The organism is Pseudoalteromonas sp. 2CM28B (assembly GCF_023161935.1).
Map to the genome: position 1 here is coordinate 115,344 of NZ_JALNTH010000012.1, position 57,671 is coordinate 173,014.

The following is a 57,671-nucleotide window of genomic DNA, read 5'->3' on the forward strand; positions in this document are numbered from 1 at the left end:
TTTCTACTGGGGGTTTTAACCACAACTCGTCGCCTCTAATTAACGATAACACTCGCTGCTTAGATGTAGTTGATAAGTACTGTGCTTCTTCATCTGTATCGGCAGCCACTAAAGGTAATGCCAACATGACATAAGGCTTAGCTAATACACTTGATGGTTTAAATTCTCGTTTATACAAGGCTACTGCATCATGCACAAAACGCGGTGCAAAGTGCCCCGCAAATACATAGGGTAATCCTTTTTGTGCAGCTAATTGCGCACTAAATAAACTTGAACCTAAAAGCCAAATGGGAACATTGGTGTTTTCACCAGGTATTGCTCGCACGCGCTTAGTTCCCTCATAAGGGCCCAATAATGTTTGTAACTCGCTCACTTCATTAGGAAAGTTTTCAGCACGGCTGATATCGTTATTTAATGCACGACTTGTCACAGGATCGCTACCTGGGGCGCGCCCTAACCCTAAATCAATTCGACCTGGGTATAAACTTTCTAAGGTGCCAAATTGCTCAGCAACAACTAAAGGAGCGTGATTAGGTAACATAATTCCACCCGACCCTACGCGTATTTTTTTAGTGTGACCGGCTATGTGCCCCACCAAAATTGAAGTAGCCGCACAAACAATCCCAGGCATATTATGATGCTCGGCTAACCAAAAACGATTAAAACCGAGTTCCTCAGCTTTTTGCGCATAGGCTGTACTTTTATTTAAGGTGTCACTCACAGTGGCACCTTTAGGCATAGGCGCCAGTTCTAATAACGAAAAAGGAATGGTTGATAACAAAGTAGCACCTCCAAATTAAATAGCGATTTATGGCGCGTTAACCATAAATAATGAGTCTACGGTAAGAGATTGGGGGACATTACAGTCAATTCAAGGCGCCTTGCCTTTTAAAAGCTAAATAGCGATGTGACTGAACAACAATTAAGTTAGCTATTTTTAGCAGCAGCGTGTTGACGCTTTAGTTTATACGCCTCTGAATCAAGCCCTTTTTTCCAATAGCCCGATGCAACAATTTGACTGCGCGGTATAGCTAATTCATCAGTTAATATGGTTTTTGCTTTACGGACTAATCCGGCTTCAAGTGCCATAAATACAATAGGTTGTTGCTCACTAAGTGGTAGCGATTTTAATGCGTTTATCATATCTGTATCGGGGTTATTTGTTATTAACCAAGTTATATCACGCGAGGAGTCTAAGCTAATCACATCATCTTTTGTTGGTGCATGAATAATCGCGTCAATTTTTGCGTTTATAGGCAATTGTTGCACATAGCCTTTAATTGCATTAACCGAAGTTAAATCGCCAAGTAATAGGTAATATGAATGATCATAGTTATCCAACTTTTTAGGGCCTGGCCCTGCTATACCCACTTCATCGCCTACTTTTGCTTCTTTAGCCCAATTAGTGGCTGGGCCTTGGTGCATATTTATCACAAAGTCGAGGGTAAGTGCACCAGTGTGCTCATCAACATGCCTTATAGTGTATGAACGCATACACGTAGTTTTAATATTAAAGTCAACGCGGCCATTTTGTGGAATAAGCACCTTAACGTAGTTACCAATGTATTGCTCACTCAGGTCGTTAAACTCATATGAGCCGACAATAATGCGTTGTAAATGGGGGGTTATTTGCTTTGTGCTTAATACGGTTGCTTTGCGTACTTTTTTACCCATGTAAATTTACCTCACTAAAATGATGAATTGCACAACGCCCCATTGGTTGATAAAATCAACTATAGTGACTTAATTGACTTTGTCAACTATTATGGATTTATTATGAACTCTTCATTGGCCAATACATTATTTGCTTTAATGCAAAGTTATCGCGTTACCATACGCGAAGCCATTAATGCAGGTGAGCTTGGATTAAACGCGATGCATGTACGTTGTCTGCATATTATTGCAGCGACACCTCAGTGCACTGCTAACGATATTGTGAATCAAACCCAACGCGACAAAGCCCAAATAGCACGATTAGTGAAAGAACTGCTCGCGCTAAACTTAATTCATAAAAATGCCAGTGAGCATGACAAGCGTTGTTTTATTCTGTCGTTTACCGCACAAGGGTGCACGCTTTACAACAAATTATTAAACGCTGAGCAGTATGTAAATGCGCAAATGTGTAAAAACTTAAACCCACAGCAAATCAATGACTTCTTAGATACAGCTCAGCAAATGATCAAAAATATGGATTGATCGCAGATCCATTACTTGGCATAACTTATATAAAACGAATATACTGTACACTTATACAGTATATTCGTTTTAGGTTGTGTTATGTTTGTTATTCCCATTTATATAGAGGCCGGTGTATGCGGATTTGAGTCACCTGCAGCACAATATACAGAGCTTGGCGTTTCACTTGATGAGTTATTAATAAAGCACCCTGATGCCACGTTTATTGGGATAGCGTCTGGGTGCTCTATGCAAGAAATTGGTATTTTTGAGGGCGACTTACTGTTGGTTGACCGGGCTGAAATGCCAAAAGATGGCGATGTTATTGTGGCTAACTTAAATGGTTTATTTGTGTGTAAGCTGCTTGATAAGACCAATGCACGCTTGCTATCAGCCTCTTCTGCTTATAAGCCGGTGCAATTAACTGAGTCAGATGAGTTTCAGCTTGAAGGTGTGGTAACTCGCTCTATTAGGCTGCATCGCCAAAGCCCTGAGTTACTTTCATGTATGCCTTAGTTGATGCCGTTGCTTTTTACGCCAGTGCTGAAAAGGTATTTGATCCCGCCATTCGCTCAAAGCCGGTAGTGGTGCTTACCAATAACGACGGCTGTGTGTGTGCGGTCTGCCCAATTGCGCGTAAGCTTAATATTCCTAAATTTGGCCCTTACTTTAAAGTTAAGCAGTTACTAGAACAAAACAATGTGGTTGTACGCTCTAGTAACTATGAACTGTACGCTAATTTAAGCGACCGGATGATGAGTGTAATTGGCCGCTTTTGTGACACCCAGCATGTTTACAGTATCGATGAATCGTTTTTACACTTTAATGGTTATCAACCTTTAATTAACGATTGGCAAGCATACGGGCAACTAATTAGGCGTACTGTATGGCGCGAAACCAAACTCCCTGTTGGGGTTGGCTTTGGCCCAACACCGACCTTAGCCAAAGCCGCTAACCATGCAGCTAAAAAACTAACTGGCTTTAATGGTGTTGCAGTGATTGACGATGAAGTAAGTCGCCGCACTATTTTACAACGAATGCAATGCCAAGATGTTTGGGGGGTGGGCAAACGTTTAGCTAAAAAGCTGGCTCTCATGGACATTCATACCGCGTGGCAACTGGCTGAGCAAAGCCCAAAAACTATTCGTCGCCAATTTAGTGTGGTGCTTGAGCGCACAATTAACGAGCTCAACGGCATTACCTGTTTAAACTGGGATGATGTACGCCAAGATAAACAAGCTATTTTTTCAACACGTAGTTTTGGTCAGCGACTTTGCGACCCCGATGCAGTTAAAACCGCCCTAATAAATCATGCTAGTGTAGTTGCACAAAAATTAAGAGCTCAACAGTCGCTAACTCATCGTATTTATATTTTTGCTGCCAGCTCATCACATGAACACGCCTTTTATAAAAAGTCAGTTATGTATCAATTTGATCCGCCCACTAACGATACCCGCGTTATGGCCAATGCGGTATCAAAGAGTTTTGAGCAAATATATCAACCGGGAATTCGATTTTATAAATGTGGTGTGGGCGCATTAGAGCTCAGCCCACAGCAGTTTCAACAACATCATTTATTTGATAAGCAAACCGATAACCCGCAGTTAATGAACTGTTTAGATGCTATTAATCATAGATACGGTAAAGGAATGCTTAGCGTGGCGAGCAGCCAATTAAATGATCATTGGCATATGAACAGGGCTTTTTTATCGCCGCAATACACGACTCGTTGGCGTGATATTCCAAAAATACAGTGTTAGTCGGCAACTTTAATAAATTCACATTCTACACTTGGATTGTCCAATGTGTATTTAAGCGTATTGCTGGTTAAAAAAGTAATGCTTTGTTTAATCGTTCCTTCATGGATAGGATTATCACAGCGGCTCATACGTAAGCTATTTTCTAGGCCATCTGTTTTATATTTTAGCGAGCTGGTAATAAAACAATAATTTGGTTTTTCAATGGTACGAGTACCATTGTGTAAGGAGTTAAACAAAATCTCTTTGCCTAAGCTAAAACCTTGCCCAGGATCTTCAGGGTTATTAAATTGTAATCGGCTATTAGTACATAACCCAGAATTACTGGAGGTCACTTCGTAATTACCCAGCTTAGTTTGTAACAGCGGAATAAAGCGAGTTTTATTACTTGGGCCTGCCACTGCATAACAGCTAAAAAGGCTTATGATAAGTAAAACCAGGGTGAAAAATTTCATTATAGGCTCTATCCTCGTGTATCAAATATGATCAAGCACTGTGACTATGCTTAGCTATTTCCAACTATAACAGAGATTTACTATAAAAGATGTGAAGTCGTTATACCATAAACACGTCTTTAAACTGTATTTAAAAATACGTAGCTCACAGCAAATACGATTACATTTTAAAACAGTTTAGTTAGTGAAATAAGAGGATGTGAATAATAGCGCAAGCTGGATCAAAATCTAAGCAACGTAAAATGCATTACCCCTAACCCAAAGTAATGCATTCATAGTCAAAAGTGGGCGATTACTGCCAATACTTAGCAAATAATTGCGGGTAATTTTGTTTTAAAAACTTAGGCTTGTCTTTAAAGCGCTTACCTTTAGGTTGCTCAAGCCCTGATGGGATAAACGGTAACTCATCGTCATTACGTTCTTCATATAACAAACCTGCAATTAGGTCATACTCATCTAAGTACGGGTAAGGTTGCTCGTTTAAAAAATAAAGTGGTGTGCACTGAGCTAGACTATCTGGGTTTTCTAGTGCGGCTTTAAATACCGCTTCCCCCCGAGAAATGAGCCAACAACGAAATTCAGAAAAACCATATTCATCATTACAACCAGCCATTACAAACGCCGCACCAAATAAATCCCAAGTATAACTTTGGCGCATACAAATACTAAACTGTTTATCAAATTCAATTAGCTGCTCGTCGGATAAATCACTCAATGCAGCCTTAAGGGATTGGCATACAGACTCAGGCTCTGCGGTTCTGTCATTTACCGTTACCAATCGCCAAAAATCAGTTAAGGTTAAATCGCTCATGCAATGATCTCTTTTACCCGACCTACTTGACCATCTTCTAACTGTACTTTAATACCGTGCGGATGATTAGGTGACTTAGTTAATAAACGCAACACTATACCATTGGTTAAAGTACCACTGCGTTGATCTTGTTTAAGCACAATATTAACCTCAGTGCCGGGTGTTATTTGTGAACGTGTTGGAACAGCCATATATAATCTCTTTTGCTATTTTTGGGGATTATAGCCTGCTTAATAAAATCACTCCATATTAAAGCTTTTAAAGGCTCTATAAATGCCTAATTCAAGCTAATGTGAAGAATAAACAAAACCCATCGTACACATTATGGCTGCTTAGAAAATGAAATGGCATTGGCTTTAATGTGTATGTTCAAGCTGGCTAACGCATTACAAATAAGCTGCTCAATGTAATCAAACTGATTTTTTTGTTTAGCCTGCTCTAGTGCAATATCATCAATAAAATAACAACTTACTTTAAACTTAGAAGGTAAATTGTTTAAGTCTGCTGAATGGGTAAGAAAGCTAAAGTCCTGCACAGTATCTTTTATTTGCTCACAAGCGAGCGTTAATTGCTGACGAATACGTTTATCTAGCTGCTTTTGGGTTTTGGTCATCGTTTATTGTTGCTCGCGAGCTTGTTGTTCTTTAAATTCTTTGTAACTGTCTTGCTGCTGTTTAACACACTCATGGTATTCCTTATCTGCCATGTAGCTGCATTCACCCAACCGCGCTGATTGAATTTCATGGTAGCGGCTATCGCTGCTACATCCCGCTAACACCAATAATACGGATAACGAAAATATATATTTTAACTTATTATTTAACATTCAAAATTCCTACTATTTTAACGGGAAAACTACTGATTTTCGTTATTTTTGCTGTATATTGCACTGGTTTTGTATTTATAACCGTTAAGGGCACGTTATGATGTTGTCGCAGTTACAAGAGCTGTTCCAGCGTATCGATAAAAGTAAACTATTTCAATCATTTGTTATTGCAGTTATTGTTGTTTCTGCATTGACCGTGGGCGCACATACTTATTCATTGCACCCAACCGCTGAACTCGTTCTACATTGGATGGATATAGGCATAACGGTGTTTTTCTTAATTGAACTGATTATTCGCTATATTGCCAGCAAAGGTATCAAGAACTTTTTTTCCAAAGGTTGGAACATTTTTGACTTCATTATCGTGATCGGAAGTTTATACCCCGCGGCAGGCTCTACTATTTTTATTGCTCGACTGCTGCGTATTTTCCGCGTGTTACGATTAGTCTCAATGATCCCAGAACTGCGCTTATTAGTAAATTCGCTAATAAAAGCAATACCTCAAATGGGCTACATAGCACTACTCATGTTCGTTATATTTTATATTTATGCCGCCACTGGCAGTATGTTGTTTGCTGATATAAATCCGGTACTTTGGGGCGATGTGTCTATTTCTATGCTCACCCTGTTTAGAATAGCCACCTTTGAAGATTGGACTGACGTCATGTACGAAACCATGGCCGTGTACAAATTAAGTTGGATTTTTTACCTAACCTTTATCTTTTTAACTGCATTTGTGTTTTTAAATATGATGGTTGGCGCTATTTTAGAAGTGATGAGTGAAGAGCATCGCAATGCACGAGAAGAGCAAGCCGATATAGACTCACTCCCTGCCACCCAAGGCCAAGTAAACGAATTAAAAGCACAACTAGCAGAATTAAAAGAGCTACTTAAAAATAGGTAGCAGGGATAAAAAGGGCATGCATTTGCTTGCCCTTACACTTTAAATTTACCCACCAATCCCGTTAAAATTGACGAAAGGCGATTCATTTCGTTGCCGTTTTCACTGGTGCTCACGGCAATATCACTCACCTCATCAGCCGCATTTTTAATTTCAGTAACATTGCGGTTTATATTTTCAGCTACATGTTGTTGCTCTTAAGCAGCGGTGGCTATTTGCGTATTTAAATCGCTAATATGAACGATAGATGCCGTGATCTCACTAAATTGTTGCTGCGCCGAATGCGCAAGCTCGACAGTTTTATTAGTGGTTTCTATACTGCGTTCCATGCCTTTAAATACCATAGATGACATAGTGCGCAATTTATCAAGCTGTGTTTGGGAAATAACTAGAGCAGCTATAATTAATAACCGCAAGGCAATTGCAGATGCAAAGGAGAGCTTTAATTTTTTGATATATTCATGAAGTTAACCTCTAAAAACACTCTTAAGAATATAGTGTGGCTAAAGGGGTTGAGCAAGAAATAATATGAGAATGTTTCGAAGAGGCAATAAAAAGGTTAGCAATTAGCTAACCCTTTAACTTGATGGGCTAGGAAATTACTCACCGTCTACAATAATTCGTAACATCCGGCGAAGTGGCTCCGCTGCACCCCATAAAAGCTGATCGCCCACGGTAAAGGCGCTAATGTATTTTGGCCCCATAGCGAGTTTACGAATACGGCCAACAGGAATACTCAGCGTACCGGTTACTTTAACTGGAGTTAAGTCGGTACTGGTAATATCACGCTGATTAGGAATAACTTTAACCCACTCATTGTGCGAGGCTAAAATTTCTTCTATTTTTTCTACACTAATGTCTTCACGTAATTTAATGGTCATCGCTTGGCTATGACAACGCATTGCACCAATGCGTACACATAAACCATCAATAGGCACAGGTTGTTTAGATGAGCCTAAGATTTTGTTGGCTTCAACTTGCGCTTTCCACTCTTCTTTTGATTGACCGTTTGGCATAGGCACATCAATCCATGGGATTAAGCTACCCGCCAGTGGCACACCAAACTGGTCTTGTGGCAAATCGCTTGATGCCATTTTTTCGCTGACTATTTTATCAATTTCTAAAATAGCTGAACTTGGGTTATCTAGTTGCTGTGAAACACTTGCATGAATAGCCCCCATTTGAGCTATGAGTTCTTTCATATTGCGTGCACCGGCGCCCGATGCTGCTTGGTAGGTCATTGGGCTTACCCATTCGATTAGGTCTTGCTCAAATAAACCACCCAGCGCTAGTAGCATAAGTGAAACTGTGCAGTTACCACCTACAAAGGTTTTAACGCCTTGCTCTAGCCCTTGTTCAATGACATCTTTGTTAACGGGGTCAAGTACGATAATACTGTCGTCACTCATACGCAGTGCAGAGGCTGCATCTATCCAATAGCCATCCCAACCTGATTCACGTAATTTTGGATACACCGCATTGGTATAATCGCCACCCTGACAGGTAACAATAATGTCCATTTTTGCAAGCTCAGAAATATCGCTGGCATCTAAAAGCGGTTTAGCTGCACCCGCTAACTCAGGGCCAAGCTGACCTGCTTGTGAGGTGGTGAAAAAGGTGGTGTCGATATGTGCAAAATCATGTTGTTGTTCCATTCGCTCGAGTAACACCGAGCCTACCATGCCGCGCCATCCGACTAATCCTACTTTTTTCATTGTTTGTTCCACTGTTTGATTCATAAAAGGAGCCTATACATTAAAAATTAAAAATTCATTGCGTGAGATTTAATTTTTACAGCCTTAAGCTAACACCACCAGCACACTAAAACTAGTCAATAAACTGTAACTCAAATATTTTTCATACACATAAAAAAGCCCTGTACAAAATACAGGGCTAATAAGTAGTTAGGCGTTGTTATAAATCCTATCCTTGGGCTTTTACTTAAAACTCGTAGCTAAAGCTGACGCTCAGTTCTCTAGGCGTTTCTTGAGAACGAATTAACACATCATTTTGTTCTACTTCAAAGTTTTGTCCCAACATATTTTTCACTTTAAGTGTTAATGTGGTATTAAACGTTGGGTAGTAACTATAAACCATGTCTAACGAGTTTAAAGGTTGTTCGTAAGCGTCATCAAAGTTGTTAACACCCGCAGCTAAAATACGGTCACCAAATACATTATAAATAACTGAAGCTTGATGCATGCCATCATGCGAATCGTAATTCAATTGTAAGTTGGCAACATACTTTGAGTGGCCAGTCATACGTCGCTTTAGATTCGTAAGATCGGCGCGCTGTTCTTCTGCAATTTCAACTTCTGAATCACTAACCGTTAAATTACCAGAAGTAAAAAAAGCACCTCCTAATAAATCACTGTGCAACTCCGTTAACCATTCAGCCTCAATACCGTAAACATAGGCTGTATCTGCATTGTCAAACTGAAGAGTAAAACGGCCGTCACTTTCTGTTAATAGTGCTTCGATTGGGTTATCAATATCTTTATAGAATGCGCCAACTGAGTAGTTATCACCATTGTCCATATAAAACTCGATACGTGCATCAAAGTTATCTAAGTAGCTAGATTCTAAGAATGGATTACCAAGCGTTCGATAACCGGTTAGCGGATCTTGGAATTGAACAGGGCTTAGCTCTCGCAAATCAGGGCGTACAACCGTGCTGCCATAACCAAAACGAACTTGGTACGACTGCTGACTATAAGTCATAGATAATGAAGTAAAATACTCATCTTCCATCACACTTGCTTGTTTTATCGCATCTGCACTTAATTTATCTGCCAATAAAGCAGGATCAAATGCTGAGCGAGAAAAAGCAAGGGCAACTTGGCGGAAGTCCTCGTAACGCACACCACCACTTAAACGCCAATCTTGAGCAAAAGTAATATCAAAAGAGCCATAATAAGCATCAATCATTTGCGCTGCTAAGTAATCATCGGCTGTCGGTTCTTGAAACAATAACTCGACATCCGTTGAATCGATCACTGCATCATTTGCAAAGAAACTACCAATTGACAGCGCCTCTTCTTCACTTTGTGCTAAATCTAAAGACTGTGTTTGGCTAAAGCGATAGTTGAAAAAGTCTGTACGGTAATCACGCGTTTTTTCAACAAAATAGCCGCCGCCCGCAATTTCAACTTCGGCGTTATCAAAGTAAAAAACTTTGTTAACATTAACGCCCCAGTTTTCTACATCGTCTTCTAGCTCAACAAATCGATACAAGTAAGGGTTACCACCTAAACTACCATTATAAAAAGTACGTTGATATTCGCCATCGGCGTACTCATCACGCACCGTTACTTCAAGCTCGCCAGGTATACTCGTCGTCGCTGTTGAATCAGTATACTGCCAATCTACACCAACACCCTCAAGAAAACTCCACTCTAAATTATGCATTCCACGAAGTTGAAATATTTCAAGTTCCCGTTCCTCAAAAGAGGTTAAGTGGCTTCGCTGTAATTGCCCAGCATCAATGCTTAATGACTTTGAAGGCTCTTGGTAAAGCGCAACAGCAGCTTCATCTTCAGTATCTCGTAGCATCATATAGGTGGCTGTTAAATCATGGCCGCCAATTTTATAACCTAAATTTACAGAGCTATTTAATTTTATATTATGCTTTGTTGATACTTCTTTCTCTGTGGCAGAGTAACAAGTAAAGTCATCTTTTGAACATTCAGATTCAGATGCGTCAACAGAAGAAAGTACTGCGCTAAACTTCTCTGCATTAGACCACTCATTTTCATAAGCAACTGACGCTAAGAAACCAAAAGAGCCATCTAAGCCAAATAAGTTATCAAATCGGTCACCATACACAGCTTTAATGCCTGCATCAGGGTTTAAGCTTTCTTTTTCTAAGCCAAAATCTCTTGGTAGTGCTTTTGATAAACTTTTATTTAAGTCTATTGCAGCTGCTTGACCAATATCCGCCCCCTGACGTCTTGACTCGACGTCTCTTATATTTCTATATGAGATATCAGACAAGCCATTGATATAGGTATTTAGCGCCGTTTTAACGGCTCCAGGTAATGCGCGTGTACCATCATCTTTACCTAACCAGTCATCACTGCCGCCATTGTATGTATAGCCTTCATCGTTTGTATCTTTATAGCTAGCACCAATCTCAACTTTAAATAAAGTATCACTTGGAATGCTTTTCGTCCTGATATTAACGTCACCACCACCAAAAGCCGCAGGCATATTAGGCGAATAGGCTTTTTGAACAGCTAAAGATTCAATAATACTTGATGGGAAGATATCAAGTGGAATTACATTTCGGGTCAGATCTGGGCTTGGAACAACTGCGCCATTTAAACGCACGCTTGAGTAACGCTCGCCTAACCCGCGTACATAAATAAACTTATCGTTAACTAATGATAAGCCTGTAACACGACGAAGTGCTGAAGCGGCATCGCTATCACCTGTTCTAGATATTTGCTCTGAACCCATTATATCAGCGACAAATGCCTGGTTTTTACGTTCATCAATTACGGCACTAGCACTGCCTTTAAGGCGCGTACCTGTTGCAACAACTTCTTCTATCGCTTCTTCATTTATTATTTCTTGTGCCTGTTCAGCAAAAGAATTAAATGAAGAAAAAAAGGAGAGCAGAGATAACGTTATTAGATTAGTTTTAAACTGCTTTTGATGTTTCATATTTATATCCTCTAAACCTAAAATTCCCTTAAAAAAGGCGCAAAAGCGCCTTATAATTAGAGCCGGTCTAGATTAATTACTAGCGCGTTGTAAAGATGCGGCTACAAAATCAGCCCACTCACTTGATTCACCTTCTTTAAGTGCACCAATGTAGCCTGCGTTAGTAAAGAAAGAGTCAACTTCACTCATGTCTTTAGCCGTTGTAGATACCGCAGTACCTTGTGAATCAGTAATAGTTGCTGCTGTTGAAACACCATCAGCACCAAGTACATTTGCAAAATCAGCAAAACCAATCAGCTGGTTATTTTCGCCACCAGTAAACCAGGTATTTATATCAAAGCTTGCTAATGCGCCAGTTAAAGGAGTATTTACGTCTTCAAAATTCTTACCACACGCAAATATTGAACTCATAAATGCGATATCCCCGTTGTTTGCATTGGCATGCACACCAGCATCTCCTGATTTATCTTTTTCATTATATAAATCAAAACAGCCAGCACCATCTACAGATGATGAGTTTACAAACAACATATTAGCTAATTGCGCTTTACCCCATTCTTTCATTTCCATACCGGCACCAGTACGACGCCCTTCAGCACCTTGATCACCAGTAGTAACAACGGTTGCATTAGCAATAGTTGGGTTAGAAACAGTCGTTACTAAATCTTGTGCGTCTGCAGATAATGGATCTACTTTTGCGCCATCTGTTTCAAATCCATGATTTCCATATTCATTTGAACGTACAAGAATGTACTGTCCGTAACCTTTCCAACCCTCATCCCAGTCAATACCGTCATCACCAGTATCAGTAACAACAATATGTTTAAGATTAACGCTACCACCAAAGAGCTCTATACCATCATCAAAACCATTATGCACATGAACATAATCAATTGTTGTGCCTGAGCCAACAGCATTTAGTGTTAAACCATTTAGCTCATCACCTTCAACGCCAAATCCTGCATACTTAATAACAATATGCTTTAATATACCGCTACTATCTTGCGGGTCATTACCACCATAATACGAAACAATACCTTCAGCTGAGTGGTTACACATGTCTTGTGCCGCAGCAGTCGCTGTACAACGAATAGAATGGCCACGTCCATTTACCTGAACACCACCCCAATCCCCAATTTGAGCGGTTGTTGAATCATCACCATCAACTTCTTTAATACTTGTGAAAATAATTGGCTTATCTACTTCACCAATTGCTTCAATATTTGCACCGCGTGCAATACGAATAAAACTCTCAGGCTTGGTAAACGCAATGGTAACGCCTGCTTCAATAGACAGTGTTGGGCCATTAACATCAATAGTAGCGCCTGTAGATGTGTCTACATCGTCACCTATAAATAAAGCACCTTCAAATACATGGGCACCGCCATCGTCTAGCGCAGGGATAACAAAAGAGCTAGTAATTTCTTTTGCATTACTTGCAAATGCTTGGCTGTATAAACAGTTTACGCCTTCTGCTTCACCTGTAAATGTAGCTCCATCTAATGTGTATGTGGCGCAACTTATTGTATCGCCACCATTATCACCACCAGGGTTAGTCACTGAATTGTCTACACTATTATCAACTGTTGTAGGTGTAACGTTAATATCTCCACCACCACAACCAGCCAGTGTTATTGCTGTAGCCACTAAGCTGATTTTGAATAAGCCAGATAATTTCATTGTTCACTCCGTAAAAGTATTTAATTATTGTGTTAGCGCTTTAAGTAATAACTTAAGTCACTTTAAGGCACGATACTCATGCATTAAGGTCACTTGAGTTATCGAATACGAAGTACAATACGGGAGTGATATGACAATGAAGTTACACTTTAATAAACATAAAATGACAATGTTAATTAATTAAAAATCAATTGGTTGCTTTTAAAAGGCAAGTAAAAAACCACACTAACCGAATGTTAGTGTGGTTTGAGTAGTGCAATTATGAAATGGTTTTTAGTGCGTCAATTAAGAGCTAATAATCACACTATAAAAATTAAAGCAGTGCTGTTTTTAATGTTTGCGCATGCACTTTTTCGCGTTTTACATATTTGATCCATTGCTGGGCTAAACGTTGCGATTTTTTGTGCTTTTCAGCTTGTTCAAACGCAAGAATAGACGCATCAAAATTTTGTAAATTGTATTGTGCCATTCCCAAAGCAACAAACGCATTTGATTCAAAATCAAGGCCGCCTTTATCCAGTGCCATTCGCGCTGCATCGGCAGCTTCGTCATACTGCTCTGTATTTACATACACTTCAGCCAAGCGCTGATCGTATTTACCATGCTCTGAGCGCTCTGCAGCTTTGGTAAAGTAACTAATCGACTTAGCATCTTCTTTAGCTTGTATCATGGCCTCGGCTACAAAGGCATAATTTTTAGCTGTTGGTTCAGCAATGCCCTGCTCTATTGCCTTACTCATTACACTGGCTGCTTTATAAGCAAGCTGATTATATAAATATACCTGTGCAAGCTGTCTTAGGTCAGATTTAGAGGTTAAAAATCCTTGCTGGTAAGCCGCTTCTAAAATACTAAGCTGCTGTTTTTCTTGCCCAGTTTCACCGTACATACCGGCTAATTGAACCCAATACTCAGGTTTGTTGTATAGCTTTACCATACGCTCAAGTACGCTGACTACTTTATCCGTTTGGTTAAGTGAGTAATACATAGCACGTTGCAGTACCAGCCAGTTTTCTTTTGGTACTTTGCCTTCGCTATCACTTAAGTTAATGGCTTGGGTAATGTAACTCAGGCCTTGCTCATAGTCTTTTAATTGATAGTAGGTTTGCGCTCTTAATAAATAATAGGCGTCGGTTTTAGGCTTAGTATTAATGGCATCCCATTTATCTAAAAATGCAATCACCTTTTTATAGTCACTGTTAGCCATAGCAAGCTGAGCAAGGCTAAATGTCGTGCTCAAACGAAGCGCTTCTGGAATGCCATCTTCGCCAATCACTTTTTCAAATGAAGCAATCGCTTTTACAAGGTCGTTTTCATTGTAATAAATAAACCCATAAAAGTTATGCATCATCGCAATTTCATAAGAATTCATACTTGATGAGCGCGCTTGTATGCTGTCAAGCGCAGCCAAGCCCGCTTTACTGTCGCCATCATCCGCAAGTTTTTGGGCGCGAGCTAATTGGCTGTATACTTTTTCACGCAGTGCGGGTACTCGTGTTGTTTTTTGCTGTTCAGCGGCCTGTACTGTCGCCAAATTTACACCCGGAAGTACACTTAATGCACTTGGTGTAACAACACTGGCACTGATTGCAACAGTGCACAATATACTCAGCTTTAATAGCTTGGTTGTTAGTTTTAATTTCATAATTGCCTCACGTTCACTCTTTGCTTAATTAACAGAATTAACCATTAATTTGGAAAGAAATTTTATTTTGCACACCGGCTACTTCAACGGCTTCACCATTAACCACGCGCGGTTTATATTTAAATTTAAGGGCTGCATCCATCGCTGCTCTGTCAAACAATGACTCTGGCTCGGCTTTAATAACTTGTGGCTCTTTCACTGTGCCTTGCTTGGTCACTGTAAATTCAACAATGACATAGCCTTCAATACCACGCGATAACGCACGTCTTGGGTATACCGGTGCCACTTTTACTATGGGTAAATACTCACCGTCACTGGTTTCTAACGCTAATCCACCCGCTAGATTTACATCAGCATCAACATTGGCAGCAAAATCAAAGTTGTTGCTAGCAGCGTTGTTATCGCTACTTTGCATTTGTGGCGATTCCATTGGCGGTGGTGGCTCTTTAGGTGTTGGTGGCTTTTGTGGTTTACGCTCCTTTTTTTGTACTGTTTCTTCTTTTTTCAAACGGACAAAATCTAACACATTCCCTTTTGCAGGCTCCGTCATGGCGCCTTCACCACCGGTGATCAATGCCTGCATACCTAAAAACAGCATAAAGGTCACCACACCCGCTATAATTAACGCAAGTACATAACGCATCACTCGTTACCCTTCTTGAGCCGCTATTGAAACATCAAATACACCCGCTGCACGCGAGGCATCCATGACTTTTATCAAGGTTTCTGTGGTGGCTTTTTTATCGGCCTGAATAACTACACTGCCTTGTGGATTTTCCGCTTTTAAGCGCTCAATGTTGGCTTGTACAGCACGTACATCTATTTGACGTTTATTGATCCAAATTTCGCCTTGATCTGAAATGGCCACTAATATGTTAGCCCGCTCTTTTTTAACTGCGGTTGCCGCTTCTGGACGGTTTACATCAATACCCGCTTCTTTAACAAACGAGGCTGTCACGATAAAGAAAATAAGCATAATAAATACAACATCCAGCATAGGGGTCATGTTTATTTCTTCTGCTTCGTCTTCTTGGAATAAATTACCTAATGGGGCTCTCATTTTACTTCTCCTAGAACAAGCGGTGATTATGTTCACCGCTTTTCAATAATTATTTAGTGGTCCAACACCATAGTGTCTTGCAACAATTCAACTTCACGCTTTGCTTTACGCTGTAAATAGGTTGAGGCAAACACCCCAGATAACGCACCGACCATTCCTGCCATTGTCGGTATGGTTGCTTTTGACACTCCCGATGCCATAGAGCGTGCGCTGCCTGTACCTGTAATAGCCATTACATCGAAGACTTCAATCATGCCTGTAACTGTGCCAAGCAATCCTAATAGTGGACACAGCGCTACCATTACATTAATCAGCGGTAAATTTGCGTTTAATCGCATACTGGCGCGTGACACCATGGCCTGGCGTATTTGCTCTGCGTTCCAGCTGTTGCGTTCACTGCGCGTTTTCCACGTTTTTTTAACGTCTTTTTTGTAGTAACGATAGCCATTAAAAAAGTACATAAATCGCTCGAGTATCAATAACCACATCGCGAAAATTAACACGGCAATGACCAAAAGCACTTGGCCACCCGTGTCGAGAAAATCACGGATAGCATTGATTGAATCAATCAATAGCACCATGGTTTAGGCTCCTTTCTCGCTTCGCTCGGCAATAATACCTGCACTTTGTTCTTGTAAAATAAGTAGTAAACCTTTCGAGCGGGTATTCAATAAGGTGTATAAAAACACCGTAGGGATAGCAACCACAAGGCCTAGCACGGTAGTCACTAGTGCTTGAGAAATACCGCCCGCCATTAGTTTAGGGTCGCCAGTACCGAATAAAGTGATAGCTTGGAATGTGTTGATCATCCCGGTTACCGTACCGAGTAAGCCCAGCAGTGGCGCTACCACAGAGATAATTTTAATAAGCGTTAAATTACGGGTGATTTTTGGCATTTCGCGTAAAATGGCTTCGCTTAACTTAAGTTCAAGCGTGTCGTACGCCACATTTGGGTATTGATCTTTCACTTTCATGACGCGCCCTAGCGGGTTGTCATCACGAGCTGTATCGTCTTTTAATTGACGACGGATTTTTCCACCCATCAGCAGGAGCGATACAAAACGCTCTAACGCAATTAATAACGCTAATAAGCCAACGCCTAAAATAACGTAACCGACCGCACCACCTTGATGAACTTGCTCACTGGTATCAGGGGCTTGTACTAACAAACCTAAAATTGAACCACCAGTTGGGTCAAGCGCAAACGGCACAACACCGGTGTTTGCTTGCTGCAAATCAGCCGCAGTGGCAGTAAAGCGGCTACTTGGTTGGCGAGTAAGCTGGCTAATGGTATTGGTAGAAGGCGTATACTCTAGGTACTGACCGTCACTAATAAGGTTAAATGCACCCACACGTACCACTTCTTTTTGTACTTTATTGCCACCGTCAACAATTACATCAGTATTGAAGCGGCTTACTTTTCCTTGTTCGGTCATTTCGCGTTGTAGCTCAAACCAAACCTTTTCGATATCTTCAATAGACGCAAGCTTTGAGGTAGAACCCATTTTTTGCGCCAATTCGTCCATAAAAGTACTACGCCCAGGTAACTGAGCCGATACCACCGAGGTTGCAAACTTATTGCTAGAATCGCCAGCAACTTGTTGTAGCACACCAAATAGCTCTTTTAATGAACCCATACGCTTTGATAAAGTATCGGTCAGGTTAGCCAATTTAATTTCGTTTTCTTCAAACTGCGTTTCTAAACGCTCTGACTCGCTAAGCATCTGATTTCGTTTAGCTTGGGTGTTTTTAAGCATTTGCACTTGTTCATTTTGACGTGCTGCAAATTCTTGTTCGCGTTGTTTATTTTGTTCTGATTGCGCTGATTTACCCTGCTCTAACGTTTTTAATAAGGCATCTAAGTTCATTGGTTCAGCGGCACACATCGCACCTGAAAAACCTAAGCTGGCTGCAAACACGGCCATTTTTGTCATTTTCGTTAATAATTTCATGGTAAACCTCTTATTCTGCAGCATGAATTGGCAGTGTTAACATATCTGGGGCTAGTTGTTTGCGAGCAATGCGAAGCCCTTTATTAATTTGGCTAATGGTTGAATCAGGCAGTGCAACAAAAGACTGTGATTTTTGATCCCAACTACCTGCTTGTTTACCGTCGCGGGTAAGGTAAATTAGCTCTAAACGTCCAATGCGCAGAAAGTCGACTTCGCGTTCTTTATTATCCACATCAAGCAATGCGGTATACGCTTCAATAGTGCGTCCGTAGTCAACCTCAACTTGATAAGCTTCTAAGACACGACGAAATTTTTCACTTGATGAAATATCAGCGCGTTCCATCATTGCATTTAATGATTCAAGACGCTGCTTACGCTCTTGCTTTAAAAACGGCACATCTAAGGCTACAAACTGTTCAAGCCCAGTGATCATACGAAGCATTAAAGGGGTTATTTGGCGTTCAATTATCGATACTTGATCCATCGATAAATTAAGCGATTCCATCTCTTCTATTTGATTATTTAATTGTTTGGTAAGCTGTGCGTTATAAACGGCTAGGCCATCTATTTCTTTATTTAGGGTTTTAAATTGCTGTAAACGCCCTTGCATTGAATCTGCAATCTTGTCTATTTTTGTTTGTGATTGTGCAGCTAAATTATTAATTTCGCTGCTTTTATCAATTACCATGTTTAAATCATTGGCGTGGACTGCTGCACTTGCGGCTACAATACCAGCTAAAATTAATGGTTTAACGCCTTTCATCGTATACACCTTTGCTCGTTAATTAGCGGATTTGCTAGTGTTTATTAATCGCTTTAGCTCGTTTATAAAAAAACAATTTAAAACGAGATAGTTTCAATGAGCGAAAGTGTATAGATTAAAAATGACAAGCGTGTTGCGTAAAAAAGTCGCTTTTATGACAATGGTAATAAATTAGCCTTATTGGCCTATTTTACAATTCAGGGATGAAAATAGTGGGATTAAGTTTACAGGTAGGATTGTATTTCAATCAGGCCTTGAAGCAGCGAGCTTTAAAAAATGTGAGGTAATAAAGCGACGATTAGGCGCTCCGGTAAGCTGAACGGTATGAGCATGCTGTTTTTGCTCTAAGGTGATATCAGCAATTGCTAGATGACTGCGGTGACGAAAATATTCACCTATAAACGAAAACACTAACACCAGCGAAAATGCAGCAACAAAACGGGTCTTTTCTACCTGACCATAAATAACTTGCCCCATATCAGGGCCATACAACATAACAATACGCTCAATAACATGGCACTGCTTAACTATGCGCCAAACTTCACACCAGTATGGCAAATACAGCAACGGGATAAAACATTAGCCAATATAAAGCAGTGTTTTCTTTACCGCCGGTGTATACCAAAGCTAAGCACATCACAAATACAATCACTAATGTGATGAGGGCGATTGCATCAATCTGCTTTGTTTTCATAAAATAAATAATACACCCTACAATCCTTACGTTAACCACAATTAACGCATTAGTAAGGATTGGTGCATACACGTGATGATTGGCAATTACTAAATAGGTAATTAACACCAAGGCAATCGCTATCATGGTAAATAACGAAAATACTTGGCGTTGTTTATCAAAGCTATAAATGCTGTCAATAGTGATTAAATCGAGCTAGCTTGGCTTATTTATTTTTTTTACTGATCATACTTTGAATTTTTTAACCATGCGCTCTAAGTCACTAAATTGATGTTTAAGTTTGGTACACTCTTCCAAAGTAAGATTTAGGTTTGATTGGCCTTGAGTCGATAAGTCGCTGATAACGTGAATATCGCTATGTAATGACTTAACCACTTGATTTTGCTCATCCGTAGCATTAGCGACACTATGATTGGCGTCGGTTATTTGCTTTATCGCGCTGATTATTTGTTTCATTACTTCGCCAACCGCATCCGCTTGCTGAACACTTTTTTCACTTTCTTCTAAACTGGTTTTCATAAGCTCAACGGCAGAGCTTGAACCTTTTTGTAATTCAATGACGGTGTTTTCTATTTCTTGGGTTGATTGCTGAGTACGCTTTGCTAGTTGCCTTACTTCATCGGCAACAACCGCAAATCCTCTTCCCGCTTCACCAGCACGAGCCGCCTCTATCGCCGCATTTAAAGCCAGCAAATTGGTTTGCTCACTCACCCCTTTTATTACTGCCAGTACATTTCCTATATTAGCGGTATGCGAGTCTAAACTATTTATGGTTTCTTGCGCTTGCTCTATATTTTGTGACAGTTGATGAATACTTGAAACGTTGTTTATGAGGGTCTGTTGATTCTTAGCACAGTATTGATCTGCATCTTTGGCAAGCGTCGAGGCATTGTTGGCACTGGTTGAAATTTCTGTTGAGGTAGCTGAAAACTGATTAATTGCCGACGCCACACTGTTGGTGCGCTCACTTTGGTCGTCATACTTAGTTAATGTTGAGTCTGTCTGCGTAACCAATTTAGCAACTGCCGTTTCCAGTAACTGCGTTGAAGATTTAACCTGAATTATTGAATTTTGGATTTTTTCTATAAAAATATTAAACGAATTGCTCAATTGACCAAATTCGTCATCGTTTTCAACGCTTAACCGACAGGTTAAATCGCCCTCACCCTGCGCTATGTCTCTAATGGCATCATTGAGACGATACATAGGGCGCATCAAATAACGCAGTAAAAATTCCAGTGACGCAACAATTACTAAAATACCAATAATTAAAAATACAATTGCCTTTTGCCCAAACGAAGAAACACTTGAATACGCTTTATCTTTATTGACTACTACACCTAGATACCAATCAACGTTTTCAATACCACGAATTTTAGTAAAGGATACCAGCGAGGTTTCACCTGCTACTTGATACTCGGTGAATTCTCTTGCTAACGGTGCATTTTTACCAATTAAGTCAGCGACTGTTTTTGAATTTAATTTACTATCAGGATGACTTAATATTTGCCCTTTATTATCAAGTAAAAAACCATAACCGAGTCCTAAAAAATCAATATCTCCAATAATGTCAGCGATGGTTTGCATATCAATATCTGCCCCCGCAACCCCTTTAAATTGGCCATTACTATTAATAGGGGCAACGGCAGAAATTGTCAGTTCGTTGGTCGTTACATCAATATAAGGCGTTGTAAAAGCCGTTGTTGTTTTATTTTCTACTAATTTATACCAAGGGCGACTTGTCGCATCAAAATCGCTGGGGAGTACAACACTTTGATCATTTAAAATAAATGTACCCGATGATTTACCTATATAGGTATTTTTAAAATCTCCCGCAAGCTCAGCGGTATTTAATTGCGAAAGCGTTAAAGACTTGGCATCGTCATCTTGGTATGTTTTTGCGATAGAGATCACAATCGCTAATTTATTATTTAGCCAGCTTGCAATATTTTTAGAGACAGACTCAGAGTTTTGCTCTAGTACCAGCGATAACTGCTCTTGAGTTTGATGCCGCATTGAAAAATAATTATTTATGGTGAAAACACCTAACACTAAAACTAACACTAATGATGCAGCAATGGTGATTTTGGAGGTGAATTTAAGCGAGCTAAACATAAGTACCTTTAGTATTAATCATTATTATCAGTGTCTTTTTTAACAAATTTTTAACTGAATGTCTTAGCAAATATGATTTCAATGAAATTAAAGAACAAAAATAATAATAAATAACTAGTTCTTTCAAGGATGACTTTGCCACAGTGCGTTTAATTTTTAGACTAGCAGAGCTAGATAAATAAGTGTTTAAAAGCACTATGGGGATAAATTTTATCCCCATAGTAACGCTTTATCTAAATTATTCATCTTGTTGGCACTGGCTTGTGATCGGTAATTGCCTAAGCACTTTCATCTGTGGATCTACAGTAATATGATCAACAGGTTTAGCTTTGGTAGTAATGACTCCTTCAATCGGTGTGTAAACTTGAAGCTGGCCATTGATTGAAATGGGTATTGGCACTTTAAAAGGTGTCGCATCTTTTTCACTTTTGCTCCAATATAAATTGGCCACGTTATTTTGACGTTCTATGGTTAGTGTGGGCAATGCAGCTTGTTTTAAATACACATCAAATAGCCAGTTATAGTCTTTTTTTGTAATGTGATTAACAATATCAATAAACTGCTGCGTGTTGCTTGCCAAAATAACTCATCACCAATTAACCAACGCAAAGTGTGTAATGTCCAGCCTCCTTTACCATAAATATCTGAGTTAAAGGCTTCTTTTGAGCTTAATTCACCCTCTTTTACAATAGGTTGGCAGTTTTTAATCCCTAAATAGGCTTTATACATTGCATGGTTATAAGCGGCCTCACCAAAGGTATATAAACTGTAAGTCGGTTGCATGTAAAAGCCAAAACCTTCATGTAACCACGCATCATTCAATTGCTCATAAGTCATTAAATTACCAAACCACTCATGCGCTAATTCATGCTGAATAAGCCAATCATAACTACTAGGGTCGCGAGTATACCCTTTGCCATAAGCATTTATCGTTTGATGCTCCATGCCTAAATGAGGCGTTTCTAAAAAGCCAAGTTTTTGTTGCCCCCATGGAAATGGACCTAACACAGATTCAAAAAATGCCATTTGTTGATAAACATCGTTGCTGAGCAAATTACTGGCTTTTTGCCTATTTTCAGGTAACACCCAAAATTCCACAAGAATGTCAGTACCATTTATACTGGTATATTGCTGTTGAATGCGCTCAAATGGGCCAATATTCAGCGCAATGTTGTAATCACTCGCAGGCTCAGATAAAAACCAATCAAACTCGGTAGTCTTGTTTTGTAATACAGTTACATTTTTTAGTACCCCGTTACTGGCAACATGCAATCCAGTGGGTACCGTTACCCGTATACGCATACTATCGGCTTTGTCACTAAAGTGATCTTTACAAGGCCAAAATAAATCACAGCCCTCACCTTGTACTGCTGTCGCTATCCAAGGTTTACCATCGTTTGTTTCACTAAATACAAAACCACCACTCCATGGAGGATTAAGCGCAATATGTGGCTTGCCTGAAAGTTAATAGCAACTTCAACCACTTCTCCCGGGTACTTTTTCTCATATAAGTTAATCGTAACCACACCACGAGAATGGATAAATTCAGCTTTCTTATCAGCCACTGTTACTGTGTTTATACTAAAGCGACTGTCGAGTTTTAGTTCAATTTGCTGAGTTTCTTTAATGACCCGAAATACTGTTTTCCCTGTGCCGGCTATCTGCTTTTCTTCTAGAAAAACGGCTAACTTAAGATCATAGAAAATAACATCGGTTGATTGAGCCACGCTAGATAATGGTTGACCAGTATTAGCAACGAGGGGATCTAATTTTGCAGGTTTGCTGGTGCAGGCACTGAGTATATATATATCAATGTAACAACCAAGTAACACCTAATCACATGGTGCAAGAACAACATAAATAATAAGCTCTTATAATTATAATTTTTTAATATAATTACATAGTTTTACGTTTATAGTGTTTAAAAATACGAATTGCTTATTTTTTAAGTTAACTAGTTACTTTATTTTACATTTAGCAAGGGATAAACCTTAAACAGCAAATATGTTTAAGGTTGTTTTTGCCATTTCATTTTATTATTGGTATCGCGTGAAGTGATAATGGTTTCATCACTACTTTGAATACCGCCAAGCTTGGCGAGTCGGTCATAAAGAACAACATTACAGGTTGCTGCTAAATTCATACAGCCTATGGTTGGAATATAAACAACTTCATCACACCACTTTAAAACGTCTTTTGGCACTGAACCATCCTCTGGGCCGAAAACATAAAATGCGTTCTCAGGGTGGGTAAACTCAGGCAAGGGAGTCGCCCCTTCTATTAGCTCTATCACCACCACTTTAGCACCTTCAGGTTTACTTGATGCTAAATTATCAGTGGCGGTTAATGGAATACGTTGCACTACATTTTTAGTATCGGTATGAAATTTCTGTGCGTTTAAATAACGCTTGCCAGTAAAAAAAACCTGCTGTGCGTCATAACAGCCTGCGGCGCGTAATACGCCCCCCACGTTGGTCGGGCTTTTTGGATTAATTAAACCAATACTTGCTTGTAATTTACTCATTAATTGCAATCCTTGGTTGGCCATTCGGCTATATACAAATCAAAATCTTCTAGCTTTACGTCACAGTCTTTTACGGTTTTATCTTTAACAGAAATGTTTAGCTCGTGCATTTTAGTTTTATCGCCGTTATTAAGTAACGGATGCCACGTTGCTAATCCACGTCCTTCGTGAAGTCGGCGGTAGCTGCAGCTTTGCGGCATAAAGAAAATGTCTTTGAGGTTTTCTTTGGTAAGCTTAACGCAAGAAGGCACTAAGGTTTGGCGGTTTTCGTATTCACTACAACCACAGGTTGCGTTATCAAGGTATTGGCAAACAATATTGGTAAATATAAGTTGCTCACCTTCTCTTAGCTGATCAGTGGCGGTAAAGTCATCTTCGTCTTCGCTGTCAATAAAGGTGTTTAAACAACACTTTCCGCATCCGTCACAAATGGCTTCCCATTCTTGCTGGTTCATTTCATTGAGACTTTTGCTAAGCCAGAATTGGGTTTTTGCTAATTGTTGATCAAACATGGTGTACTCGCGCCTTTTAAGAGCGCGCATTCTAACGTATTGCAGCAAAGCGCGCAAAGCCAATCCCTGTTTAAATAATGACTTTGCGCGATTATGTTACTGCTGAGATTTAACCCAACGTTTAATTTTTTGCTCTAAGATAGGCATAGGCAATGCGCCATCTATTAATATTTGCGTATGAAAGGCTTTAATATCAAATTGCTCGCCTAACTGCTGGTGGGCGTAATCTCTAAGCTCTTTAATTTTAAACTCACCCAATTTGTACGATAATGCTTGCCCAGGCCATGCAATATAACGTTCCACTTCAGCAATTACATCGCTTTTTGCCATTGAAGAGTTAGCTAACATGTAGTCAATGCCTTGTTGACGTGTCCACCCTTTGGCATGAAAACCTGTATCAAGCACTAAACGCATAGCTCTTAGCTGCTCATCGTTAAGACGCCCGTACCACATATACGGGTCGGTAAATAAGCCAAGCTCTTTGCCAAGACTCTCTGCGTATAATGCCCAGCCCTCAGCAAACACAGTGTAGCCGCCAAATTTACGAAAATCGGGCAGGCTTTCTACTTCTTGTTGCAGTGCAATTTGAAAGTGATGACCAGGTGCTGCTTCATGAATAGATAGCGTTTCAAGTAAAAATTTAGGCTGCGCTTTTAAGTTGTAAGCATTAATGTAAAAGATACCCGGACGAGAACCATCTGGTGCAGGCCCTGCATAAGATGCCCCCGCTGCCGATTGGGCACGATACGCTTCTACTGCTTTAACAATGTAAGGGGCTTTAGGCTCAATATTAAATAATCGCGGTAAGCGCGCATCTATTTTTAGTTTAATATCTTCATAGGCGGCAATTAACTCATCGGCTGTTTTATAATAAAACTCATCTGAGTCACGTAAATGATCAAAAAACGATGCTAAATCACCTTCAAATCCCACGGTGTTTTTAACCGTTTTCATTTCACTTAAAATTCGAGCCACTTCACTTAAGCCAATGTCATGAATTTCATCTGCTGATAAACTCAACGTGGTGTTTTTCTTGATTTGATATTCGTACCACGCTTTACCATTAGGTAAATCAGCATAACCAACAGAATCGCGAGCATGAGGAATATAGTCGTTGAGTAAAAACTCACTCATACGCTGATAAGCGGGCACTAATTTATCTAAAATAAGCGTTTTATACTGCTCAGTGAGTTGCTGTTTTTGTGCATTAGAAAATGAGTCGGGCATGGCCTTTATTGGTGAATAAAATAATGAATCTTCTGCGTTAGTTACTACGTGCACTTTAAACTGAGGCAATAATTTTTTAGCCAATGGCATAGGCAATACTACACCTTGTTTAACACCTTGCGCCATTGATTGTTCAACACTGGCTAACCATTTCACAAAACCATCAGCACGTTTAATAAATTGCTCATAGTCGGCAACAGTATTAAAGGGCTGTGCACTTTGCCCTGAACCAAATCCAGCAAAGGTATTATGTGCTCCCGACATTTGGTTAATCGGTAACAAATAATCTTTATATTGCATGCCCTCAAGCTTTAGGGCTAAATCTCGCGATAATACTTCAAAGTTAAGTAGCGCCTGCCCTGTTAATTGTGATTCATCGATTAGCGTTAAACGTTGTTGATATTTTTTATAAAAAGCAGATTTTTTATCACGATTAGCCTGCGATATCACCGGCAAAAATTGATCATCGAATTCATGGCGACCGTTATAAGTGGCGCTTAAGGGATTAAAGGTTAATGACTCATCGTAGTACTGTGCAACGAGCACATCCAACTGTTGCTCGGCTGATAACTCGCTTATTACAGGCGCGACCGGCTGATTTGTGTTTAATTGTGAGCTGGTGCTCATACAACCACTTAAGGCAAACATAACGCTACTGGCAACCAGTGCTATTTTAATAACTTTCATAAAGATCCTTGTTAGTTTTTACCCGCTAATTATGCGGTTTTAAATGGCTTAAATAAAGTAATTACGGTGAGTGGGATTCGTCGCTAGATAATTTACTCAATAGCTAATGATTGCTACATTCAGGTAAATTTAAATAATTAAATAATTAAAATGATCAAAATAAAAAAACATTTACTAACTACATCAATCGCATTACTGAGCTTAACAAGCGCAAGTACACTGGCAACCACCTATATATCGGCCAAAGCTTTGCTTGATGTAAAAACTGGAGAGCTAAAAGCTAATCCGTTAATCGCGATTGACGAGGGTGTAATAAGCCAAATTCAATTTAATAAAAAGCCAACGCTTACCAGTAATGATGAACTGATTAACCTACCTGAACTCACCTTAATGCCGGGGTTGATGGATATGCATGTGCATTTAACCAGCGATCCAACCGTTTCGCGCAGTGAACGTATAGGCCAATCAGTACCGCGTATGGCTATTAAAGCCAGTTACTTTGCTAAAAAAACATTAGAAGCCGGCTTTACCACAGTGCGTAACTTAGGTGCAGAAGGCTTTAGTGTTATTGCGGTTCGCGACGGCATTAATGCAGGTGATATTATTGGCCCTCGCATCTGGGCTGCAGGCCCTTCTTTGGGGATTACTGGCGGACACTGTGACAATAATCGTTTGCCTCCAGAAATGAAGTATACCGCCTCGGGGGTTGCTGATGGCCCATGGGCTGTTCGCATTAAAGTACGTGAAAATATTAAATATGGCGCTAATGCAATTAAATTATGTGCAACTGGTGGGGTATTTTCTAAAGGCACAAAGGTGGGCATACAACAATACGCATTTGAAGAAATGAAAGCCATTGTGGATGAAGCGCACATGCGAGAATTGCCTGTTGCGGCTCACGCACACGGCACTAACGGCATTAAAACAGCCATTAAAGCCGGTGTAGACAGCGTAGAGCATGCTAGCTTTTTAGACGATGAAGCGATTGAGCTTGCTATAAAGCACGGTACTTGGCTCTCTATGGATATTTACAATACCGAGTATACACTGAGCTTTGGTGAGCAAAATGGGGTAGATGAAGAGAACCTAAATAAAGAACGTCTTGTTTCTAAAAAGCAAAGAGACAGCTTTAAACGCGCCGTTGAAGCTGGGGTTAACATGGTATTTGGTACAGATGCGGCTATTTATCCACATGGTGATAATGCGAAACAGTTCTCGCGAATGGTTGAATTTGGTATGAGTGAATTACAAGCTATTCAAGCCGCGACAATTAATAGTGCTAAATTACTAAAGGCAGATTCACAACTGGGGCAAATTAAAACTGGTTTTGCTGCTGATATTATAGCGGTGAGTGCTAACCCACTTAAAAATATTTCTACACTTGAGCGTATTCCTTTTGTAATGAAAGCCGGTGTCGTTTACAAGCAGTAAACCCAAAACATCTTTATAAGGTTGAGCTTAGCTCAACCTTAACAATTTTTTAGCTAATGTAGTTAAACTGCCCATTTAATCATCAATACTTTTTTAGATTCTCTCTTGGTAAAGCCAACTAGCGACTGCAATACCCCGTTAATATTTTTAAATGTGATTGTTTTTAAATCATATTGTATAACTATCAAGCAAACACACCCATTAAAGTAAAAAAGTTTGAACTTTTTATTTTATTTTAAAATGATAACCATTATCATTCACGCAAATTAACAAATGCGAATGGTTATCACTCTATGAAAAGGTTTCAATACTCACTACTCACACTCGCGTGCTTAAACGCGCACTTGGCATTGGCAAACGAGTCACAAGTTAATTCCGATATTGAACGTATCAGTGTTTACGAGCAACAAAACCGAGTGGTAATGAGCTCAGGTTTGGCTACTAAATCTGATATGTCACTAATGGAAACCCCTGCACCCGTGGTCATTGTTGATAAAGCGCTTATTGCATCGCAAGGTATTGATAGTTTACAAGATGTGATCCGTAATGTAAGTGGTTTAACGCAAGCCGGTAACAACTATGGCATTGGTGATAATTTAGTAATTCGTGGTTTAGGTGCTAATTATACGTATGATGGCATGTACGGTGGCGCAGGATTAGGCAATACATTTAACCCAACGCGCTCTCTAACTAATGTTGAATCAATTGAAGTATTAAAAGGCCCAGCAACTGGTTTATACGGCATGGGCAGTGCTGGTGGGGTGATCAATCTTATTGAAAAAAAGCCGCAGTTTAACGAGCAACATACCTTAGAAATGGATATTGGTCAGTGGGATAGTTATTCACTGGCGTTCGATAGCACCAATGCAATAACAGACGACTTAGCTTATCGAGTCATGGCAAAAACCGCCTCTAGCGATGGCTTTCGTGATTTAAAAGAACAACGTGATGAAATTTATTCGTCTTTAAAATATGTTCTAAATGATCAACATGCGTTTGTGTTATCCGGAGCCTATATCAAGGACGCCATTGCTGTGGATTCTATCGGCCACCCTATTCGTATTTTTAACAGTGAATCGGTTAATGGTTTAACTGCAGGTGAAGTATCAGGCGCCGAATTAGTGAATGACCCTACAGCAAGTGGCTTACAATTGAGTGAAGTACAACGAAATGAACTAGCTAACTCTTTGGCAAGCAATGATGGTTTAACGCCCTTTAACTTTGGTACCAATGGCATAATATCACCGATGGCAAAGGATAACGAAGGTGAAGAGCTGCGTTTTAAATTAGCCCATAATTATTACATTAGTGATGATTTATTTGTTAATCAACAACTACAGTACCGTAATTACACCTCAAGTTTTGCCCGCCAAACAGGTGCTTACAACTACGTTTACTGGAAACGTAACGGCGTGATCAACCAAGACCCACGCGCACCGCTAGTTGTTGATGACGTGTTATACCCTTTTGCAGCCAGACGCCAAGAGTACCGCCAAGTAGAAGCGGATGAAAAATCATGGCAGTACTTTTTAGATTTACGTTATGACTTTATGCTCGGTAACATAGAAAACGAATTACTGGTTAACGCTAACTATGAAGATCGTGATATTCGTTTTAAACAATATTCTATTTACGATGCCGATAAGGTCATTAAAAACAAAGCCGGTGAGGTAATTTATCAAGGCGCACTGCCGTATATTTTTGATATGCGTCAGCCAAATTGGCCTACAGGTAAATTTAATGATTACGATCCGCTTAAAACCAGCGATTATAATAAAAAAGTACAAGCATGGGGTTTAGGCCTTCAGCATGTTGCCTACATTAACGATAAAATCACCACCCGTATTGGGATTGCTCATAACCGTATAAAACAAAGTTACGAGCATTTTGGTGTTGACCCACGTTATAGTCAAAGCCGCGCAAACCCAACGCCAGAGGCAAACACTTCAGATAGCGGTTTAACGTACAATTTAGGAGCTACTTATCAATTAAGCACTGACATGGCTTTATTTTTAAATCACTCAAAAGGTCGTACTGCCTACAGTGTACTTGGATCTGTTGCTGGTAATGAAGCCGATAGAGAAGACTCAGAATCTGTTAGTAACGATTTAGGATTTCGTTTTAAAGCGTTTGATGACCAATTACTGGCTTCAATTGTAGTATTTGAAAGTGCACGTACTAATTTAGAATATGCCAACCCACTTTATGAAGCAGGCGTGTCTGCACCAAACGTAGTAGAGAGTTTTTTTGATGGTGAAGAACAAACCAAAGGCGTAGAAATTGACTTAAATGCGTATTTGAACGATCAATGGAAAGTTAACATCAACGGGGTTTATCAAGATGCTCGCGATAAGACTAACCCAAACAGCACAAGCTTTGATACTCGCCAAAAAGGCGTGCCTTATGTAACTGCTAGCTCATGGGTAACTTACTCTGCTGCATTATTTGAATTACCTCACGCAATAGATTTAAGCGCAGGCTTAACGTTTGTTGATAAGCGCAGTACTAACTCAAGTTCGTTCGGTATTGATAACGGCTACGTCCCCGCTTATACCGTGTATGATGCTGCAGTTAGCTACAAAGCAGACAACTGGCAAATGCAATTAAACATTAATAACCTGTTTAATAAAAAATACTATTCTAAAGCCATGTTTTTAGGCGGTATGCCAGGTGAGGAAAGAAATGCAAAGTTAAGCTTTAGTTATACGCTTTAACACAATGCGCACAAGCCAGGTTGGTTTGTGCGCACTATATTTTGGTATAGTTAGATTGTAACAACTATACGGCCGTTAATTTCGCCTTTGAGCATATCATCGAAAATTTCATTAATATCTTCGAGTTTTTTCTCTTCAATGATAGCTTTTACTTTACCTTGTGCGGCAAATTCAAGGCATTCTTGCAGGTCTTTACGCGTACCTACAATAGAACCTACTACTGAAACACCATTTAGCACAGTATCAAAAATTGGCAGTGGCATATCTTCTGGCGGTAAGCCAACTAATACGCATTTGCCCCCACGGCGAACACTTTTATACGCTTGTTCAAACCCAGGTTTTGATACAGCGGTACAAACAACAGCATGCGCGCCACCTACTTGCTCAAAAATAGCCTCACTAGGCACCACTTCTTTAAAATCAAGCGTAATATCGGCGCCTAACTCTTTAGCTAAGGCCATTTTTTCTTCACCTGTATCTACAGCAATAACATTAAAGCCCATTGCTTTTGCATATTGCACCGCTAAGTGACCTAAACCGCCCACACCAACAATAGCAACCCATTGACCCGGTTTTGCATCTGATACTTTTAATGCTTTATACGTTGTTACGCCGGCACAGAATAACGGGGCAGCTTCAGCAAAGTCTAACCCATCCGGTATTTTAATGATGTAATCACCATGTGCTAAACAATATTCTGCATAACCACCGTCAATTGAGTAACCGGTATTATGTTGCGATAAACACAGGGTTTCACGTCCATCTAAACAAAATTCACAATGGCCACAGGCGCTATACAACCAAGGTACACCCACTCGGTCGCCCACTTCTAAATGTTTAATATTACTGCCTAGTTTTTCTATTACACCCACGCCTTCGTGACCTGGTACCAATGGCATTTTTGGTTTTACCGGCCAATCACCATGACACGCATGTAAATCGGTGTGACATACACCACAAGCGGCTATTTTAACCAGCACATCGTTAGGACCTACCTCTGGGATTGGTAAATCGGTGATCGCCAACTTGCCTTTATATTCTGTATTTATTGCTGCTTTCATAGTCATTCCATCGTTTATAAAAAATTTATGCTATTTAACAAAGACGTTAAACAACAATGTCATGTTACATACCCGCAACATAACCTACTATAGATGCTTTAATATTAATCTATATCAATCATTAGTCGTAAAACGTGGTTTTTTATCCAAGCTAAACGCTTGCCATACTTAACCAGCGTGCTAGCATAGCTTTCATTTATTTTTGAAACTTGTAACAATGACATTATCAGAAAAAAACTTTGCCTTTGTAATGCATTGTGGCGAGATGGGCAGCCGCTGGGGATTTAATCGTACAATCGGCCAAATGTGCGGATTACTTATTATTACCAAAGATCCAATGACGGCAAACCAAATCGCAGATGCACTGAGTATTTCACGCGGTAACGTAAGTATGGGAATTAAAGAATTACAATCTTGGCAGCTGATCAAGGTAATGCATATCCCAGGAGATAGAAAAGAATACTATGCACCTGCAGGCGATATTTGGGATATGGCTAATCGCGTGTTTGAAGAACGTAAAAAGCGTGAAGTAGAACCTACGCTTAGCTTACTTAGAGATAACTTATTAGATGAAGCAAGTAACGACGATGAAATTTATGCACAAAAACAAATGGGCGAAATTCATAACTTACTTGAAACAGTGACTAAATGGTCGTCAGAGTTACAACGCTTAACCCCAGAGCAGCTCAACAAACTAATGAAGCTAGGTTCAGGCATTGGCAAAGTCATTGACCTCAAAGATAAAATATTCAAAAAAGAGCAATAACCATTAAAAAAAGCCGCAATGAGCGGCTTTTTAGTTATTCGCTTAAGCTTAAATTTTTGGGTAAGCAATTCTATCTGACAAATAACCTACGCTGGTTGCAAAGTAGTATGAACGATTCCAGTGCATAAATACTTTGTAGTTATCGTATGCTAAATACATGCGTCCATTTATATCATCCGGCATGACTAATGCTGCATCTACAGCAACCGTAGGTAAATCACTGCCATCAACACGACGAACACCTAATGCTTGCCAATCTGCTAAGGAGCGCTCTGATTTATCCCAATACTCTAGCCATTGCTTTCGGGTTTTAGTACCGCGCTTTAATATATACTGCTTATCAAAGTCAGCGGGCAATTGTACCTGGCGACCCCAGGTTAAATTATCATTCCAACCCTCTTGCTTTAAGTAATTAGCAATTGAAGCAAACGCGTCTTCTTTGGTTGTCCAAATATCTTTGCGGCCATCGTTGTTGTAATCAACGGCGTAGGCATTAAATGAGGTTGGCATAAATTGGGTTTGACCCATAGCACCCGCCCAAGAGCCTTTAAATTTATCAAGCGTGATATGACCCGACTTTAATATATCCAGTGCTGCCCACAATTGGCGTTTGTATAACGCTTCACGACGTCCATCAAATGCTAAAGTTACTAAGGATGAAATAACATTGTGGCCGCCTTGAATAGCGCCAAAATTGCTTTCTAAACCCCAAATAGCCACAATAAAACGCGCTTGAACACCAAAGTCTTTTGCTACTTTTTCTAAGACTTCTTGGTTTTCTTTATACAATTTACGCGCACGATCTATTTTCCATTGCGGTACTCGTTTTGGTAAATACGTTTCCAGCGTTTCTTTTACTTCTGGCTGGTTTTTGTCTGCTGAAATGACTTTTTCTTTATAAGATGCAGTGGCAAATGCTTGCTCAATTAACTGAGTATGGTAGCCTTTTGCAATTGCCTCTTGCTTTAAATTAGTAAGATATTGTTGAAACTCAGCTTGTGTTTTTGCCATTACCGATGAGCTTAAACACACACCACACAATACAACCGCTAATTTTTTAATCACTATCTACTCCATTTTGTTTTCTTAATTGACTTAGCAAGTTTTCCTCAGGTGGCGGAATTTGTAAATAATAGCCTTGGTCGCTAAGCGACTGTTTTAAAGTGTCTAAATCCGCTACGCCTAATTGAGTTCGCTTCGCTAAGTTAATGATCATCACGTACTGAGGTTGACCAAACATGGTCATTAAAGGTTCCGGAACTTTACTAAAATCGTCTCTTTTTTCAATAAATAAGAAAGTATCTGCTTTTTTCTTACTTTTATATACCGCAGTTAGCATTATGGCCCTATAAAATCTTGCTTAACAGTGCTACACACTATAACATGGCAATAATAATAAGTTATAAAAATTAGTGTGGAAACTGTAATAAAAGCCTTGTTCAGCCTAGGTTTATATAAAGTTACATGCTAACTAGACAATCCAGTTGAGCATCTATGTCGGACCAAATTTTTGAGCTAAAAGGCAACCTTTTTACGTTATCAGTTTTGCATCTTTATAGTACTGATATTAACCTTTTAGCAGAACAACTGTATGTAAAAATTGCCCAAGCCCCAAAATTCTTTGAGGGTGCCCCTATCGTCGTCAATTTAATTGAAGTAAAAAACAGCGCAATCGACTTTGTTCACTTAAAATCGCTTATTGAACGCATGAGCTTTAATGCTGTGGGTGTATGTAATGGTTCGGATGAACAGCATAAACAGGCAAAAGCCGCAGGGTTGTCTGTTTTAAACTATTCTCAAGACGTTAGGAGCGAACCCGCAAGAGTAGAGCCAAATACTTCGGTTGTAGAAAAAACCGTGTATTTACCAGCGCAAATTATTAATGGTGCGGTGCGCTCAGGCCAACAAGTTTACGCCAAAGACCGCGACTTGGTGGTGTTAGGCGCGGTAAGCCATGGCGCAGAAGTTATTGCCGATGGCAATGTACATATTTACGGAACCCTACGAGGGCGTGCAATTGCCGGTGCAAAAGGGCTCGAAAACGCATACATATTTTGTAATAAATTAGAAGCAGAACTCGTTTCAATCAATGGTAATTACTGGATCAGTGACTCACTGCAAGGTGAACACTGGGGTAACGCAGTTCAAATACAACAAAAAAATGAATCTTTAGAAATTTCAGCTTTGGTTAAAGGATAAATCTCATGGCAAAAATAATTGTCGTTACCTCGGGTAAAGGGGGTGTTGGTAAAACAACATCAAGCGCAGCAATTGGTACAGGCTTAGCATTAAAAGGCTACAAAACTGTTATCATCGATTTTGATATCGGCTTACGTAATTTAGACCTCATCATGGGTTGTGAACGTCGCGTAGTGTATGACTTTGTTAATGTGATCAATGGCGAAGCTAACCTTAATCAAGCACTCATAAAAGACAAACGTGTAGAAAAGTTATTTTTACTTCCTGCTTCACAAACTCGCGATAAAGACGCACTCACCCGTGATGGTGTTGAACGCGTATTGAACGAGTTAAAAGAAGACTTTGACTATATTGTTTGTGATTCTCCTGCAGGTATTGAAGCCGGAGCTATGATGGCGATGTACTTCGCTGATGAAGCGATAGTTACAACCAACCCTGAAGTCTCGTCAGTACGAGATTCGGATCGTATTCTAGGCATTTTACACAGTAAATCGAAACGTGCCGAAGAAGGATTAGAAAACATTAAAGAGCATTTGCTAATAACACGCTATAATCCAGATCGTGTATCAAAAGGTGAAATGCTATCTGTTGAAGATATCCAGGACATCCTAGCCATAGACTTACTAGGTGTCATTCCTGAATCTCAAGCAGTACTTAGTGCATCAAACTCTGGACAGCCGGTAATTCTTGATAGCGAATCAGACGCAGGTCAAGCTTATGCTGATGCGATCAGTCGTTTATTAGGCGAAACGGTTGAATTTAGATTTTTAGATGTAGAGAAAAAGGGTTTATTCAAACGGATATTTGGAGGTTAATGTGTCTTTACTTGACTACTTCCGCTCAGAAAAGAAAAACAGTGCGTCATTAGCAAAAGAGCGATTGCAGATCATTGTCGCGCACGAGCGTTCTCAGCGTGGAACACCAGATTACTTGCCACAATTAAAGCAAGATATTCTTGATGTGATCCGTAAGTACGTTAATGTAGGCGCCGATGCGGTTCAAGTTCAGTTTGATCAAAATGAAGACGATTTAGCGGTACTCGAGCTCAATGTCACATTACCTGACGAAGAAAAGAAATAACAAACAAGGGCGCTAAGCGCCCTTTTTATTTGTTTGTAACTCGCCTTTATGACTTTAATTATCCCACTCTTTAAGAGCGTCTTTAACAAAGTCATAGCGCCATGAACTGAGTAAATCTGGCTTTATGTGTTTTTCTTTTTGCTGAGCAGTTAACTTCCAATTCCAACTAATTAGCTGATTTATTTGCTTTTTAGAGGCCATAACGTCTTCTGGAATGTTATGCTCTTTAGCAACTTTAGTAATTTTTTGTTTGATCTCCTTCGCTACTTTTTTATAGGTAGGAAAATCAATTAACCGCTTTAATACTTGTGGGTGTTGCTCAGCTGGAATGGCTTTGGCCTGCTCAATACACTTTAAAATTTCAACCCCAGAACGATTCACTTCAATGGGTTCTACCCCAGGAATTTGTCTCAGAGCATTTAAACTTGAAGGGCCTCGTTTGGCAATTTCGGTCATATTGTGCTCTTTAAGTACAAAATTAAGCGCTAGATTTTTACGAATGGCTTTATTTCGACGCCATACTGCTAACTCTTTAAGTACCGCTAGTTCATGCGGCTTAAGTTGCCATGCATTTTTAATTTCTTTGTAAAGTAGCTCATCCGGAATTTGAAAAGCACGTTTATTGGCAACTAATTCACTTTCATTGATCACAATATCAAATAAATCAGCGGCTTTAATGCTATCTATAATTAACTCAAAACATGGCAGCAGGTGATACGTATCAGCAGCAGCGTATTCAAGTTGCTTTTGAGTAAGGGGGCGTTGTAACCAATTAGTGCGCGATTCGCTTTTATCAATCTCAATATTCAATAATGTTTTCACCATTAAGGCAAAGCCCATACAGTTTCCCTCACCTAATAGCTGAAGTGCAAACTGGGTATCGAATAAAGGATAAGGAACAAACCCTGCGTACTTTTGAAAAACTTCAATATCTTCTGAGGGTGAATGGAGTACTTTTAGCACTTTAGGATCTTTAAGTATTTGCCAAAAATCAAACAAGGAAAGCTCGGCAAGCGGGTCAATAAGCGCTAAATGTTCGCCATCATAAACTTGAATAAGTGCAACTTCTGGATACAAAGTACGGCGGCGCATAAACTCGGTATCAATAGCAAGAATGGGTTTGTTTTTAATTTGTTCTACAAACGTATTAAGCTCATTTTGGGTTTGGATTAATTGGTAGTGCACTGAGTCTCCTACAATAAAAAAGCCGACTGATGTCGGCTTTTTTATAGTTGCTAATCTTTTAAGGCTCTTCTGAGAATTTTACCCACGTTAGTTTTGGGTAACTCATCCTTAAACTCAACGAGTTTAGGAACCTTGTAATTAGTTAAATTATCACGACAATGTTTTATTATATCTTTTTCAGTTAAAGAAGGGTCTTTTTTCACAACAAAAACTTTAACTTGTTCACCACTAATGTCATGAGGGATACCAACCGCAGCCACTTCAAGCACGCCTTCGTGCATGGCAACCACTTCTTCTATTTCATTTGGGAAAACATTAAAGCCTGAAACAATAATCATGTCTTTTTTACGATCAACAATGTAGAAAAAACCTTCGTCATCGTAAGTGGCAATATCACCAGTTGCAAACCAGCCATCTTTTAAACATTCAGCAGTTGCATCAGGGCGATTATAATAACCAAGCATTACTTGCGGACCTTTTACCCACAGTTCACCCGGCTCACCTTTAGCAGCTTCTTCACCGTTATCGAGCATTAATTTAATGTCAGTACTTGGCGCAGGTAGACCGATAGAGCCATTATAAGCTTCTAAATCATACGGGCTAATTGTGACTAAGGGAGAACATTCTGTCAGGCCATAGCCTTCCATTAGTTTGCTGTTAGTGACCTTTTGCCATTTTTCTGCAACAGGGCGTTGTACTGCCATGCCGCCGCCTAATGACATTTTAAGGTGACTAAAATCAAGCTCAGAGAAACCAGGGGTATTTAATAAGCCATTAAATAAAGTGTTCACCCCTGTGATAGCAGTAAATTTATGCTGACTAAGCTCTTTTACAAATCCAGGCATATCACGTGGATTAGTAATTAAAACGTTTAAGCCGCCGTATTTCATAAATGTTAAACAGTTCGCTGTTAATGCAAATATATGATAGAGCGGTAGCGCGGTAATAACCACTTCTCTACCACGCTCAAGCACGTTATCTAAACAACCAGATACTTGCTCAAGGTTACCCACCATATTACCGTGGCTCAACATTGCCCCTTTAGATACACCGGTTGTACCACCGGTGTATTGTAAAAATGCTAAATCGCTTAAGTTAACCTCTGGGCGCTTATAGCCATTCAGATCAGCTTTTAATAAATCACAAAAGTTAATCGTGTTAGGCAACGTATAGCTTGGTACCATTTTTTTGAAATACTTAACAACAAAATTGACTAAATGCTTTTTGAGTCCGCCCATCATGTCACCAACCTGCGTAACCACAATGTGTTTAACGTCAGTATTAGGCAGTGCTTTTTCAAGCGTGACAGCAAAGTTAGCAAGAATAAATATTGCTGATGTTTCAGAATCTTTTAATTGGTGCTCTAGCTCACGAACGGTATATAGCGGATTAACGTTAACCACCACACACCCTGCGCGTAAAATACCTAATATAGCAATTGGGGTTTGCAACAAGTTAGGCATCATAACAGCGACTTTATCGCCCTTTTTTAACCCTAAATCGTTTTGAATATAAGCCGCAACACGTTTTGTTGCCGCGTCAATTTCGTTATATGACAATGTTTTACCCATATTAGTAAATGCAGGTAAATCTTTGTAATCATTAAAACTTTTTTCAAACACTTCGAGTAACGAGTTGTAGTGCTCAGGATCGATTGTTTCAGGCATACCTTCTGGGTAGCGCTTAAGCCAGATTTTTTCCACTCTTAGCCCCTGTTTATAATTATATTTTTATTAACCTTAATCTAAGTAAGGCACTTTCACAATTGAGCAAATACTCTAATCTAGAGATAATCCCACATTTATCGGTAATATACAATTAACATGCACTACTTTGCACCATAAATGCGTGAATGTGTTCAAAACATAGTCCACTACTTTGCATATGGCAATGATGCCCACCAGGCACATCTATTACACTCAAGTTATTGTAATATTTACTATACTTGTCTAGATTTTGTTTTACAAATGGATAACCTTTATCACCTAATATTAATTGACATGGTGCAATTAATTCTTTTATTGCACCAATACATTGCGCTTCATCAAATCGAAAACCTGAGTGATTTTTAAGCTTAGGATCAGTCGTTAACTCAAACCCACTGTGCATTTGTTTTATGTTTCTGTCCATCAACAACGCGATTAGTTCATCGTTTAAATCAGTTGTTTTTGCACGCGCTTGATAAATTTGTTGTTTTGAAGTGTATACCCGTGATTTTTTTGTACTAAACCTTGCTCGGTTTAGTATGGCATTTCTTAGCTGAGAACACACTTCATCGCTATCGGTAGTAACACAGCCTATACCTTCAATAAAAGAAACAGATTTTACGTACTCACTAAAACAACTAGCAAACAGCCCTGCTACCATAGCCCCCATAGAATGACCAACCAAGTGTACCTTCTTTAACTTAAGCGCTGTGATTAATGCATACACATCATCCACATAATCAATAAAATAGTAATGTGCTTGAGGGCTTCGCCAAGATGACAGTCCATGCCCTGGAAAATCAATGCAATACCATGTTTGCGAAGGTGCAGCACGACTCAGCATAGGCACGAAGCTAGCACAATTATCTAGCCAGCCATGCAGAGCGATAACGACGTCTTCACCGTCTCCAAATTTAATACCGTGTATATCTAAGTCATTAGCTTTTACCGAAAATGGTTGCAACGCAAACCTCAACTTTTTTATTTGGTTATGGCCATAACATACAAGAGTTAATACACAAATAATAGAACTGAACTAATAGAACACACACTTAAATTTCGAGATTTCATAACATATTCATTTATTTATCTTGCTATCGGTATACAATAATAGTCGCTATTAAAATCAGTACACTTAAAGGGTACGCACAATGAAAAAACAGTTCGGCTTATTAGCGCTTTTATGTACAACAGGAGCATTCGCTCAAACAGCGCCTAAAAATGTTATTTATATGATTGGTGATGGCATGGGTCCCGCTTTCACTACCGCTTATCGTTATTACAAAGATGACCCTACAACAAAAGAAATAGAAACAACCGTTTTCGACACTATGTTAAAAGGCATGGCGCACACTTATCCTGATGACCATACTTATGTAACAGACAGCGCAGCAGGTGCAACTGCACTTAGCAGCGGTCATAAAAGTTATAATGGCGCAATCGCTGTCGATACGACTAAAAAACCGGTTAAGACCATGCTAGAAATTGCAAAAGAGCAAGGAATGACAACAGCGTTAGTGGCTACTTCACAAATTAACCATGCAACACCTGCAAGCTTTGCCGCGCATAATGAATCAAGAAGAAATTATGATGACATCGCAAACGACTACATTGACAATAAAATTGCTGGTAAATTACCGGTTGATTTAATGTTAGGCGGTGGAACTCAATATTTTATTCGTAATGACAGAAACTTAGTCGACGAATTTAAAAAAGCAGGTTATCAATACGGTGACGATATTAAAAACTTAGGTCAAATTACACAAATCCCTGCTATTGGTTTATACGCACCTAAGGGATTACCTTTTGCGCTAGATGAAAACCCTACGAGATTAAAACAGTTAACCTCTAAAGCGTTTGATTTGCTTGATGGGCAAAACGATAAAGGCTTTTTTGTGATGATTGAAGGCAGCCAAATTGACTGGTGTGGTCACGCAAATGATATTGCTTGCGCAATGGCTGAAATGGACGACTTTGCAAAATCAATCGAAACGGCAAAAGCCTATGTAGATAACAACCCAGACACTATTTTAGTGATCACGGCTGATCACTCTACAGGCGGTTTAACCATTGGCGCGCATGGCCAATACAAATGGGGAACCGACATCATCAAAGGTGTTAAAGCCACTGCGGGTACATTAACCAAATTATTAATGGGATCAGATAACCTTAAAACGGTATGGCAAGCCAATACCCGTATTGAGTTTACAACTGAAAACGAAATTAAACTTAAGCAAGCTAAAGCCATGGGTGAAAAAACCCTTAATTTAGCGGTTAAAAGCATTATCAATGATTTAAGTTTCACTGGTTGGACAACGGGCGGACATACCGCTTCTGATGTGCAAATATTTGCCTATGGTAAAAATAGTGATGACTTTATTGGTTCACAAAACAATACTGACATAGCTAAAAAACTGATTAGTTACATAAAACAGTAATCACTGGTATAAAAATAAAAAGCCCGAATAATCTATTCGGGCTTTTTATTTGGCTAATAATTTTATAATTAAGCATATATATCAACACCAATTAAGCTTTGAACTTCAGCTCTTCGCTCTAAATTAGCAAACTCAGTGTAAGTAGAAATTGCCTTACTAACTTGCGCACTCGGTTGATCGTAAATAGTTTGGCTATATTGGGCCTCTTTGGTGTTCGCTTTTACAAACTCTTTTGCGAGTTCAAGCCCTTCGGGGCTACTCTTAACATAGTCTGTATTGGTTTTCTGTGGTATTGGCTGCTCTGATAGTCGTTCGGGCTTTGCCGTAACAACAGCAGTAGAACGCACCTTAGCAGGGATATCACCAGTAAAAAAACCAGAGCTTATAGGCAGCGACATTACGCTTCTCCAACCAACAACATGCTTAAATTATGATTTAAAATAGCTCAATATGCAAACAATACAACTTAGCGTTATTCGCGGCCTGGTAATTTTTTCCAGGTCACTGTGTCACGCACATACTTAGGCTGAGCATCGCTGGCTTTTACGCCATTACCTGCAAGGTACTGTGCATCCACTAACGCTAACATGTATTGTGCATCGGGTAGCGTAATTTCAGGGTGTACACTCACATTTGTAAATGTAGTTAATGCATCGGGATAACTTTTAAATCCAGTCCCCACGCCGATTGCTGTTTTGTTTGTGTCTATCAATGAAGCATCAAGCAGTTCAGGCTTAAAAACACGTTCTTCACCTTGAAGTGTCATCAAATTATTATTAACTTGGTATTGAGCAAAGTATATTTCCCCCATACGCGCATCAATGCTTGAATAAACCACTTCATCGCCAAATTGTTCAAACGCTTGTTGCGCCATAACCGCTAAGGTAGAAACCCCCACTAGCGGTAAATTCGTTGAATACCCAAGCCCTTGTGCTATGGCCACGCTAATACGCACACCCGTAAAGCTGCCTGGACCTTGGCCAAAGCCAATAACATCTAAATCTTTTAATTTACAATTGGCTTTATTAAGCAGCTCATCAATAAGTGGCAGAATTTTTTGACTATGCTGCTGCGGACACTCTTCAAAATGATGAAACGTTTTACCTTGATAATGCAAAACAAGCGATAAAGCCTCTGTAGAAGCGTCTAGGGCGAGAATGTTACTTTTGATCATTTTTGTACTCAATTAATATGTTTTAAAAATGTATTTGCATCTTCTAAGCTACGTGTACGGCGCATTGGCGGTAAACTCTTTAAAAATACTTGTCCATATTGGCGTGTAACTAAACGATTATCGCAAATTACTAACACACCTTTATCTTTGTTATCACGAATTAAGCGACCTACGCCCTGCTTTAAGGCAATAACCGCTTGTGGTAACTGAATATGCGCAAAGGGATCTTTTCCTTGCATTTGGCAATCCTGCATTCTAGCTTGCAAAAGCGGATCATCGGGCGCCGCAAACGGCAGTTTGTCGATAATAACACAGCTTAAAGTACTGCCTCTTACATCAACCCCTTCCCAAAAGGACGCTGTGCCGAGTAACACGGCATTACCATGACGGGTAAATTTTTCTAATATAATGCGTTTAGACATTTGCCCTTGCATGTAAACCGGATAGTCCATTTGTGTGGTTAAGCCCTCAGCCACCAAATGCATCATTCGGTAACTAGTAAATAGCACAAAACAACGCCCTTTTGCTGATTTTATGAGTTCGAGAGTTAACTTTACAATCGCATGCGGCATATTATCGGCGTGCGTTTCAGGTAAATAGCGCGGCAAGCACAAAAGCGCCTGATTTTCATAATCAAATGGACTGTCTACCATCATACTTTGCTTTGGTTTTAACCCAAGGCTGGCATTAAAATGAGTGAGTTCGTTGTCGACCGATAACGTGGCCGAGGTAAACACAAACCCTGCGCCAGACTCTTTCATCATCAAAGCAAATTTAGCCGATACATTCAGCGGCGTTATATTTATGGTTAAATAGCGCCGCGTGGTTTCATACCAATAACTAAAGCCTGTTTGGGCGGTATCAAATACGCGCTCTAACTGGCCTTTAAATGCCAACACCCGCTCAAATGGGTGTTCAATTTTATCACTTCGTTCTAAGCAATGTTTTAAAACCTGGTACACAAATTCTAAATCACTAATAACGCGGTGTAATGCAGAGCAAATAAGCTTATTACTGAGCTTTTCACGCCAATCTCCGCGGCTACCGTCCACACCAAACTGCAATCTTAAATCGGCGACACTGGTTTCCAGTTTATTCAAACTTTTTCCTAATTGCAGCATGTCTGGAATTTCAGCGCGGTAAATAGCGCGTAAATCATTAATTAAATCCACCAACTTTTTAGTACTCATGGTTTCGCCAAAATAGTCGCTGGCAATTTCACTTAACTGGTGGGCTTCATCAAATATATAGGCATCTGCGTTGGGCATTAGCTCTGCAAAGCCAGACTCTTTAACCGCCATATCGGCAAAAAATAGATGATGATTAATTACGACAACGTCGGCATCCCCTGCTTTTAAACGCGCTTTACGAATATAGCACTCTTGAAAGTCAGGGCACTCTTTACCTAAACAGTTATCTGCAGTAGAGCTGACATATGGCAACACTTTGGCATCTTCTTCAATACCAATACAGTCGGCTAAATCGCCGGTATGCGTTTCACTGGCAAATTTAGCAACCATAGCAAGTTGGTGCATTACATCAGGGTCGTCTGTGGGTACGTGTGCAACATGTTGGGTAAGCCGATAAGTGCATAAATAATTGGCACGCCCTTTTAACAATGCCGTTTTTTTAGCCGCGCCTAAGGCTTTTACTAACACTGGTAAATCACGATGATACAGCTGTTCTTGCAGTGCTTTAGAACCGGTTGAAATTATTGTTTTGCCTTTAGATTTGAGGGCTGGCGCTAAATAAGCAAAGGTTTTACCTGTGCCAGTACCGGCCTCAACAACAAGCTGGGAACTTGTTTTTAATGCATCCTCAACAGCCACAGCCATATCAATTTGAGGTTGGCGTGGTGAGTATCCATCTATTGATAAAGCCAAAGGCCCGGTTGCACTAAACAGCTGTTTGATAATACCAATCACTTTATAAAAAATAATAGCGGGATTCTACGTAAGCTATTGACGAAGGGCAAGCCAAATAGCGTGAGAATTTGGCCTTTAAAGGGGCTTATGTCCCTGTTAATTATTGTGCATTTATAGTTAACTTAATGCCACTTGCATCATGATAGCCTTTAACATCTATATGCCATATACCTGCCTGGGTTGCAGAAACAGTGCAACTTTCTGAGTTGCCGTTTATATGGCCTACACACAAATTGTGTATTTGAAGATGCGCACCGAAATTTAAATACAAATCAGCATCGCCGCTTCCGCCTGAAATAGCAACGTTTATGGAGGCATAACCCGCGGCTAAACGTTGTTCAAAACGCTGCCAATCACCTGTATTTACGCTAATGTTATCTTCTACGCGATTGATAGGCTCTAAAGCGCCTGCTGGCTCAAAACTGCCTGTCAAAGAGACATTATTAATTGCGCTGTATGCCTCAACCATGACATAGTAAGTGCCTTCATTGCTGGTTGGAATGTCGCAACGCTCACTACTTGTGGCAGAGGTATTTTTACAGTCGTAATCAGTTAACGTGGGCGCCTGATTATTTTTAATGTCTAAATCGGCATCGCCATTATCACCTGAGGTTTCAAAGCTTAAGTTTTGCGCTCCTTTTGGTACATTCAATGTATAGATAAGCTGCTCTTTAGCAGTGGCATTGATACCAGAAATTGGTTCACCATTGACTAACTCATTATTATTTGGCGGAGTGACATCACCGGCATTTTTTGCCAATTCAGCAACAAAGCTAACGGCTAAGTTAGCAAATTTAATTGCATGATCAGCGTCAAAATTACTGTCGTTTTGTGTATGTATCAGTGGGTTAATGTCATTCATTTTTGATTCAAATGGCATTGAGGTCGCAAACCCTTGTTGATACCAAGAAGCATGATCGGAGCAACCATAACCACATTGTTCAAAGCCATAACTAATTTGTGGTAAATAGGTGTCTATCAGCTGGGCTAAAAATTGGTTTTGAGCATTGGTGGTGTAATCCGTCATCATAATAATATCTTCGATACTGCCGTTATTGTCACATTAATATTAGACTCAGTTCTGTTGATAGGCGTTACCCCACCATTATCACCTGAGTAACTACCCGTTAATGATACGCCAGATATCGCACTCCATGCTTCAACCATTACATGGTAAGTTCCGGCTTGTGCATTACTTATGTTACAGCTTTTCGTACTAGTAGATGTTGTGCTATTACAGTCGTAGCTATTTAAAGTCGGTCGGCTGGCAAATTTAACGTATAAGTCTGCATCACCTGAGCCGCCAGTAGTATTAAACTGAAGATTTATCGCGCCAGCGGGAACATCCAAAGTAAAGAATAGTTGCTCTTTGTCTGCGCCGCTGATACCCGTGCGGGTTACCCCTATTGGTTAACGCTTCATCGTCGGTCGGTGGTGGTGTAGCACAATCACTTCCTGAGCTAAGATTTGAATTAACGCCTACCGCAGCCAAAGCGGCTTTTACATCATTAGGTCATAATTTAAATCACAGGCTGCATCCATCACACCGTTACCGGCTAAATCCCAGCCTACACCCGCACTCCAATATAGTTGGTTAGCACGTGCCATTACGATAAAGGCTTTTTGTGTATCCCAACCCGGCGTGGTTGCTAAATTATAAAATGCCTTGTTATAAACCCCTGAACTATAATGCACGTCCATACCTGAATAATAGTTACTTTGGTTATCTATTGAACGGCCATCTTGGGTAGCATTATTCATATAACGCAGGGCACCATTACCTTTAAAAATATCCTTTGCGACTAGCCAATAGGACATGTAAATGGATACGCAGAAGAGCTACTTGTTCCGCCATTTAAATTAAAAGTGCGAACATTTGCGTTATTTATGCTACAAGTATTACCTGATTGACTAACATCTAGGCTGTCAAAATCAGTTCCATATAAATACTTGCCTGTTTTTAGATTACCCCCAGGGCATGTTGCAGGTTATCGTAACTAAGCAAGACCTCACCGGTATTAGCATAAATGATCAGGTATGGCCTTGATGGTGACTTGCCATAAGTAACATAAGACACTTCATAAACTAAATGCGCCTTATTTTGATCGTCAACCCAGATAGCAAGTCTGGATTGCTCATTATGTTTTTTTAAGCCTACTGATTTTGCAGCTATACCCGTTTTAGACCCTTTTAAAATCGCATCTTTTATTGTCAATTTAGCCGATACATCAGATAAATCTTCCTCAATGTTATATACAGCTGCGCCGTGGTCTTTTTTAAGCATCCCAATATTAAATATTAAGCTGACCGTATCACCAATGACAGGAATGCCCTGATACGTTTGTTGATAGCGGTGGGTTACTTCTCCGTTATTGCTAGTAAATTCTTTTAATACAACTAATTCGTTCCCTACACTCAACCCAATCAACTGATTTGGACTTACTGATAACAAGGAAGTAGGCCACAAACTTAAACAACGAAAATAAACATTTAATTTACAATAATTTAAAGAACACTGCTTTAACTAATGAAGGCCAGAGATAACATTTCGTATACATATATTTACATAAGACAGACAGCAAAAAGCATTAGATTTTAAAATCACACGCTTTATTGTTAATCACTAATCGACTGCTCAATGAGTATGTAGTTGCAAAGGAAAATACTTTACCTGTTGAGCTTTAAAAGAGGGGTAATCTATTTTAAATGGGTAGGGAGTAGCTTTAAAAACACGCAGTTCATAACCATGCACCACTACTTGCTATGTTTAAACAAATTTGCTTTTATTGAGGGCGATTTAAACTTGAGGCAATAACGGCATCGCCAATCACTTGTACTAAGCCCATGTATCTAAATGGGGTTTGTCGTCATCTTCTTCAGCGGTTTTATTGCGCGATTTATTTTCGTCAAACGCCAGCTTATGTTGCTTTTCTACTTCTCTTTTTTTACGCTCTTCTAACTCGACTTTTTTGGCACTGGCACTTTGTTGAACCCCAGCAACATGAAAAGCCCCTTTAGATTCAAGCGTTAAACGCGTAATAGGCCCTAAATAAGGGATCATTATATCCATGCTTGCCTCCATTGAATTGAACGTAATTTAATCACTATAAAACTGTTGATAAATAAAGCAAACCTTTAGTTACTATCGACAGTTATAAGATATTCTTTAATTAAAGAATATTTTTCTTGCCATGCTATTGGTTAATGTGTTTTTATGAATGCGAAATTTATTAAACAAACAGCAGCTAAGCGTTAACATAATAACGAATAGCTAAACAGGATAAAAAATGCACAACACTCTGACAGCAGTACATCACCACCATCATTCATCGGAATAACCTGTCAGGTCTTTCGCTGAGAGGTTGTTCCTAAAAGGAAACCTCTGGCGAATCAACATACCAAGATTCATTTTCGCCCTGAGGTTTCCCCTCGGGGTTTTTAGTTTTTAAATTAAAGGAAAATGAGTAATGAATAATAGTAATCGTCTTCGTATCGCCATCCAAAAAGGCGGCCGCCTATCTAAAGATTGTCAAGATCTGCTTAAACAACTGGGTGTAAAACTCAACCTTCGTGAGCAGCGCCTTATAGCACACTCAACCAACATGCCTATTGACGTATTACGTGTGCGCGATGACGATATCCCGGGCTTAGTTATGGACGGTGTATGTGATTTAGGTATTGTTGGCGAAAACGTATTAGTTGAAGTACAAGCAGAAAGAGAGCGCCAAGGCGTTCCAAGCGAAGTAACTAAATTATCAAAATTAGACTTTGGTTACTGTCGTCTTGCACTTGCATGGCCACAAGAACTAGGCAAGCAAGACAAAAGCTGGTTTGAAGGCAAACGTATTGCAACCACCTACCCTGAAATTTTAAGCCAATATTTAAAACGCGAAGGCATCAACGCCAGCACTGTAATGCTAACTGGCTCTGTTGAAGTAGCGCCGCGTGCTGGTCTTGCTGATGCCATTTGTGACTTGGTATCAACAGGTGCAACCCTTGAAGCCAATGGCTTGATGCAGGGTGATACCATTTTAGAGTCAAACGCCTGTTTGATTCAAAACACCCAACTGCAAGATGCTGGCAAACTCGCGCTTATCAATAAATTGATGCCGCGTTTACGTGGTGTTAAGCAAGCCAAAGAAAGCAAATACATCATGTTACACGCACCAAAAGACAAGCTGGATGAAATTTGTGAAATTTTACCAGGCGCTGGTCAACCTACATTACTTGCCCTTGCAGGTAATGATGAATATGTCGCCCTACACATGGTGAGTAGCGAAACGTTATTTTGGGAAACCATGGAGCAGCTTAAAGCACTCGGCGCGAATTCTATTTTAGTTATGCCAATTGAAAAAATGATGGAGTAACAGCCATGCTTCGTTGGAATGAAGAATCATCACAGGTTCAAGCAGCGGCGCTGATGCGCCCTGCTGTATCAGCGAGTGAAAAAGTAGAAAGTATTTGCCAAACTATTTTGGCAAAAGTAAATGCGCAAGGCGATGCAGCATTACTGGCGTTAGCAAAAGAGTTTGATAACCGAGCTGAGCCGCGTTTACGTGTTCCACTTGATGAAATTAATGCCGCTGAGAAAATGCTAAGCCCTGAACTTAAGTATGCAATTGACACCGCTTATGCAAATGTAAAATGTTTTCACCAAGCGCAACTGCCTAAAGATATTAAGTTATCGACTCAACCGGGCGTTGAATGTGAACTGAAATATCAAGCCATCGAAGCGGTCGGTATTTATGTACCTGGGGGCAGTGCCCCATTGCCATCGTCAGTTATAATGCAAGGTGTATTGGCGCAGTTAAGCGGTGCAAAAACCGTGGTACTAACTACCCCCGTACAAGGCGATAAAGCAATAAACCCTGCTATTTTATATGCTGCTAAATTATGTGGTATCACCACTATTATTGAAAGCGGTGGTGCAGGCGCGATTGCTGCAATGGCCTACGGCACTGAATCAGTACCTAAAGTGAATAAAATTTTTGGCCCAGGTAATAGCTTTGTGACTATGGCAAAGCAGTTAGTTGCACAAACAATTCCAGGAATGGCGATTGATATGCCAGCAGGTCCATCTGAAGTATTAGTGATAGCAGATGAACGAGCAAATCCAGAGTTTATTGCGGCCGATTTATTATCGCAAGCAGAGCACGGTGCCGACTCGCAAGTTATTTTATTGTGTAACAGCGAAACTATTATTAAACAAACACAAGACGCGCTTACTCGTCAATTAGCTAACTTAAGCCGAAAAGACACCGCTGAACAAGCGCTGGCCAATTCGTCACTTATTTTAGTGGATTCAATAGCGCAAGCATTTGATGTATCAGCGCAATATGGGCCAGAGCATTTAATTTTACAGCTGGCAGATGCAAGCCCGTACCTTGATTCGGTTAAAAATGCAGGTTCAGTATTTGTTGGCGACTACACACCAGAATCGGCTGGCGATTATGCATCGGGTACTAACCACGTATTACCTACTTACGGTTATAGCGCGACATACTCAAGCTTAAACTTGCTTGATTTTTTCCGCACATACACAGTACAAACTATTAGTAAAAGTGGCTTAACTGAGCTTTCAAAAGCTATTTTACCACTGGCAGATGCCGAAGGCCTTGATGCCCACGCTAATGCGGTTTCAATTCGTTTAGAGGCAATAAAAAATGAGCAATGAGAGCGCCCAAGCACCTGGCTTATTACCTGATAATATTGCAGCGCTTGCTGCTTACAGCTCGGCTAAAAGTGAAAAGTTAACAGGCACAACGTGGCTCAATGCCAACGAAAGTCCGTATGCTAAAAACCTTGAGCTGAGTATTGAAGATTTAAATCGCTATCCCGATCCACAACCACAATTGGTTATTGATCGCTATGCAGCTTACACCGAGCTTAAAAGCGACAATGTCCTTATGACGCGAGGTGCAGATGAAGGCATTGAACTTTTAGTACGCACGTATTGCCAGCCAGCTAAAGATAGTATTGCGCTGTTTTTGCCTACCTACGGTATGTATAAAGTCACTGCTGATACGCACAATGTGGCTATTAACGCGCTTACTCAAGAGTTATTATTAACAGCCAATGTTGATGATATTGTCACTGCGGTCGGTAGCTCAAAACTGGTGTTTATTTGTAATCCAAATAACCCAACAGGTAGTTTAACGCCGCTAGATAAAGTAAAAGCCATTGCCACTGCGCTTGCAGGTAAAGCATTGGTGATTGTTGATGAAGCCTATATAGAGTTTTGCCCAGAGCAAAGTGCAACACAACTTATAAACGAGTTTAGTAATATTGTAGTGCTACGTACACTGTCAAAAGCGTTTGCGTTGGCAGGCCTGCGAACCGGGTTTACCCTCGCTCAAGCCAGTGTACTTGCGCCCATTCGTAAAGTCATTGCACCGTATCCGGTATCGAGCGTGGTAGCCAATATTGCAGCGCAAGCCATTGCCCCTGATGCCATTACCTCTATGCGTCGCCAGGTGAGCATTTTAAACAGCTTAAAATTAAAGCTAATAGAGTGGTTAAACGCCTCCCCTGCTGTATTAAAAATTCTCACTGGTGAAGGCAACTTTGTTACCTTAAAATTGGCCGATAAAAACAGCTTTAAAGTTGCCCTAGAACAAGGCTTAGTCATGCGAGCATTTACCTTATACGGTGAAGACGACTGGCTACGCATTTCAATTGGTAGCGATCAAGAATTAGAAAAAGTAAAAATTTGGCTCGATGGTTTAACCACCCCAACAGCCCTATCACAACAGGAAGTATCATGAGTAATCCCTATTTATTTATAGACCGTGACGGCACCATTATTGAAGAGCCAATCACCGACAAACAGGTAGATAGCCTTGAAAAGTTGGCTTTTTTACCAGGTGTTATTCCGGCATTATTACAACTACAAGCCGCTGGTTATCGCCTAATTATGGTATCTAATCAAGATGGTTTAGGCACTAACAGTTTCCCTACTGCGAATTTTGATATAGCCCAAGACAAAATGATGGACATACTCAACAGCCAAGGGATTAAATTTGATGAAGTTCTGATCTGCCCTCACTTTGATGAACAAAATTGTGACTGCCGTAAACCAAAAACTGGTTTACTTACTGAGCTTATGCGCTCAGGTAAAGTCGATTTAGCACGCTCTTTTGTGATTGGCGACCGCCAAACTGACATCGGACTTGCCAATAACTTATGCTGCGAAGGCATTTTGTATGACGGCAGCTGGGATGCCATTGTCACTAAGCTGACAACAGCAAACCGTGAAGGCCGTGTCACTCGCAACACCAAAGAAACGCAAATCGATGTGCAAGTTAATTTAGACCAAACAAAAAATGGCGAAATTAGCACTGGCCTTGGCTTTTTCGATCACATGCTGGACCAAATTCGCACTCACGCCAATATTGGCTTAAATATTAAAGCCAAAGGCGATTTACACATAGATGAGCACCACCTAGTTGAAGATATCGGCATTGCACTTGGCCTTGCCCTTAAACAAGCGCTAGGTACAAAAACGCAAATTGGTCGCTATGGCTTTGCACTCCCTATGGATGAATGTAAAGCAGAAGCGCAAATTGACTTATCGGGCCGCGCCTCGTTTGTATTAAATGCCGATTTTAGCCGTGAAAAAGTCGGCGACTTAGACGTGCAAATGGTTGAACACTTCTTTAAAAGCTTAAGTGATAATGCCGCCATGAGCCTTATTTTGTCGGTTAGCGATGGTAATTGTCACCACCAAGTTGAAGGCCTTTTTAAAGCGTTTGCAAGAGCACTTCGCGCTGCGATTGCAAAAGATGCTTCGCAACAAACAGCAAGCTCTAAGGGGTGTTTATGATTGCCATAATTAATACCGGTTGTGCCAACATTAACTCTGTTCGTTTTGCCTTTGAACGCTTAGGTAAAAATCCTGAGGTGATCACCTCACCTGAGCAACTAAAAGGCTTCGAACGTGCTATTTTACCCGGTGTAGGCCATGCTTCTGTTGCGATGAAACGCTTAAAAGACGCTGGTTGGCAGCAAGCAATTGATGAATATCAGCGCCCGCTGATGGGCATTTGTTTAGGCATGCAATTACTTTGCGACAGCACAGAAGAAGGCGATGTTGATTGCCTTGGCAAAATTCCGGGTGTTGTTAAGCACTTAGAAGTGGGCACATTAACCTCACCACATATGGGGTGGAATGACCTAAGCGTGCTAAAAGAGCATGCCCTTACCAAAGGGTTATCGGCGCAAGATCAAGTGTACTTTGTGCATAGCTTTGCGCACACAGTAAACGATGCCACCCTAGTTAGCGGTGAATACGGGCAAGCTTTTTCAGCGATAGTTGCCAAAGATAACTACGCAGGCATGCAGTTCCACCCAGAGCGAAGCGCCAAAGTAGGCACCCGACTTTTACAAAACTTTTTAGATTGGCAGCTGTAAGCGCAGCAAAAAAATAAGAGAAATAAACGTGATTATTCCAGCACTCGATGTATTACAAAACCAAATTGTGCGCTTATACCAAGGTAAGTATGATACAGCACAATTTTACCCTTTTGAGCTTGGCGCACGCTTACAAGAGTACGCAAATAGCGGCGCAGGCAAACTGCACCTGGTTGATTTAGAAGGCGCGCGCGATCCAAATAAAAAACAGTGGCAGCATATACAAGCTGCGACTAAAGCGCTTAATGTTCCCTACCAAGTGGGCGGCGGTATTCGTTCAGAGCAAGATGTTGCTGACTGGCTTGAAGCCGGTGCTAACCAAGTCGTGATTGGCTCAATGGCCGTTGAAAAGCGTGAGCAAGTAAAGGCTTGGATTGAAAAGTTTGGCAGTGAACACTTTGTTATCGCACTAGATGTTAATAAAACTGATAACGGCTGGGCACCAGCAACACATGGTTGGTTAAGTGAATCTGAGTTTGGCTTGTTCGAACTTGTTGATTTTTACGTGGCACTTGGCGTGGTTGATTTTCTGTGTACTGACATCAGCAAAGACGGCACCATGACCGGCCCTTCGTTTGCACTTTATGAAGACTTAACAAACCACAACAGCGAAATTAAAGTTCAAGCGTCAGGCGGTGTAAGCTCACTGGATGATATTGCAAAGCTGAAAAAGCTGGGCGTTGGTGGTGTTATTTTAGGTAAATCATTACTCGATGGTGCCTTTAATGTTGAGGAGGCGTTAGCATGTTATCAAAACGCATAATTCCTTGCTTGTATGATACCAGATATTTATAAGAAATAATAAAAACTAAAAAATCATAAAAACCCAATCATTTTAAGGGCTTATAGCTATAGTCAAGTAGTAAGCCCTATCCACCCCATTAGATTAATAATATAAAAAATGTAGCCTATACATCTCCAATTGACTATTATAAATAACAAGTGTCGCCTATATGTATCCTATGACAGTTAAACGCTCGTTCCCAAACGCGGTCACGTTGGAAAGTTAGATTAACTTTATCATTTATATTATTTTACTTGTTTGCTTTATCTTTGCTTCTACCTTGGCTAACCAAATCAGCGGAATAATAATTAAAGAAGATCCTATAGCCAAGCTCAGGTCCGGTATTTCATCGAACCACAGCACCCCTACAACTACAGCACCTAATAAGCCAGTGTATTCGGCACTGGAAATTTTACTGGCTTCGATTGCTCTATATACCAATACACATATACCAGCATAAATTAGGATAAAAGTGTTGGAGCCTGTTGCCGTTAACATTGGAGTCCAGTCCCAAGGTTTGCCTTCCCATAACGCCAACCCAAGTGCGGCTGGGATACCTACTAGGTTGGTGAGCATTAAAGTTTGGAACACATTATGATGCTGAGGTAATTTACGAACCAATAAATTATTTACAGCCATAGTCAATGCGACGACAAGGGCGGCAATCGCCGCCCAATTAATTTGTGTTGGTTTAACCACGATAAGTACGCCGATAAAGCCCAAAACAGCAGCAGCAATTGAGTGGCTAGTCAGCTTTTCCTGAAACAATATCATGGCTAACGGCAACATAAGCAAAGGCGCTGTATAGAAAATAGCATTTACGGTAGCTAACGGCAGAGCGCCCAGAGCGAATACCATAAATATTGCCCCTAATAACCAAATGTGGCCACGTATAAAGTGCCATTTGAGGCCAGCGAAGAGGCTTTGTTTATTACTGAATAGACAAAATGGAAGTAAAATCAGCACTGCGGTCAATTGACGAAATAATACAAATTGGTATATGGCAGTATCTGCTGGCAGAGTTTTTATCAAAGCGTCAGAAAAAACACCAATTATATTTCCGATGATAAGTAATGTCATCGCGAGTCCGACAGTTATTTTGGGCATTTCATTACTCCTGCTACATTCTAGAAAATGTCAATGGAACTGAATTAATAGAGTTACGTTTGTAAAACGGTTATATGATTAGCGTATTCCATACCTTATATGATGTATAATGTTTAAAATTTTTTTAGTATGAGCTAAATTTATAATGAAGTTGCCTCCTTTACGTGCCCTGCAATGCTTTGAAGCTGTTGCGCGACTTAATAGCTTTTCCAAAGCTGCTGAGCACCTCAATGTGACTCAAAGTGCGGTTAGTCACCAAGTTCGATTACTCGAAGACTATTTGGGTGAAACTCTGTTTAACCGACAGGGGCGTTCTTTTTCCTTGACTAAGGTCGGGGAACGTTACTTTGAAGAAGTGACTAACTCATTAGGAAATCTATCAAATGCCAGTCAAATGATACGTCACGGGGAATCAGGCAATCTTCGTTTGGCTTTATATAGCTCTGTTGCGGTGAACTGGTTGATACCGAAGTTAGAAGATTTTAGAAATCAGCACCCAGAAATAGAAATAACTTTAAATATGGTCGGGGATCAACCGGATTATAATGACCAATTTACGGATTGTTTTATTACAATGAATCCACCGGAACGTAACTTTGTCAATCAATTCATGTTTACTGAAAAACTTTATCCAGTGTGTGGAAAAAAGCTTTGGCAGCAGTTAAGAAATAAGCCTCTACCTGATTCATTATGGCAACACCCGTTATTATCAGTACAATACTCAGATACAAATGAAAGTCTTGGTGACGACTGGTTACGTTGGTGTATGAGTGGTAAATTTGAATTACCTAAAGACGTCAAAATTAATCAATTTAGTCATGTCTTACTTGCCGCTGAAGCGGCTCGATATAATTTGGGAATTACCCTCATTAGTAATTACATGATGGATGATCAGGATCGCCAGCAAAGTCTTGTGCGCATACCTATGCACGAGCTTATTACCGGAGATAAATTCTATTTTGTCTATAAGGAAACACGAGCTAGGCAACCTGATATTATGAAATTAGGTCGTTGGCTTAAACAGCAGTGCTATGAACTGGAATCAGCTTAGCTATTTAAATCAGAGTTGAAGCTAGATGAGTTCAACACGTTTATTCAACCGCAACGACACCCTAAACTAACCGACTTATGTACGAACTTAACAAGTATCACTCAACACGATGTTGATCATGCACCTTATTACCCTGAAGCAATTGGCGCTTTCCAAAAGTGGCTAGGCAATTACGATAACTACCTGTTTTGTAGCTGGGGAGAGTATGATAAACACCAATTTGAACAAGACTGTGCTTTTCATAATGTGCCATACCCTATTCCAGCTCCGCACCTAAACATTAAGAAGGAATTTTCAAAGATTCAAAAAGTACGCAAAAGACAAGGTATGGCCGGAGCGTTAAAACTTGCGAAGATTCCTCACTTTTAAAAAACTGATTGTTAATTATACTTAGGCCTATATGAGCAAGTACTAAATTGTAATTTTGGTGCTTTCTACACAATCAAACAAATTAATACAAAACTGTACAAGTAATAATAAACTTTTGAAATTAAAATGTTATTTTTTACTCATTAACTAACGGCTGCTTCTATTCAAGTAGTCAGTAGTTACTACTTTATAAATTGCATTTCAGGTAAATTTGAAAACAAACTCAATTGGCTATTTTGTAATTTTTAATTGCTTAAAAATGCCTACATTTAACAACGCACTTTTTATTTAAGGTAAGCCAAATGATCAAAACACCATGTTTTACTAAATTTAATTTAATTAGTATTACGTTTTTGCTTTTATTAGCCGGTTGCTCAGAAAGCGAAGTCACTACACAAAAACAAAACGAACCACGTGCGGTTAAACTAATAACCATAGGTGATGAGTCGGAATCAAAAACGCTCACCTACCCCGCCACTATCGACACTATAAATAGCTCAAAGCTTGCTTTTCAAGTTAGCGGAAAGCTAGAAACGCTTAATGTTATTGCCGCACAAAATGTAAAAAAAGGCGATGTAATAGCCGTATTGGAACAACGAAACTTTATTAATGAGGTTAAGTCGAGCAAAATTCAGTTTGAAACCGCCGACAATGATTATCAACGTGGTTTAAAGCTCGCTAAAGATGGGGTTATTTCGCAACGAGATATAGAGCAACTAAAATCTAAAAAAGAAGTAGCCGAATCACAGTATGACTCAGCGCAAAAAGCACTATCCGACAGTAAAATTATAGCGCCTTACGATGCCATTGTTGCTGAGGTGCCAGTAAAGCAGCTTGAGAACATAAGCGCGGGTCAACATGTTGTTACTTTATTTGGTAAAGGCGAAATGGAAGCGGTGGTAAATATTCCCGCTTCAATTGTGGCCACGGTTGACTCTAAGCAAAACAATGTAGCGTCAGTTATTTTACAAGATGTATCGACTCCCCCCATTCCAGCAACATTTAGACGTGCCAATTTAGAAGCTGACTCTGCGAGTCAAACTTATGAAGTCCGATTTGCATTTGCTGTACCAAATAACCTTAATGTATTGCCTGGCATGAATGCCAGTCTAAAAATAACCCGTGAAAGCAGCTCAAATACAACTCGTTTATTAGTGCCAACCTTTGCTATTTTTGGACAAAATGGTGAACACTTTGTATGGACAGTTGACGCTCAAACTATGCAAGCTTCTAAAACTCCCGTTACTATTGAAAATGGCATTGGAGAACAACTCATCGTCACTGACGGTTTAAGTGCTGGCGATGTAATTGTTGGTGCAGGTGCAAACTATGTAACTGAGGGTATGAAAGTACGTCCTTGGACTAAAGCATAGGAGCGCGGTAATGGATTTAGCAAAATGGACAATCAATAATAAATTAATTAGCACCATACTCATAATTTTAACTCTAGGGTTTGGTTTTTCATCCTATAAAAATATGGCGCGGTTTGAAGACCCCGAATTTATAATTCGCACCGCGCAAGTGTTTGTCTCGTACTCAGGTGCAAGCCCGCTAGAAGTAGCAAAAGAGGTAACTGAGCCGCTTGAACGTGCAATTCAAGAACTACAAGAAGTTGATACTATATCGTCCACCTCATCTACAGGTTTATCTGAAATTAAAGTAGAGATTAAATCAGAATTTTCTCCGACTAAATCTGAGTTGCAAGTTATTTGGACTAAGCTCAGAAACAAAATAAATGACACACGTCCAACATTACCGCCAGGTACTGGCACGCCTCAAGTTTATGACGATTTTGGTGATGTGTATGGCTTGAGCTATTTAATAAC

The 57,671-nt window shown here is 40.0% G+C and carries 59 protein-coding genes and 1 pseudogene (2 of these 60 cut by a window edge); 21 read left to right on the top strand and 39 right to left on the bottom strand.

All coding sequences use genetic code 11. From position 1 onward, the window contains the following. Together MTN96_RS17035 and MTN96_RS17040 are read right to left on the bottom strand one after the other, a co-directional pair. Nucleotides 1–781: the 5' portion of an LLM class flavin-dependent oxidoreductase gene (locus MTN96_RS17035; RefSeq protein WP_036984037.1), read on the bottom strand. The gene continues 212 nt to the left of window position 1, outside the view; the window shows 781 of its 993 coding nt (coding positions 1–781); the start codon lies at nt 779–781; the stop codon falls past the left edge of the window. Nucleotides 782–927: 146 nt separating this feature from the next. Then, entirely contained in the window at nt 928–1,674 is a 747-nt protein-coding gene (locus tag MTN96_RS17040; protein WP_138626448.1) for a siderophore-interacting protein, read from the bottom strand. 102 nt (nt 1,675–1,776) lie between these two features. Between MTN96_RS17040 and MTN96_RS17045 the strand changes: the two genes are divergently transcribed. The 3 genes from MTN96_RS17045 to MTN96_RS17055 all read left to right on the top strand — a co-directional run bounded on the left by MTN96_RS17045 (nt 1,777) and on the right by MTN96_RS17055 (nt 3,935). Beyond that, complete coding sequence (locus tag MTN96_RS17045) at nt 1,777–2,196, top strand: MarR family winged helix-turn-helix transcriptional regulator (protein WP_036984035.1); 420 nt, start codon at nt 1,777–1,779, stop codon at nt 2,194–2,196. Nucleotides 2,197–2,277: 81 nt separating this feature from the next. After that, on the top strand, nt 2,278–2,691 hold the full coding sequence (locus tag MTN96_RS17050) for a LexA family transcriptional regulator (protein ID WP_248532295.1): 414 nt from the start codon (nt 2,278–2,280) through the stop codon (nt 2,689–2,691). Further along, a complete protein-coding gene (locus MTN96_RS17055) occupies nt 2,679–3,935 on the top strand; it encodes a Y-family DNA polymerase (protein WP_248532296.1) in 1,257 nt (418 codons plus the stop codon). The genes MTN96_RS17050 and MTN96_RS17055 overlap by 13 nt, the downstream gene beginning before the upstream one ends. Here MTN96_RS17055 and MTN96_RS17060 read toward each other — a convergent pair. The 5 genes from MTN96_RS17060 to MTN96_RS17080 form a co-directional block, all read right to left on the bottom strand. Beyond that, nucleotides 3,932–4,387, bottom strand: a complete 456-nt coding sequence (locus MTN96_RS17060; RefSeq protein WP_036984033.1) for a hypothetical protein — start codon at nt 4,385–4,387, stop codon at nt 3,932–3,934. The genes MTN96_RS17055 and MTN96_RS17060 overlap by 4 nt on opposite strands. 292 nt (nt 4,388–4,679) lie before the next feature. Then, a complete protein-coding gene (locus MTN96_RS17065; RefSeq protein ID WP_024601008.1) occupies nt 4,680–5,198 on the bottom strand; it encodes a DUF4240 domain-containing protein in 519 nt (172 codons plus the stop codon). After that, nucleotides 5,195–5,389 (bottom strand): YwbE family protein, encoded by a 195-nt coding sequence (locus tag MTN96_RS17070; RefSeq protein ID WP_248532297.1) that lies wholly within the window; start codon nt 5,387–5,389, stop codon nt 5,195–5,197. The genes MTN96_RS17065 and MTN96_RS17070 overlap by 4 nt, the downstream gene beginning before the upstream one ends. 131 nt (nt 5,390–5,520) lie before the next feature. Continuing rightward, entirely contained in the window at nt 5,521–5,811 is a 291-nt protein-coding gene (locus MTN96_RS17075; protein WP_069439751.1) for a hypothetical protein, read from the bottom strand. Nucleotides 5,812–5,814: 3 nt separating this feature from the next. Further along, nucleotides 5,815–6,024 carry a hypothetical protein gene (locus MTN96_RS17080; RefSeq protein WP_069439750.1) on the bottom strand — a complete coding sequence of 70 codons (210 nt, stop codon included), beginning with the start codon at nt 6,022–6,024 and terminating at the stop codon, nt 5,815–5,817. A gap of 100 nt (nt 6,025–6,124) precedes the next feature. Here MTN96_RS17080 and MTN96_RS17085 point away from each other — a divergent pair, with 100 nt between their 5' ends. Then, complete coding sequence (locus MTN96_RS17085; RefSeq protein WP_171034682.1) at nt 6,125–6,928, top strand: ion transporter; 804 nt, start codon at nt 6,125–6,127, stop codon at nt 6,926–6,928. A 194-nt stretch (nt 6,929–7,122) separates the two neighbouring features. Here the strand turns inward: MTN96_RS17085 and MTN96_RS17090 are convergent, their stop codons facing one another. The 19 genes from MTN96_RS17090 to MTN96_RS17180 all read right to left on the bottom strand — a co-directional run bounded on the left by MTN96_RS17090 (nt 7,123) and on the right by MTN96_RS17180 (nt 26,446). After that, complete coding sequence (locus MTN96_RS17090; RefSeq protein WP_248532298.1) at nt 7,123–7,278, bottom strand: hypothetical protein; 156 nt, start codon at nt 7,276–7,278, stop codon at nt 7,123–7,125. Nucleotides 7,279–7,524: 246 nt separating this feature from the next. Beyond that, on the bottom strand, nt 7,525–8,664 hold the full coding sequence (asd, locus tag MTN96_RS17095; protein ID WP_069439748.1) for an aspartate-semialdehyde dehydrogenase: 1,140 nt from the start codon (nt 8,662–8,664) through the stop codon (nt 7,525–7,527). 202 nt (nt 8,665–8,866) lie between these two features. Then, on the bottom strand, nt 8,867–11,590 hold the full coding sequence (locus MTN96_RS17100) for a TonB-dependent receptor domain-containing protein (RefSeq protein WP_248532299.1): 2,724 nt from the start codon (nt 11,588–11,590) through the stop codon (nt 8,867–8,869). Between the two features lie 72 nt (nt 11,591–11,662). Next, nucleotides 11,663–13,270 (bottom strand): hypothetical protein, encoded by a 1,608-nt coding sequence (locus MTN96_RS17105; RefSeq protein WP_248532300.1) that lies wholly within the window; start codon nt 13,268–13,270, stop codon nt 11,663–11,665. A gap of 313 nt (nt 13,271–13,583) precedes the next feature. Continuing rightward, nucleotides 13,584–14,912: a lipopolysaccharide assembly protein LapB gene (locus MTN96_RS17110; protein ID WP_248532301.1), complete on the bottom strand. Its 1,329-nt coding sequence runs from the start codon at nt 14,910–14,912 to the stop codon at nt 13,584–13,586. A gap of 37 nt (nt 14,913–14,949) precedes the next feature. After that, nucleotides 14,950–15,555 carry an energy transducer TonB gene (locus tag MTN96_RS17115; protein ID WP_008111498.1) on the bottom strand — a complete coding sequence of 202 codons (606 nt, stop codon included), beginning with the start codon at nt 15,553–15,555 and terminating at the stop codon, nt 14,950–14,952. 6 nt (nt 15,556–15,561) lie between these two features. After that, the gene (locus MTN96_RS17120) at nt 15,562–15,972 is read right to left on the bottom strand and encodes a biopolymer transporter ExbD (RefSeq protein WP_008111500.1); all 411 of its coding nucleotides are present in this window, start codon (nt 15,970–15,972) and stop codon (nt 15,562–15,564) included. Nucleotides 15,973–16,025: 53 nt separating this feature from the next. Next, complete coding sequence (locus MTN96_RS17125) at nt 16,026–16,553, bottom strand: MotA/TolQ/ExbB proton channel family protein (RefSeq protein ID WP_069439744.1); 528 nt, start codon at nt 16,551–16,553, stop codon at nt 16,026–16,028. Nucleotides 16,554–16,556: 3 nt separating this feature from the next. Next, a complete protein-coding gene (locus MTN96_RS17130) occupies nt 16,557–17,924 on the bottom strand; it encodes a MotA/TolQ/ExbB proton channel family protein (RefSeq protein ID WP_138570563.1) in 1,368 nt (455 codons plus the stop codon). Nucleotides 17,925–17,934: 10 nt separating this feature from the next. Further along, the gene (locus MTN96_RS17135) at nt 17,935–18,687 is read right to left on the bottom strand and encodes a DUF3450 domain-containing protein (RefSeq protein ID WP_214551898.1); all 753 of its coding nucleotides are present in this window, start codon (nt 18,685–18,687) and stop codon (nt 17,935–17,937) included. 243 nt (nt 18,688–18,930) lie between these two features. Continuing rightward, nucleotides 18,931–19,245 (bottom strand): hypothetical protein, encoded by a 315-nt coding sequence (locus tag MTN96_RS17140; protein ID WP_248532302.1) that lies wholly within the window; start codon nt 19,243–19,245, stop codon nt 18,931–18,933. Further along, the gene (locus MTN96_RS17145) at nt 19,229–19,381 is read right to left on the bottom strand and encodes a hypothetical protein (protein WP_248532303.1); all 153 of its coding nucleotides are present in this window, start codon (nt 19,379–19,381) and stop codon (nt 19,229–19,231) included. The genes MTN96_RS17140 and MTN96_RS17145 overlap by 17 nt, the downstream gene beginning before the upstream one ends. Before the next feature lie 225 nt (nt 19,382–19,606). Then, entirely contained in the window at nt 19,607–21,496 is a 1,890-nt protein-coding gene (locus tag MTN96_RS17150; RefSeq protein WP_248532305.1) for a methyl-accepting chemotaxis protein, read from the bottom strand. A 238-nt stretch (nt 21,497–21,734) separates the two neighbouring features. Beyond that, entirely contained in the window at nt 21,735–22,076 is a 342-nt protein-coding gene (locus MTN96_RS17155) for a hypothetical protein (protein ID WP_248532338.1), read from the bottom strand. Next, on the bottom strand, nt 21,992–22,798 hold the full coding sequence (locus MTN96_RS17160; protein WP_248532306.1) for a M1 family aminopeptidase: 807 nt from the start codon (nt 22,796–22,798) through the stop codon (nt 21,992–21,994). The genes MTN96_RS17155 and MTN96_RS17160 overlap by 85 nt, the downstream gene beginning before the upstream one ends. Nucleotides 22,799–22,872: 74 nt before the next feature. After that, nucleotides 22,873–23,328 (bottom strand): hypothetical protein, encoded by a 456-nt coding sequence (locus tag MTN96_RS17165; RefSeq protein ID WP_248532307.1) that lies wholly within the window; start codon nt 23,326–23,328, stop codon nt 22,873–22,875. A 176-nt stretch (nt 23,329–23,504) separates the two neighbouring features. Further along, nucleotides 23,505–24,020, bottom strand: a complete 516-nt coding sequence (locus MTN96_RS17170; protein WP_214551902.1) for an RNA methyltransferase — start codon at nt 24,018–24,020, stop codon at nt 23,505–23,507. Further along, nucleotides 24,020–24,532 carry a YcgN family cysteine cluster protein gene (locus tag MTN96_RS17175; RefSeq protein WP_016900173.1) on the bottom strand — a complete coding sequence of 171 codons (513 nt, stop codon included), beginning with the start codon at nt 24,530–24,532 and terminating at the stop codon, nt 24,020–24,022. The genes MTN96_RS17170 and MTN96_RS17175 overlap by 1 nt, the downstream gene beginning before the upstream one ends. 96 nt (nt 24,533–24,628) lie before the next feature. Beyond that, nucleotides 24,629–26,446 (bottom strand): DUF885 family protein, encoded by a 1,818-nt coding sequence (locus MTN96_RS17180; protein WP_248532308.1) that lies wholly within the window; start codon nt 26,444–26,446, stop codon nt 24,629–24,631. A gap of 159 nt (nt 26,447–26,605) precedes the next feature. Between MTN96_RS17180 and MTN96_RS17185 the strand changes: the two genes are divergently transcribed. Together MTN96_RS17185 and MTN96_RS17190 are read left to right on the top strand one after the other, a co-directional pair. Continuing rightward, nucleotides 26,606–27,877, top strand: coding sequence for an amidohydrolase family protein (locus MTN96_RS17185; RefSeq protein ID WP_171034683.1), 1,272 nt, complete (start codon nt 26,606–26,608; stop codon nt 27,875–27,877). Nucleotides 27,878–28,170: 293 nt separating this feature from the next. Continuing rightward, on the top strand, nt 28,171–30,591 hold the full coding sequence (locus MTN96_RS17190; RefSeq protein ID WP_248532310.1) for a TonB-dependent siderophore receptor: 2,421 nt from the start codon (nt 28,171–28,173) through the stop codon (nt 30,589–30,591). Between the two features lie 50 nt (nt 30,592–30,641). Here the strand turns inward: MTN96_RS17190 and adhP are convergent, their stop codons facing one another. Then, nucleotides 30,642–31,652, bottom strand: coding sequence for an alcohol dehydrogenase AdhP (adhP, locus tag MTN96_RS17195; protein ID WP_214551905.1), 1,011 nt, complete (start codon nt 31,650–31,652; stop codon nt 30,642–30,644). 217 nt (nt 31,653–31,869) lie between these two features. Between adhP and MTN96_RS17200 the strand changes: the two genes are divergently transcribed. Further along, nucleotides 31,870–32,418, top strand: a complete 549-nt coding sequence (locus MTN96_RS17200; protein ID WP_013463314.1) for a GbsR/MarR family transcriptional regulator — start codon at nt 31,870–31,872, stop codon at nt 32,416–32,418. A 48-nt stretch (nt 32,419–32,466) separates the two neighbouring features. Here the strand turns inward: MTN96_RS17200 and MTN96_RS17205 are convergent, their stop codons facing one another. After that, a complete protein-coding gene (locus tag MTN96_RS17205) occupies nt 32,467–33,483 on the bottom strand; it encodes a lytic transglycosylase domain-containing protein (RefSeq protein ID WP_069439737.1) in 1,017 nt (338 codons plus the stop codon). Beyond that, nucleotides 33,476–33,757, bottom strand: a complete 282-nt coding sequence (locus MTN96_RS17210) for a YcgL domain-containing protein (protein WP_036984015.1) — start codon at nt 33,755–33,757, stop codon at nt 33,476–33,478. Before MTN96_RS17210 ends, MTN96_RS17205 begins: the two co-directional genes overlap by 8 nt. Nucleotides 33,758–33,912: 155 nt before the next feature. On the opposite strand from MTN96_RS17210, the gene minC reads away from it, so the two are divergent. The 3 genes from minC to minE are packed head-to-tail and all read left to right on the top strand — an operon-like array spanning nt 33,913 to nt 35,697. Next, a complete protein-coding gene (gene minC, locus MTN96_RS17215) occupies nt 33,913–34,617 on the top strand; it encodes a septum site-determining protein MinC (protein ID WP_069439736.1) in 705 nt (234 codons plus the stop codon). 5 nt (nt 34,618–34,622) lie between these two features. Further along, nucleotides 34,623–35,432 carry a septum site-determining protein MinD gene (gene minD, locus MTN96_RS17220; protein ID WP_013463309.1) on the top strand — a complete coding sequence of 270 codons (810 nt, stop codon included), beginning with the start codon at nt 34,623–34,625 and terminating at the stop codon, nt 35,430–35,432. Between the two features lies 1 nt (nt 35,433). Continuing rightward, nucleotides 35,434–35,697: a cell division topological specificity factor MinE gene (gene minE / locus MTN96_RS17225; protein WP_008111532.1), complete on the top strand. Its 264-nt coding sequence runs from the start codon at nt 35,434–35,436 to the stop codon at nt 35,695–35,697. Between the two features lie 54 nt (nt 35,698–35,751). Here minE and rnd read toward each other — a convergent pair whose 3' ends face one another. The 3 genes from rnd to MTN96_RS17240 all read right to left on the bottom strand — a co-directional run bounded on the left by rnd (nt 35,752) and on the right by MTN96_RS17240 (nt 39,552). After that, complete coding sequence (rnd, locus tag MTN96_RS17230) at nt 35,752–36,882, bottom strand: ribonuclease D (RefSeq protein WP_013463308.1); 1,131 nt, start codon at nt 36,880–36,882, stop codon at nt 35,752–35,754. A 50-nt stretch (nt 36,883–36,932) separates the two neighbouring features. Further along, nucleotides 36,933–38,585, bottom strand: coding sequence for a long-chain-fatty-acid--CoA ligase FadD (gene fadD / locus MTN96_RS17235; RefSeq protein WP_069439735.1), 1,653 nt, complete (start codon nt 38,583–38,585; stop codon nt 36,933–36,935). 115 nt (nt 38,586–38,700) lie between these two features. Beyond that, the gene (locus tag MTN96_RS17240) at nt 38,701–39,552 is read right to left on the bottom strand and encodes an alpha/beta fold hydrolase (RefSeq protein WP_069439734.1); all 852 of its coding nucleotides are present in this window, start codon (nt 39,550–39,552) and stop codon (nt 38,701–38,703) included. A gap of 187 nt (nt 39,553–39,739) precedes the next feature. On the opposite strand from MTN96_RS17240, the gene MTN96_RS17245 reads away from it, so the two are divergent. Beyond that, nucleotides 39,740–41,026, top strand: a complete 1,287-nt coding sequence (locus tag MTN96_RS17245) for an alkaline phosphatase (protein ID WP_248532312.1) — start codon at nt 39,740–39,742, stop codon at nt 41,024–41,026. Nucleotides 41,027–41,094: 68 nt separating this feature from the next. Here the strand turns inward: MTN96_RS17245 and MTN96_RS17250 are convergent, their stop codons facing one another. From MTN96_RS17250 to MTN96_RS17275, 6 genes and pseudogenes are all read right to left on the bottom strand, one after another. Then, nucleotides 41,095–41,424, bottom strand: coding sequence for a hypothetical protein (locus MTN96_RS17250; protein ID WP_013463304.1), 330 nt, complete (start codon nt 41,422–41,424; stop codon nt 41,095–41,097). Nucleotides 41,425–41,498: 74 nt separating this feature from the next. After that, nucleotides 41,499–42,200, bottom strand: coding sequence for a tRNA (adenosine(37)-N6)-threonylcarbamoyltransferase complex dimerization subunit type 1 TsaB (gene tsaB / locus MTN96_RS17255; protein ID WP_248532314.1), 702 nt, complete (start codon nt 42,198–42,200; stop codon nt 41,499–41,501). Nucleotides 42,201–42,208: 8 nt separating this feature from the next. Further along, the gene (locus MTN96_RS17260; RefSeq protein WP_013463302.1) at nt 42,209–44,125 is read right to left on the bottom strand and encodes an ATP-dependent DNA helicase; all 1,917 of its coding nucleotides are present in this window, start codon (nt 44,123–44,125) and stop codon (nt 42,209–42,211) included. A gap of 100 nt (nt 44,126–44,225) precedes the next feature. Further along, nucleotides 44,226–45,155, bottom strand: coding sequence for a pre-peptidase C-terminal domain-containing protein (locus MTN96_RS17265; protein WP_248532316.1), 930 nt, complete (start codon nt 45,153–45,155; stop codon nt 44,226–44,228). Nucleotides 45,156–45,184: 29 nt separating this feature from the next. Then, nucleotides 45,185–46,580 (bottom strand): annotated as a pseudogene (locus MTN96_RS17270) (pre-peptidase C-terminal domain-containing protein); the annotation flags it as partial. Between the two features lie 381 nt (nt 46,581–46,961). Next, nucleotides 46,962–47,195: a hypothetical protein gene (locus tag MTN96_RS17275; RefSeq protein ID WP_036984009.1), complete on the bottom strand. Its 234-nt coding sequence runs from the start codon at nt 47,193–47,195 to the stop codon at nt 46,962–46,964. Nucleotides 47,196–47,592: 397 nt separating this feature from the next. On the opposite strand from MTN96_RS17275, the gene hisG reads away from it, so the two are divergent. Genes hisG through MTN96_RS17305 form a run of 6 tightly spaced genes read left to right on the top strand, consistent with a single transcriptional unit; the run spans nt 47,593 to nt 53,297 of the window. After that, nucleotides 47,593–48,492, top strand: a complete 900-nt coding sequence (gene hisG, locus MTN96_RS17280; RefSeq protein ID WP_248532318.1) for an ATP phosphoribosyltransferase — start codon at nt 47,593–47,595, stop codon at nt 48,490–48,492. Nucleotides 48,493–48,497: 5 nt separating this feature from the next. Further along, nucleotides 48,498–49,799: a histidinol dehydrogenase gene (hisD, locus tag MTN96_RS17285; protein ID WP_036984007.1), complete on the top strand. Its 1,302-nt coding sequence runs from the start codon at nt 48,498–48,500 to the stop codon at nt 49,797–49,799. Then, nucleotides 49,789–50,889, top strand: coding sequence for a histidinol-phosphate transaminase (hisC, locus tag MTN96_RS17290; RefSeq protein ID WP_248532328.1), 1,101 nt, complete (start codon nt 49,789–49,791; stop codon nt 50,887–50,889). Before hisD ends, hisC begins: the two co-directional genes overlap by 11 nt. Beyond that, complete coding sequence (gene hisB, locus MTN96_RS17295; RefSeq protein ID WP_248532331.1) at nt 50,886–51,947, top strand: bifunctional histidinol-phosphatase/imidazoleglycerol-phosphate dehydratase HisB; 1,062 nt, start codon at nt 50,886–50,888, stop codon at nt 51,945–51,947. Before hisC ends, hisB begins: the two co-directional genes overlap by 4 nt. After that, nucleotides 51,944–52,534: an imidazole glycerol phosphate synthase subunit HisH gene (gene hisH, locus MTN96_RS17300; protein ID WP_214552826.1), complete on the top strand. Its 591-nt coding sequence runs from the start codon at nt 51,944–51,946 to the stop codon at nt 52,532–52,534. Before hisB ends, hisH begins: the two co-directional genes overlap by 4 nt. 28 nt (nt 52,535–52,562) lie before the next feature. Next, nucleotides 52,563–53,297 carry a 1-(5-phosphoribosyl)-5-[(5-phosphoribosylamino)methylideneamino] imidazole-4-carboxamide isomerase gene (locus tag MTN96_RS17305; RefSeq protein WP_036984003.1) on the top strand — a complete coding sequence of 245 codons (735 nt, stop codon included), beginning with the start codon at nt 52,563–52,565 and terminating at the stop codon, nt 53,295–53,297. Nucleotides 53,298–53,558: 261 nt separating this feature from the next. Here the strand turns inward: MTN96_RS17305 and MTN96_RS17310 are convergent, their stop codons facing one another. Further along, nucleotides 53,559–54,425, bottom strand: a complete 867-nt coding sequence (locus tag MTN96_RS17310; protein WP_138626473.1) for a DMT family transporter — start codon at nt 54,423–54,425, stop codon at nt 53,559–53,561. A 145-nt stretch (nt 54,426–54,570) separates the two neighbouring features. On the opposite strand from MTN96_RS17310, the gene MTN96_RS17315 reads away from it, so the two are divergent. The 4 genes from MTN96_RS17315 to MTN96_RS17325 all read left to right on the top strand — a co-directional run. Next, on the top strand, nt 54,571–55,476 hold the full coding sequence (locus MTN96_RS17315) for a LysR substrate-binding domain-containing protein (RefSeq protein WP_005492610.1): 906 nt from the start codon (nt 54,571–54,573) through the stop codon (nt 55,474–55,476). Nucleotides 55,477–55,491: 15 nt separating this feature from the next. Beyond that, complete coding sequence (locus tag MTN96_RS37310) at nt 55,492–55,845, top strand: exonuclease domain-containing protein (RefSeq protein ID WP_374275466.1); 354 nt, start codon at nt 55,492–55,494, stop codon at nt 55,843–55,845. A 302-nt stretch (nt 55,846–56,147) separates the two neighbouring features. Then, nucleotides 56,148–57,218: an efflux RND transporter periplasmic adaptor subunit gene (locus MTN96_RS17320; protein ID WP_248532332.1), complete on the top strand. Its 1,071-nt coding sequence runs from the start codon at nt 56,148–56,150 to the stop codon at nt 57,216–57,218. Between the two features lie 10 nt (nt 57,219–57,228). Continuing rightward, nucleotides 57,229–57,671, top strand: the start of a protein-coding gene (locus MTN96_RS17325; RefSeq protein ID WP_069439724.1) for an efflux RND transporter permease subunit. It continues 2,605 nt past the right edge of the window; only the first 443 of its 3,048 coding nucleotides appear in the window; the start codon lies at nt 57,229–57,231; the stop codon falls past the right edge of the window.

Bases quoted from the DNA above. Each gene is read 5' to 3' on its own strand.
- MTN96_RS17180 (WP_248532308.1), bottom strand. From the start codon at position 26,446: ATGAAAGTTATTAAAATAGCACTGGTTGCCAGTAGCGTTATGTTTGCC.
- minD (WP_013463309.1), top strand. From the start codon at position 34,623: ATGGCAAAAATAATTGTCGTTACCTCGGGTAAAGGGGGTGTTGGTAAA.
- hisH (WP_214552826.1), top strand. From the start codon at position 51,944: ATGATTGCCATAATTAATACCGGTTGTGCCAACATTAACTCTGTTCGT.
- MTN96_RS17275 (WP_036984009.1), bottom strand. From the start codon at position 47,195: ATGGATATAATGATCCCTTATTTAGGGCCTATTACGCGTTTAACGCTT.
- MTN96_RS17130 (WP_138570563.1), bottom strand. From the start codon at position 17,924: ATGAAATTATTAACGAAAATGACAAAAATGGCCGTGTTTGCAGCCAGC.
- MTN96_RS17045 (WP_036984035.1), top strand. From the start codon at position 1,777: ATGAACTCTTCATTGGCCAATACATTATTTGCTTTAATGCAAAGTTAT.
- MTN96_RS17115 (WP_008111498.1), bottom strand. From the start codon at position 15,555: ATGCGTTATGTACTTGCGTTAATTATAGCGGGTGTGGTGACCTTTATG.
- MTN96_RS17310 (WP_138626473.1), bottom strand. From the start codon at position 54,425: ATGCCCAAAATAACTGTCGGACTCGCGATGACATTACTTATCATCGGA.
- MTN96_RS17085 (WP_171034682.1), top strand. From the start codon at position 6,125: ATGTTGTCGCAGTTACAAGAGCTGTTCCAGCGTATCGATAAAAGTAAA.
- MTN96_RS17320 (WP_248532332.1), top strand. From the start codon at position 56,148: ATGATCAAAACACCATGTTTTACTAAATTTAATTTAATTAGTATTACG.
- MTN96_RS17120 (WP_008111500.1), bottom strand. From the start codon at position 15,972: ATGAGAGCCCCATTAGGTAATTTATTCCAAGAAGACGAAGCAGAAGAA.
- MTN96_RS17105 (WP_248532300.1), bottom strand. From the start codon at position 13,270: ATGAAATTATCTGGCTTATTCAAAATCAGCTTAGTGGCTACAGCAATA.
- MTN96_RS17265 (WP_248532316.1), bottom strand. From the start codon at position 45,155: ATGATGACGGATTACACCACCAATGCTCAAAACCAATTTTTAGCCCAG.
- hisC (WP_248532328.1), top strand. From the start codon at position 49,789: ATGAGCAATGAGAGCGCCCAAGCACCTGGCTTATTACCTGATAATATT.
- MTN96_RS17250 (WP_013463304.1), bottom strand. From the start codon at position 41,424: ATGTCGCTGCCTATAAGCTCTGGTTTTTTTACTGGTGATATCCCTGCT.
- MTN96_RS17150 (WP_248532305.1), bottom strand. From the start codon at position 21,496: ATGTTTAGCTCGCTTAAATTCACCTCCAAAATCACCATTGCTGCATCA.
- hisG (WP_248532318.1), top strand. From the start codon at position 47,593: ATGAATAATAGTAATCGTCTTCGTATCGCCATCCAAAAAGGCGGCCGC.
- MTN96_RS17170 (WP_214551902.1), bottom strand. From the start codon at position 24,020: ATGAGTAAATTACAAGCAAGTATTGGTTTAATTAATCCAAAAAGCCCG.
- MTN96_RS17175 (WP_016900173.1), bottom strand. From the start codon at position 24,532: ATGTTTGATCAACAATTAGCAAAAACCCAATTCTGGCTTAGCAAAAGT.
- hisB (WP_248532331.1), top strand. From the start codon at position 50,886: ATGAGTAATCCCTATTTATTTATAGACCGTGACGGCACCATTATTGAA.
- MTN96_RS17245 (WP_248532312.1), top strand. From the start codon at position 39,740: ATGAAAAAACAGTTCGGCTTATTAGCGCTTTTATGTACAACAGGAGCA.
- MTN96_RS17125 (WP_069439744.1), bottom strand. From the start codon at position 16,553: ATGGTGCTATTGATTGATTCAATCAATGCTATCCGTGATTTTCTCGAC.
- MTN96_RS17080 (WP_069439750.1), bottom strand. From the start codon at position 6,024: ATGTTAAATAATAAGTTAAAATATATATTTTCGTTATCCGTATTATTG.
- tsaB (WP_248532314.1), bottom strand. From the start codon at position 42,200: ATGATCAAAAGTAACATTCTCGCCCTAGACGCTTCTACAGAGGCTTTA.
- MTN96_RS17100 (WP_248532299.1), bottom strand. From the start codon at position 11,590: ATGAAACATCAAAAGCAGTTTAAAACTAATCTAATAACGTTATCTCTG.
- MTN96_RS17090 (WP_248532298.1), bottom strand. From the start codon at position 7,278: ATGTCATCTATGGTATTTAAAGGCATGGAACGCAGTATAGAAACCACT.
- adhP (WP_214551905.1), bottom strand. From the start codon at position 31,652: ATGAAAGCAGCAATAAATACAGAATATAAAGGCAAGTTGGCGATCACC.
- MTN96_RS17110 (WP_248532301.1), bottom strand. From the start codon at position 14,912: ATGAAATTAAAACTAACAACCAAGCTATTAAAGCTGAGTATATTGTGC.
- MTN96_RS17145 (WP_248532303.1), bottom strand. From the start codon at position 19,381: ATGAAAACAAAGCAGATTGATGCAATCGCCCTCATCACATTAGTGATT.
- MTN96_RS17135 (WP_214551898.1), bottom strand. From the start codon at position 18,687: ATGAAAGGCGTTAAACCATTAATTTTAGCTGGTATTGTAGCCGCAAGT.
- MTN96_RS17210 (WP_036984015.1), bottom strand. From the start codon at position 33,757: ATGCTAACTGCGGTATATAAAAGTAAGAAAAAAGCAGATACTTTCTTA.
- asd (WP_069439748.1), bottom strand. From the start codon at position 8,664: ATGAATCAAACAGTGGAACAAACAATGAAAAAAGTAGGATTAGTCGGA.
- MTN96_RS17050 (WP_248532295.1), top strand. From the start codon at position 2,278: ATGTTTGTTATTCCCATTTATATAGAGGCCGGTGTATGCGGATTTGAG.
- MTN96_RS17040 (WP_138626448.1), bottom strand. From the start codon at position 1,674: ATGGGTAAAAAAGTACGCAAAGCAACCGTATTAAGCACAAAGCAAATA.
- minC (WP_069439736.1), top strand. From the start codon at position 33,913: ATGTCGGACCAAATTTTTGAGCTAAAAGGCAACCTTTTTACGTTATCA.
- MTN96_RS17070 (WP_248532297.1), bottom strand. From the start codon at position 5,389: ATGGCTGTTCCAACACGTTCACAAATAACACCCGGCACTGAGGTTAAT.
- MTN96_RS17055 (WP_248532296.1), top strand. From the start codon at position 2,679: ATGTATGCCTTAGTTGATGCCGTTGCTTTTTACGCCAGTGCTGAAAAG.
- MTN96_RS17075 (WP_069439751.1), bottom strand. From the start codon at position 5,811: ATGACCAAAACCCAAAAGCAGCTAGATAAACGTATTCGTCAGCAATTA.
- MTN96_RS17160 (WP_248532306.1), bottom strand. From the start codon at position 22,798: ATGCGTATACGGGTAACGGTACCCACTGGATTGCATGTTGCCAGTAAC.
- MTN96_RS17190 (WP_248532310.1), top strand. From the start codon at position 28,171: ATGAAAAGGTTTCAATACTCACTACTCACACTCGCGTGCTTAAACGCG.
- MTN96_RS17060 (WP_036984033.1), bottom strand. From the start codon at position 4,387: ATGAAATTTTTCACCCTGGTTTTACTTATCATAAGCCTTTTTAGCTGT.
- MTN96_RS17315 (WP_005492610.1), top strand. From the start codon at position 54,571: ATGAAGTTGCCTCCTTTACGTGCCCTGCAATGCTTTGAAGCTGTTGCG.
- MTN96_RS17200 (WP_013463314.1), top strand. From the start codon at position 31,870: ATGACATTATCAGAAAAAAACTTTGCCTTTGTAATGCATTGTGGCGAG.
- hisD (WP_036984007.1), top strand. From the start codon at position 48,498: ATGCTTCGTTGGAATGAAGAATCATCACAGGTTCAAGCAGCGGCGCTG.
- MTN96_RS17065 (WP_024601008.1), bottom strand. From the start codon at position 5,198: ATGAGCGATTTAACCTTAACTGATTTTTGGCGATTGGTAACGGTAAAT.